Consider the following 57,426-nt stretch of genomic DNA (forward strand, 5'->3'; position numbering starts at 1 on the left):
CCGATCGAGGATGACCCGCGCATCCATCTTCAAAAGAGGATGGATTGCCGGGTCAAGCCCGGCAACGACGGCATCCCCAAAGGCTTCGACCGGCGCGCAAGCCCGGCAATGACGGCATACCCCCAAAGCCGAGGGAAAGGGCTGACATGGCCCGTCTCCGTCGCTATATCAGCCCTCGCCCGGCACGTCCGGGCTTTTGGCGTTGGATGGATTTTGGCTCATGACGGGATCGACACGGTCGAGCAGCGGGCTCGATGACCGCCGCAAGCGGCTTTTGTTTCGCTGCTGGCATCGCGGCATCAGGGAGATGGACCTGATCCTCGGCCGCTTCGCCGACGCGACGATTGGCGAACTCACCGATCAGGAACTCGGCGATCTCGAGCGCCTGATCGAGGTGCCCGACCCCGACCTCTATGCCGCGCTGACCGGCGATCGAGTATTGCCGGCCGAACATGCCACCGCGCTATTTGACCGCATCAAGTCGTTTCGCGTCGCGGACACCAACGCATGAAACCAGCAGCCAAATCACCGGCCGCGATGTTGGCGCCCGGCCGGGTGCTGACGATCTCCAATGTCGCGGAGGGCGCCGAGGGGCTCGTCATCTCGGATCTGGCGCGCGCGATCGCGGCAAAGCCGAAACGATCCGCCGTGAGCCTTGCCGTGGTGTGCCGCGACGGCGCGCGCGTACAGCAACTAGCCCGGGCGCTGGAGTTCTTCGCGCCCGATATCAGCGTGATGCAGATCCCGGCCTGGGACTGCCAGCCCTATGATCGCGTCTCGCCGCATGCCGGCATCCTGGCGCAGCGCCTGACCACGCTCGCCAAACTGTCGCGGCTTGCGGGAAGCGACAAGCCGCTGATCGTCCTGACCACGGTGAACGCCGCCGTGCAACGGGTGCCGGCGCGCGAGCTGGTCGCGGCGCAGGCGCTGTCGGTTGCGCCCGGCAACGTGGTGCCGATGGATTCGATCGTCGCCTGGCTCGAGCACAACGGCTACACCCGTTCGTCCACGGTGCGTGAGCCCGGCGAGTATGCCGTGCGCGGCGGCATCCTTGATCTGTATCCGGCCGGCCTCGACCAGCCGGTGCGCTTCGACTTCTTCGGCGACAGTCTGGAGTCGATCCGCACGTTCGATGCCGAGACCCAGCGCACGCTGCTCGACATGCGTGGGCTCGACCTCGTGCCGGTCTCGGAATTCCAGCTCACCACGGAAACCATCCGCCGGTTCCGCATGGGCTATGTTGCGGCGTTCGGCGCGCCGGAGCGTGACGACCAACTCTATGAAGCCGTGTCCGAGGGCCGACGCCATCCCGGCATGGAGCACTGGCTGCCGCTGTTCCAGGAGCGGATGGACACGCTGTTCGACTATCTCGACGGTGCCGTGGTCGCGATCGAGCCGCAGGGCGAGGACGCCGCCCGCGAACGCTTCAAGCAGATCGTCGACTATTACGACGCGCGCCGCGAGGCATTGGAGCATCCCGGAGGCGGCGCGATCTACAAGCCGTTGCCGCCGGACAAACTCTATCTGACCGAAGGCGAATGGACCAAGCTGCTCGGCGACGCGCCGCTAGCGCGCTTGACGCCATTCGCGGTGCCCGAAGGCGCGGGCGAGGTGTTCGATGCCGGCGCGCGGCAGGGCCGCAACTTCGCACCCGAGCGCGCCGACACCAACGTCAACGTGTTCGAGGCCGTGGTCGGCCATGTCGGCGCGCTGCAATCACAGCGCAAGAAAGTGGTTGTCGCGTTGTGGAGCGAAGGCTCGCGTGACCGCATGGGCGCGATGCTGCGCGACCACAAGCTGTTGAACCTCACCAACGTCAACACCTGGCGGATCGTGCAGGCGACGCCACGCAACGAGACCATGCTGGCTGTGCTCGGCATGGAATCCGGTTTTGAAACCGACGAATTCGCGGTCATCAGCGAGCAGGACATCCTGGGCGACCGCCTGGTGCGGCCGCGCAAGGCGAGCCGCAAGCTCGACAATTTTATCTCGGAGGTGACGAGCCTCTCGACCGGCGATCTCGTCGTGCATGTCGAGCACGGCATCGGCCGCTTCGTCGGCCTGCAGACGCTGGAAGTCTCCGGCGCGCCGCATGACTGCCTCGAGCTGCATTACGCCGCCGACACCAAGCTGTTCCTGCCGGTCGAAAACATCGAGCTGCTGTCGCGCTACGGCTCGGACAGCGCCAATGTCGAGCTCGACCGGCTCGGCGGCGGCGGCTGGCAGGCCCGCAAGGCCAAGCTGAAGAACCGCATCCGCGAGATCGCCGGGGAACTGATCAAGATCGCGGCCGAGCGCCAGCTCCACGAGGCGCCGAAGTTCCCGCTGCAGCCGCATGTCTATGACGAGTTCTGCGCGCGCTTCCCCTATGAGGAGACCGAGGACCAACTCGGCGCGATCACATCGACGCTGAAGGATCTCGAAATCGGTCGCCCGATGGATCGCTTGATCTGCGGCGACGTCGGCTTCGGCAAGACCGAGGTGGCATTGCGCGCAGCCTTTGCGGTCGCGCTGGAGGGGCGGCAGGTCGCCGTCGTGGTGCCGACCACGCTGCTGGCGCGGCAGCACTCCAGAACCTTCACGGAGCGGTTCCGCGGCTTCCCGGTCAACGTCGCGCAGGCCTCGCGGCTGGTGTCGACCAAGGAACTCAACCAGGTCAAGAAGGGGATCGCCGACGGCAGCGTCGACATCGTCGTCGGCACCCATGCGCTGCTCGGCAAGACCATCAAGTTCAAGGACCTCGGCCTCTTGATCGTGGACGAGGAGCAGCATTTCGGCGTCAGCCACAAGGAACGGCTGAAGCAGCTTCGCGCCCAGGTGCACGTGCTGACGCTGTCGGCAACCCCAATCCCGCGTACGCTGCAACTGGCGCTGACCGGCGTCCGCGAGCTCTCGATCATCGCATCGCCCCCGGTCGATCGCCTGGCGGTGCGGACTTTCGTCGCGCCGCATGATCCCTTGATGATCCGCGAGGCGCTGCTCCGTGAACGCTATCGCGGCGGACAGGCGTTCTACGTGGTGCCGCGGATCGAGGACCTCGCCAGCGTCAAGGATTTTCTCGACAAGAACGTGCCGGAGATGAAGGTCGCGGTCGCCCACGGCCAGATGCCGCCGACCGTGATCGAGGACATCATGTCCGCCTTCTACGACGGCAAGTATGACATCCTGCTGTCGACCACGATCGTGGAATCCGGTCTCGACATCCCGAACGCCAACACGCTGATCGTGCACCGCGCCGACATGTTCGGCCTCGCGCAGCTCTACCAGCTCCGCGGCCGCGTCGGCCGCTCCAAGCTGCGCGCCTATGCACTGTTCACGCTGCCGGCGCAGCAGAAGATCACGGCACAGGCGGAGCGGCGGCTCAAGGTGTTGCAGTCGCTGGAGACGCTGGGGGCCGGCTTCCAGCTCGCCTCCCACGACCTCGACATCCGCGGCGCCGGCAATCTGCTCGGCGAGGAGCAGTCCGGGCACATCAAGGAAGTCGGCTTCGAGCTGTACCAGTCGATGCTGGAGGAGGCGATCGTCAATCTCAAGGCTGGTGTCGCCGAGCCCGCCGCGGACCGTTGGTCGCCGCAGATCACGATCGGCATGCCGGTCTTGATCCCCGAGGACTACGTCAACGACCTCAGCGTGCGGCTGTCGCTGTATCGGCGGCTCGCGGATCTCGAGACCGACGAGGAGATCGACAATTTCGCTGCCGAGATGCGCGATCGCTTCGGCGTGCTGCCGGACGAGGTGCGCTATCTGTTCAAGGTCGCTGCGATCAAGGCGTATTGCCGCAGGGCCAATGTCGAGAAGGTCGACGCCGGGCCGAAGGGCGCCGTGATCACCTTCCGCGACAACGCCTTCGCCCAGCCCGAGCGGCTGGTCGCGTTCATCCGCCAGCACGGCCAGGCCGCGAAGGTGCGGCCCGACATGAAGGTCGTGTTCTTCCAGGACTGGGAGACGCCGGAGGAGCGGCTCGCCGGCACCACCGATATCCTGCGCCAGCTCGCCAACCTCGCCGAGAGCAAGAAAGCGGCGTGAGGCATCATCTCCAAGCTGTTCCGTCATTGCGAGGAGCGAAGCGACGAAGCAATCCATGCAGCCGTTGGCGTTGTTCTATGGATTGCTTCGCGGAGCCTGTCATCGGGCGCGCATTCGCGCGACCCGTTGGCTCGCAATGACGGCCGCACTGTTCCGGCACTACGACGCCGCGCGCTCCGGTATCTGGTTGAGACGCGCGAGCAGCGATGTCGCGCTGTCGCCTGGCAGCAGCGCGGCCACGTTGATGATCGGTTCGGCGCGCGTGTCGCGGCGCCCGTGATGAGTATGCCGCATCACGCTCGCCAGTCGCCGCGTGATCGCATGGGCGTTGCGCAGATCGGTGCCGACGAACACCACGATGATCGACTTGTCGTCCTGCACGGCGCCAAAATCGGTCTGGCGCATCAGCTTGCTGATAATCCGTGCGCCGTCGAATTGCGCGCGGGGATGGGCGTTATCGAAGCTGAACCGCGCCACCGAGAGCGTGCCGCCACGCTCGGCGGTCTGGTAGACGGTGGTGGCGAAGTCGCGGTCGAACGCCGCCTTGGTGAGCAGGCCGGTGCGGGCATCGATCAGACCCTTGGCATCGATGGCGCGTAGCATCCGGCCAAGCCGCGCCTCGAAGGCATGCTGCCGGATCAGCGGCAGGGCGATATCGGCGATGCGTAGCGGCCCGGCGGCGATGATCTCGAGATTGGGCAGATCGTAGCGCGGCGACAACTCGTTCGAGACGACGATCACGGGAAGGGGGCGGAAGCGAACGTCCTCGGTCAGCACCGTCAGGAATGCATCCATCACGCGTGGCGTAAATCCTTCGGCCAGCACGATGCCATCGATATCGCGGCTCGAGAGATGCTTGGCGGCGGCTTCGATGCTCAGTGCACCGACCACGCCGGCGCGTTCGCCGAGCGCGACCGACAGCGCTGGGTAGGCGCCGCCACGCCCGATCAGCAACGTGGTGGCTTCGCCGACGGGATCGATATCCGACATCGCGATCGGCGTCGGCGGCACCAGGCGCCGCATCACGGTCGCGTGCAAAGCGCGCACGCGCAGGCAGGCATTGAGCCGCGCGATCAGCCGGTCGGGCAGGCCGCGCTTCTGGAAGAACGCGATCGCTGTGTCGGGCAGGGCGGTCGCGGGATCCACCGCGATCAGCGGCAGGTAGGGGGCACGGGCGGCGGCGCGCTTGGCGAGCGTTGCCAAGGTCGGGTAATCGACGCCCTCCGTTGCAGCGATGATGGCCGCCGGCTTCACCTGTTCGATGGCGCGCGCGGCCTCGCTCCAGTCCGTGGACACGACCGGGAACAGTTTCGTCTCGTCGAGGACGGCGGCGAATGACGGCTTCGCCGTCGCCGACACGATAAGGACCGGACCTTGTTGGGACATGGAAGAAAGCTCGGGACCTGTGCGCGGATGCGCAATGGCCCGAATGCTAAATCGGCACGCTTAATGTGGTGTCAACACAACCGTGAGAATGCGATCTACGCTGCGGGCGTGCGGTCGCGAAATGCTTCGACCATCAATGGGTTAAGCCCGAGCTCGGTCAAGGCGTCGCGGGCCCGTGCATTGTCTTGCGCCCGTCCGGCGAGCTTGTGGCCGCTGAGCCGGTCCGGCAGTGCCGTCAGGAGCCCGCCCTGGCCGAGGCGGCGCGACCATTCCTGGAGGTCCTGCGCCAGAAACCGGTAGCCGCCAACCGTCATGATACCAGACGGCGGCGCGGTGATGTTGATGGCACCAGTCGCGCGATCGGCCCGCGCGGCATATTCGGTGTCGACGAAATCGCGCGGTGGCGGGGCGATCATGAGCTCACCGGGGGGCGGCGGCGCATAGGCAGCGGCCGGCACCATCGGGCCGCGGAGCCCCAGCGTCCCCTTCGGTGTCAGCAAGATCTCGCCGGCGATCGATGCGCCCGGCGCTTCGCGGGGGGCGCCTTGCGGGCCCAGCTTGATCGGCGCGGGTGATCCATCCTCGGGGCTACGGCGGGCACCGAACAGCCCGGCCTCGCCGAACAAATAGACGTCGGTCAAACTCGCGCGCTGCGAGGTCCAGCATGCGCTGGAGGCGACCTGCTCCGGCGCGCGCCACAAGCCGATGACGTTGCGCAGGGTGGGGAAGCGCTCCGACAGCCCACGCTCGTCGAGCCGCAATGCGAGCTGCGCGGGGGCGATCAGCGTGTCGCAGGCATGGTCATTGAACTGCGTCTCGAGCACCTCTTCATCGAAGGGGTGATGCAGCACCAGCGTTCCACCCGATAGCAGCCAGGCCACCAGCGACGCGCAAAGCCCCGCAAACGACATCGGCGCGAAAGCCGACATGATGGTGGCGCCCTGCACCAGGTCGCTCTCCAGCGACATCGCGAGCCCGCCCGCGATCAGGCTGAAATGCGCGCGTGGCACGGGACGCAACCCTTCACTGGTGACGTCGAAAGAAATCAGCGCGGCCTTGCGGCCATCTTGAATAATCGGACGCGAGGTCCGGGAGTCCTGCAGGATCGCCTGGTCGAGCGAGGCCATGCCTTCGGGCAGATCGTCGCCGAAACCGCAGACATGACGGATCGAGAATGCCTCCGCTGCGGCGTTCATGGCGAGGTCGGCATGGGAGACGCCATCGATCCTGCTCGAGGTGACGATCGCCCGCGCCGCTGTGCGGTTGAGTGCCGCCGTCAGTTCGGCGTGCCTCCACAACAGCGGCAGCGGCACCACGACCAGTCCGACGCGATGGGCCGCCAAGACCGTCAGCGCAAACTCGACCGTGCCGGGAAGCTGGACCGCGATCACCGAATTGGCTGGCAGTCCGCTCTCGACGAAGTGGGCCGCGATTGCCGAGATCGCGCGATCGGTCTGGGCGTAAGTCAGGCGTTTGCGGGTCTGGCCGGTGATGCGTTGCTTGTTGAGGGGGTCGACGAGCGCCAGCGCGTCAGGCTGCCGTGCCAGGATCCGCTTGAACAGGGTATCGAGCGTTGGCGAGGTGATCGGCTGGTTCACGGGTTCAACGTCGGTTGCAACACTTGCTTCGCATCAAGACTCGGATCACTCCAGATCGTCAATTGGATTGCGAACCGGCCTTCTGCCACCAGGTCTCCGGCAAGTAGCCCGACAAGGCCGTGGTCGAAGGCCGTTTTATCCGATTCCAGCGCGCGATCCATTGTTCTCCGACGTCAAAGAGGGGGATAGCGTAGAAGCCTGACATCAGCACCCGGTCCAATGCCCGCACCGCGGAGATGAAGGCTGGCCGTTCCCGCGCAGCCAGCAGCGCCGCGATCATGGCGTCGATGGCCGGATCTTTGGCGCCCATGTAGTTCCGCGTTCCCGGGACGTCGGCTGCCTGGCTGCCCCAGTAGAACGCCTGCTCATTGCCGGGTGACAGCGACTGGTCCCAGCGATTCGGGATCATGTCGAAGTCGTAGGCGAGCCTGCGCTGCTCGAACTGCACTGCGTCGACCACCCGCACCGTGGCGTTGATGCCCGCGCGCTTCAGGTCGCGCTGATAGGCGAGCGCAATGCGCTCATGCTCGCGTGTCGTCACCAGGATCTCGAAGCTGAGCGGCGTTCCGGTCGCGCGCTGCTTCAACACCGTGCCGTCGATCGCGTAACCGGCATCGGACAGCAGCGCGAGCGCGTTGCGCAGCACCGTGCGGTCGCGTCCGGACCCGTCGGTGACCGGGAGATGGTACCGGCCCTCGAGAATATCCGAGGGGATGCGCGCGAGGTATGGCTTCAGCAAAGCACGCTCGCGATCGTCGGCAGGCCGGCCGTAAGCGGACAATTCCGATCCGGCAAAGTAGCCGCCGGAGCGCGAATACAGTCCGAAATAGTAGTTGCGGTTGATCCACTCGAAGTCGAACAACATCGCCAGCGCCCGGCGCACCCTGACATCGGCGAACGTCGGCCGCCGGCTGTTGAACACGAAGAACTCGGAGGGGTGCGGAATGCCGATCTTGTTGGTGTCGCGGATCACCTCGCCATTGCGAACAGCGGGGAAGTCGTATCCCTCGTGCCAGCGCAACGGCTCGTTCTCGACCCTGAAGTCGTAGAGACCGCGTTTGAAGGCCTCGAACAGGCCGTTGGCCTCACGGTAGAAGTCGAGCCTGATCTCGTCGAAGTTCCAAAGGCCGCGGTTGATCGGCAAGTCGCGCCCCCAGTAGTCGGGATTGCGAGTGAAGGTTACGCTGGCTCCGGGGCTGACGGCCGTGACCCGGTACGGACCGGAGCCGATCGGCGCGGCCAATGTGGTGTCCTCGAACTTCGCGACGTCGATGGCATGCCGCGGCAGGATCGGCATCAGACCGAGGATCAGCGGCAATTCGCGATCGGCGATGCCCCCGAAATCGAACCGCACCGTGAGCGGGTCGAGCGCCTCGGCTTTTGCGACTTTCGAATAGTACTGGTGATGCAGTGGTCGGCCGTGATCACGCAGCAGCGCCAGCGAGAACAGCACGTCATCGGCCTGCACCGGCCGGCCATCCGAAAAGCGCGCACGCGGATCGATATGGAAGGTGACGTAGCTCCGGTCATCGTCGGTCTCGACGCTGCGGGCGAGCAGACCGTACAGCGTGAAGGGCTCGTCATTGCCTCGCGCCATCAGGCTTTCGTAGACATAGCCACGCTCATACGCATAGCCCCTGATCTGTTGCACCGGAACGCCCCTGACGATCAGCGGGTTGAGGCTGTCGAAGGTGCCGATCAGGCCCTGCACCAGCCGGCCGCCCTTGGGGGCGTCTGGATTGGCATAGGGCAGATGGGAAAAGTCGGGCGGCAGCGCCGGAGCGCCATGCATGGCGATCGCATAGCTTTCGGCGCCCCCCGCAGGAGCCGCTCCCGTTGCCAGGATGGTCAACACAAGGAGCAGGCTGGCGAGCGCGCGGCGCCCGAACCGCCCTGGAACAGGCGGGTGAAGTGTCGGATTTGATTCGCAAAACGTCACGGCGAGAGCTTTATCACAGGCTGCTGCGACTCGCCGTGACCGCGGCGCAAATCCGTTTGTCGGCATTGATCTTTCCGCGCGCCGCTGTATTGAAGGCGTGCAATCGAGCCGGGCAGCAACACCTGTCACGTATCCGCCTCAATTGACTAGGAGACAGCCGCCCAAACGGCTAACTGTCGGCGCCTGCAGCGGTTTCGGGCGCTGCCGTTCAGAAAGGGTTTTCCGCAATGAATTTCCGTATCTTGGCCGCCTCGGTTCGGCCGCAGGGGCGAATTGTCGCCCTGATGGCGGCAACGGCATTGTCTGCAACGCTCCTGGTTCCTGCCGCTCAGGCCCAGCAGCCGGCGCCGGCACCGAAGGCTGCGCCCAAGGCGGCACCGAAGGCGGCCCCGAAGGGCGCGCCGGCACCAGCGGCCCCGCAGCAAGCCGCTCCGCCGGCCGCGCAGCCGCCGCAGGATCAGCAGATTCAGCTCATCTACGCCCCCTGGACCAAGTTCTGCCTGAAGGGCCAGGAGGCCAACGCCAAGCAGGTCTGCTTCACCGGCAAGGACGGCCGGATCGAGTCCGGTCAGCCCGTCATCGCGGCCGTGGTCATCGAGCCGGAAGGCGAGCCGAAGAAGATCCTGCGCGTGACATTGCCGCTCGGCATGCAACTCGTTCACGGCACCCGCATCATCATCGACAACAATCCGCCGCAGCAGGCGCCTTACGTGATCTGCTTCCAGAACGGCTGTATGTCGGACTATGAAGCGACGCCGGAGATGATCAACAACCTAAAGAAGGGCCAGAACCTGGTGGTTCAGGCGATCAACTCCAACGGCGCGCCGCTGACGCTGCCGCTGCCGCTGAACGGCGAGTTCGCCAAGGCCTATGACGGCCCGCCGACCGATCCGAAGCAGTTCGAGGAAAACCAGAAGAAGCTGCAGGAAGAGCTGCAGAAGCGCGCCGAAGAGCAGCGCAAGAAGCTCGAGGGCGCGGGTGCTGCCGCTCAGCCCGGAGCGCCGGCGGCGGCTACCCCGCCGTCCAAGTAAGCCCGCCAAAACCATCGCACGACAAAAGGCGCCGGAACGGGCGCCTTTTTTCGTTGGCATAGGCCGCCGTTCGCTTCATTCAAGATGCGGCGTCATGCGATCGCGTCTGGCTGATAGCGGTTTGCCGCGCTGGTCGCGCTGGACAGCGTGTGCGATGTTTTGCAACGGGCACGTTCCGGTCGCCTGAGAATCGTGCGTTGCCCGGCCCGGGACGACCCCGGCATCGACGCAAAATCACAGAACAAACCTGGGAGGCCAGACGAAAGCGGAGCACGCGCCTTCGATCCGCAGGCACGCGCGTGTTCTGTGACCTCTGGCTCTCGTTTGCGGAAAAGTGACGGCTCGGTGCGGCTGGAACGCTCGGATCGCAAGACCGTCCGCAATGTAGTTATGGAATCCAGTTGATGTCTCAACGAGCAAGCCAGCAGCGGCTAGAACCGCTCAATCGTCCGTTGGGGCAACCGCCAGATCGCCGCACGTCGCTCGAGGGCAATGCCGGCGTCAGGCAGGACAACACCGCGTTCCATCCGGGCGTCGTGCATTTTGCACTGGCGATGGGTGGCTTCGCGATCGGCATCACCGAATTCGCGACCATGAGCCTGCTGCCGTTCTTCGCGCGCGACCTGCACATCACGGCGCCGGAAGCCGGCCACGCGATCAGCGCCTACGCGCTTGGCGTCGTTGTCGGTGCGCCTGTGATCGCAGTGCTGTCGGCGCGGGTCGCGCGGCGGACCACGCTGATCGCGCTGATGGCCTTCTTCGCACTGATGAACGGCCTCTCGGGTCTCGCACCTGACTATCATACCATGCTGGTGCTGCGCTTCCTCGCGGGATTGCCCCACGGCGCCTATTTCGGCATTGCTATGCTGGTTGCTGCCTCGCTCGTGCCGATGGACAAGCGGACCGGCGCGGTGGGCCGCGTGCTCCTCGGCCTCACCATCGCGACGACAATCGGCGTCCCGCTGGCCAATGGGGTGGGGCAGGCGATCGGCTGGCGCTGGGCCTTCGCGATCGTCGCCGGTCTCGGGTTGCTCACCGCCGTCCTGGTCTTGATCTTCGCCCCGCGCGACGCCGTCAATACGGGAGCGAGTCCGTTGCGCGAACTCTCCGCGCTCGGACGCAAGCATGTCTGGCTCACGCTGGCGATCGGCGCCATCGGCTTCGGCGGGCTGTTCTCGGTCTACACTTATCTCGCCTCGACCATGCTGGCGGTGACGCATGTGTCGCCGGCGCTGGTGCCGGTCGCGCTATGCGTGTTCGGGGTCGGGCTGACGGCGGGCAACATCATCGTGCCGCGCTTCGCCGACCGCGCACTGATGGCGACCGCCGGCGGGCTGTTGCTGTGGTCGGCGGCGACGCTGGCGCTATATCCGTTGGCGGCGGCGAATTTCTGGACGCTGATTGTCGACGTGCTGCTGATCGGGCTCGGCGGCGCGCTCGCCACTGTCTTGCAGACCCGGCTGATGGACGTGGCGGGCGAGGCCCAGAGCCTCGCGGCCGCGCTCAACCATTCCGCCTTCAACATTGCCAACGCATTGGGGCCCTGGCTCGGCGGAATGGCCGTCGCCGCAGGTTACGGCTGGACATCCACCGGTCTCGTCGGTGCTGGATTGGCGCTATCTGGCTTTGTCGTCTGGGCGATCGCCGCGGCGCTGGCGGCGCGCGAAGGGATCTGAGCCGCCGCCATCATGACACCGATGGCGTGATGAGTTCTGCACGAAAGGGGAGGTCGTCAGTTCAGCGACGGATTGCGCGGACGATAGCCGCCCGACTTGTCCTTGATGAAGATCTCGGCCACCTGCGAATGCCGGATCGGTTCGCCGGAGTCGTCGGGCAAGAGGTTCTGTTCGGAAACATAGGCCACGTACTCGGTCTCCGAATTCTCGGCGAGCAGGTGGTAGAACGGCTGGTCCTTGTGGGGACGGACGTCCTCGGGGATCGACAGCCACCATTCCTCGGTGTTGTTGAACTCCGGGTCGATGTCGAAGATCACGCCCCGGAAGGAGAACACCCGGTGACGGACGATCTGCCCGATCTGAAACTTGGCGGTGCGCGCTTTGATCATGGCTCGTCGATAGACCATCATTGTGGCTGATGCTAGGGGCAAGGGAGTGATTTAGCCCTTGGTTGACCGATTCTCGTCCGGGGCTGACCGACCCGGAATACCGCCGAGAATCCACTTTCAGAATGATCGATATCCTCAATCTGGCGCTGCCGTATTTCGGCCTGATCTTCATCGGCTATGCGTGCGGCAAAGCCAAGGGGCTGCCTGAGAGTGGGCTCGCCTGGATGAATTTCTTCCTACTCTACGTCTCCCTGCCGGCCTTGCTGTTCGGGATCATGTCGAGGACCCTGTTTTCGGAGCTGAACAACCCGCCGTTTCTGATCGCGACCACGCTTGGAACCGTGATTGCCTTCTTCCTGGCGATGGTCGCCGGTAAGGCGATCGGCGGGCTCTCGCTGCGCGAAGCAACGCTCGCCGGCCTGTCGGGCGCCTACGGCAATATAGGCTATATGGGCCCGGGACTGGCGCTGGCCGTGCTCGGCGCCAAGGCGGCGGCGCCGACCGCGCTGATCTTCTGCTGCGACAGCATCTTCCTGTTCTCGATCGTGCCGCTGCTGATCGAGCTCACCGATCGCGATCATCCTTCGCTGCTGCATGCGCTCGGCGTGGTGATGCGCCAGATCCTGCAGAACCCGCTGATCATGTCGGCGGTGCTCGGCGCCTTGGTCGGCGCGCTTCATGTTCCGCTCCCGGTTGCGCTCGACCGGACCATCCAGTTTCTGCAGAACGCCGCCGCGCCGACGGCGCTGTTCGTGCTCGGCGTGACGGTCGCGCTGCGGCCGTTCAAACGGGTGCCGTGGGAGGTCCCCGGCGTGATCGCGATCAAACTGTTGATCCACCCGCTCGTGGCGTTTGGCCTGATGCTGCTGTTCGGTCCGTTCGCGCAGCCCTGGGCCGCCACCGCCGTGCTGATGGCCTCGCTGCCTCCGGCGTTGAACGTGTTCGTGATCGCCCGGCAGAACGACACCTGGATCGAGCCGGCCTCAGTTGCCGTGCTGATCGGGACCTTCGCCTCGGTGATCACGCTGACCGGCGTGATGTGGTTCATCCAGACCGGACGGCTGGCCTTCCCTTGATCGCCGCGCTCACCGCCGCCATGACGGCGCCAGCCCCTCGCGCATCGCGAGTCGGCGCAGCGGGCCGATCGCGCCGATCAGATGCAAGCCGGCGGCCCGCGCGGTCTGCATCGGCAGGAAATCGCTGAGCAGCGAGCGGTTGGCGAGATCGATTGCCCAGGTCCGGCTGGCGACGTCGGGGCGCCGCGCCAACTGGTAGCGCGACAGCACCCGCGGCGCGCCCGGGTCTTCGCCGCGCGAGACGGCCTGGCCGGCGATCTCGGCGATATCGGCGGCGTCGCGCAGTCCCATATTGAGACCCTGCGCGCCGATCGGCGGCAGCACATGGGCGGACTCGCCGACCAGCGCAACGCGGTCCTTGGCGAATTGCCGGGGCCGCTCGATGGCGAGCGGAAACACATGGCGTCCAGGCTCGACCTGGACGCGGCCGAGGATGGAATGGGATTGCCGCTCCGCCGCCGCGGACAGGTCGTCATCGCCGAGCGCCTTCAGCCGCTCGGCCTCCTTGAGCGCGCAGACCCAGACCACGCTGCTCCGGTTGCCGGAGAGCGGCACGAACACGCAGGGGCCGTGCTCGGTGTGAAATTCGGTCGAGATGTTCCGGTGCGGCCGCGCATGCGTGATGTTGAAGGTGAGGGCGGATTGCCCGAGGTCGCGCCTGACGACCTCAATTCCGGCGGCCTCGCGGGACAGCGAGTTGCGCCCGTCGGCGCCGACCACGAGGTGGGCCGACAAGGACCGGCCCTGCCGCGTCTGCACCGTGACTGCCGTAACGTCAGGAAGAATCGCGGCGGCTTCGTCATCGAACCGCGTCAGCGCCGGCAGTTCGCCGGCGCGCTCCTCGAGCGCTGCGACCAGCGACCGGTTGTCGATGTTGAAGCCGAATTGCTCGCGCCCAATCTCCTCGGAAGAGAAGCGCACCTCGGGCGCACGGATCAGGCGGCCGGTATCGTCGACCAGACGCATCGTCTTGAGCGCCGCCGCTTTGTCACCACAGCGCCGCCAGACATCCAGCCGTTCCAAGAGATCGGTCGAGGCTCCCAGCAGCGCGGTGGTGCGATTATCGGCATAAGGCGCCCGGCGCGCCAACAGCGCAGTCCTCGCGCCGGCAACGGCCAGGGCGACCGCGGCCGTCAGGCCGGCGGGACCGCCGCCGATTACAATAACGTCATAAACCTGAAGGTCCTCGGTCATATCAGGACAAATGACATGGTTGGCCCGATTTTCAAGCCATCGGTAACCACCAAAGTTGTCCGGCGGTTTACGCGGCGGAACGCCGCAACAGTACACATGCAAAGCGGGCCGATTCCTGATAGCACTGCGGCCAGATGGACCAGATCAGCCAGCCGGAGTCCTTGCCGGAACGGATGCGGACCGCCGCATTTTCCGTTCATATTTTCACGGCGCTGGGTGCGGGCGTCGCGCTGCTGGCGATGCTGGAGGCGGTGCGCGAGCACTGGGCCAGCATGTTCGGCTGGCTCGGCGTGGCGCTGATCATCGATGGCATCGACGGTCCTCTGGCGCGCAAGCTCGACGTGGTGCGGTTGCAGCCGAACTGGTCCGGCGAGGTGCTCGACCTCGTGGTCGATTTCGTCACCTACGTGTTCGTGCCGGCCTATGCGATCACCGCAAGCGGCATGCTGCTGCCGCTGGCCGCGCCGATTCTCGGCATCGGCATCGTGGTCTCGAGCGCGCTCTATTTCGCCGATCGCCGCATGAAGGCCGAGGACAACCATTTCCGCGGCTTCCCGGCGCTGTGGAATGCCGCAGCGTTCTATCTGTTCCTGCTGCATCTGCCGCCGGTGCTATCGACGCTTGCGGTTGCGACCCTGATCGCGCTGACCTTCGCGCCGTTTCATGTGCTGCACCCGCTGCGCGTGGTGCGACTGCGCTGGCTGACCCTTTGGCTGCTCGCAGCCTGGGCGCTGCTCGCCCTGTACACCGTGGCGAAAGGCTTCATGGTCGGGACATCAGTCACAGTCGCACTCTGCGTCATCGCGGCCTACATCGTCGGCAGCGATACCCTGATCCGCCGTGTGAGAGCACTCAGAGCATGATGGAATTGATCGCAAACCCGGAGGCCTGGGCGGCGCTGTTGACATTGACCGCCCTGGAGATCGTGCTCGGCATCGACAACGTGATCTTCCTCTCGGTGCTCGTTTCCCGGATTCCGCAGCCGCAGGCCAACCGCGCGCGGCAGATCGGCCTGTTGCTGGCGCTGGTGTTTCGCATCGTCCTGCTCAGCATCCTGGTGTGGCTGATCGGGCTGACGCAGCGGGTGATCACCATCAAGAGTATCGCGCTGTCGTGGCGCGACCTCATCCTGATCGGCGGCGGCCTGTTCCTGATCGCCAAGGCGACACATGAAATTCACGGCGAGGTCGAGGCGCGAGACACGGCCGACGAGGCCAAGGCGACGGCCAGCGCATTCTTCTGGGTGATCGTGCAGATCATCATCGTCGATCTGGTATTCTCGCTGGATTCGATCATCACCGCGATCGGCATGGCGCAGGACCTCGAGATCATGATCGCTGCGGTCGTGATCGCCTGTATCATCATGTACGTCTCGTCGGGGCCGGTGGCGCGATTTGTCGCGGAGCATCCGACCACCAAGATGCTGGCGCTGGCTTTCCTGGTGCTGATCGGCGTGGCGCTGGTGGCCGACGGATTCAAATTCCACATCCCGCGTGGCTACATCTATTTCGCCATCGCGTTCTCGGCCGCGGTCGAGATGTTCAACGTGCTGGCGCGACGCAATCGCAAGAGGGCGGCGGGGTAGGCGGCTCGGTTGACAAGACGGCTCTGATGGCATTCGCTCGCTTCACTTGAGATGAAAGGGAGCGATCGACATGACCAAGGCTGTGCGGGTGCACAAATTGGGGGGCCCGGAAGTCCTGACCTATGAGGATGTCGAGGTGCCGTCTCCCGGGGTCGGCGAGGTGCGGATCCGGCAGCACGCGGTCGGCGTGAACTTCATCGACGTCTATTTCCGCACCGGCCTGTACAAGGCGCCAGGCCTGCCTTTCATCGCCGGCAATGAGGCGTCCGGCGAGGTCGTGGCCGTCGGTCCGGGGGTGACCAACTTCCATCCCGGCGATCGCGTCGCCTATTACTACAACCTCGGCGGCTACGCCTCCGAGCGCGTCATCCCGGCCGAGAAGCTCGTGAAGCTGCCCGACCACATCACCTATGAGCAGGGTGCCGTGCTGATGCTGAAGGGCCTGACGGTCTGGTATCTCCTGCACAAGACCTTCAAGGTCGAGCCCGGCCATCGCGTGCTGATTCACGCTGCAGCCGGCGGCATCGGGCTGCTGGCCTGCCAATGGGCGCACGCGCTCGGCGCGCACGTCATCGGCACCGTCGGCTCGAAGGCGAAGGCCGATCTCGCGCTCGCCAACGGCTGCGACCACGTCATCCTCTACAACGAGGAGAACTTCGTCGAGCGCGTCAAGCAGATCAGCCGCGGCGAGCTGTGCGATGTGGTCTATGACGGTGTCGGCAAGACCACCTTCCCGGGATCGCTGTCGTGCCTGCGCCCGCGCGGCCTGTTCGTCTCGTTCGGCAATGCCTCGGGGCCGGTGCCACCGTTCCCGCTCGCCGAGCTCAACAATCACGGCTCGCTGTTCGCGACGCGGCCGAAGCTCAACGATTATGTCGGCACCCGCAAGGAGCTGCTGGAGGGCGCCGACACGCTGTTTGCGGCCGTGATCAACGGCAAGCTGCACGTGCCGATCAACCATGCCTATGCGTTGAAGGACGCGGGGAAGGCGCATATCGATCTGGAGAGCCGGGCCACTACGGGCGCGGCGATCTTGAGGCCGTAGTTCCACATCGTTCCGGGGCGATGCGCAGCATCGAACCCGGAACCTCGAGATTCCGGGTTCACGCTCCGCGTGCCCCGGAATGACTGCGATCATCGCTACGCCACTCTTCGTGCCGCGCCGACCTTAGTCAGCACCATATCCAAGCAATCGATCATCGCCGCGATCTCCTCGCGCGTCACGTTGAGTGCGGGCATGAAGCGCAGCGTATCCGGCTGCGGCGAGTTGATCAGCACGCCGGCCGCGAAGGCCTGTGCGACGACGGCGACACCGATCGGCATTTTGAGATCGAGCGCGAGCAAAAGGCCGCGGCCTCTGATGCCACCGAGTCCATGCCGCGACGACAGCCGCTGCAATTCGCTCTCGAGGAACAGGCCGGTATCGGTCACCGATTTGAGGAAGTCGGGCTGGCCGACTTGCTCCAGCACGGCGAGGCCGGCAGCGCACATCAGCGGATTGCCGTTGAACGTGCCGCCCTGGTCGCCGTGATCAAAGCAGGAGGCATGCTCGGTTGCGAGCAGCGCCGCGAGCGGCACGCCGCCGCCGATGCCCTTGCCGAGCGTCATGATGTCGGGCTCGATCCCGGCATGCTGATACGCGAACAGCTTTCCGGTCCGGCCCATGCCGCTCTGGATCTCGTCGACGATCAGGAGCAGGCCGCGCTGCTGGGTCAGCGCCCGCAACTCGTGCATGAATTGATCGGTCGCAGGCCACACGCCGGCTTCGCCTTGGATCGGCTCCAGCATCACGGCGACCGTCGAGGGCGAGATCAGCCGGCGGACCGACTCGATGTCGTTCAGCTTTGCCTTCCGGAAGCCCGGCACCTTGGGCTCGAACAACGGCTCGAACGCCTTCTTGCCCGAGGCCGACATGGTCGCGAGCGTCCGGCCGTGAAAGCCGCCCTCGAAGGTGATGATCTCGTGGGCGCCGTTCTTGTACTTGGCGCCGAATTTGCGGGCGAGCTTGATCGCGCCCTCATTGGCTTCGGCGCCTGAATTGGCAAAGAACACCTGATCGAAGCAGCTCTGCTCGACCAGCGCCTTTGCGAGCTGAAGGCTGGGGCCGTTGTAGAAGGCAGGGCTCGGCGTCAGCAGGCGCTTGGCCTGCGCGGCCAGCGCCTCGGCAACCGCGGTCGGTGCATGGCCGAGCGGATTGACGGCCCAGCCCTGCACGAAATCGAGATAGCGGTTGCGGTTGTCGTCCCAGAGGTAGGAGCCCGCACCGCGCACGAACACGACCTCGGGGCGCGCGGTGATGTCCATCAGCGCGTCGAACGGATGGGTGGCGTTGGTCATGTCGATCTCCTCTGACAGTTCTGGGGGATTGGGGGCGGGCCGAAATGCGAGAAGGCCGCGCTTTGGGGCGCGGCCTTCTCGAAAACCTTGGCTGATCGTCTAGCTAATCAGCGCTGGCGTCGGACACGGCGCGACCCATCATCGTCGTTGGTACGACGACGGCAGATGGCGCGGCGGTTGGTCCGGTTCAGCTTCATGGCGCAGGCCCATACAGCCGAAGCGCCTTGCATGTCAAGCGTGTCAGAATCCTGCGACGCTGCCGTGCAGATCGTATTCGTCGGAGCGTTCGATCTTTGCGGTGACGATTTCGCCGACCTTGAGCGGGCGGCGGCTCGACAGATAGACGGCGCCGTCGATCTCCGGCGCATCGGCCTTCGATCGGCCCTTTGCCACGGTCGGACCGACCTCGTCGACAATCACCTGCTGGCGGGTGCCGACCTTGCGCTTCAGGCGTCTCGCCGAAATCTTCTGCTGGCGCGCCATCAGCGCATTCCAGCGCTCCTGCTTGACCTCGTCGGGCACGGCGTTGGCTATGGCATTCGACGCGGCGCCGGCGACCGGTTCGTATTTGAAGCAGCCGAGACGGTCGATCTGGGCTTCCTCGAGCCAGTCGAGCAGATAGGCGAAATCGGAATCGGTCTCGCCGGGGAAGCCGACGATGAAGGTCGAACGCAGCGTCAGCTCAGGGCACTGCTCGCGCCACTTCTGAATCCGCGCCAGCGTCTTCTCCTGCGCCGCCGGCCGCTTCATCGCGCGCAGCACGTTCGGGCTCGCATGCTGAAACGGGATGTCGAGATAGGGCAGCACCTTGCCTTCGGTCATCAGACCGATGACCTCGTCGACATGCGGGTAGGGGTAGACGTATTGCAGCCGCACCCAGGCGCCGAGCTCGCCGAGCTCCTTGGCGAGGTCGAAGAATTTGGCGCGAACGCTGCGGTCCTGCCACGGGCTCTCGGCATATTTCAGATCGACGCCATAGGCCGAAGTGTCCTGCGAGATGACGAGCAGCTCCTTGACGCCGGCCTTCACCAGCCGCTCGGCCTCGCGCAGCACGTCATTGGCCGGCCGCGAGACCAGGTCACCGCGCAGCTTCGGGATGATGCAAAAGCTGCAGCGGTTGTTGCAGCCTTCGGAAATCTTCAAGTAAGCGTAGTGCCGCGGCGTCAGCTTCACGCCCTGCGGTGGCACCAAGTCGAGATGCGGATTGTGGGCCGGCGGCAGCGCCCGGTGCACGGCCTCCAGCACACTCTCATATTGCTGCGGGCCTGTGATCGAGAGCACGCCGGGATAGGCGGTCTCGATCTGCTCGGGCTCGGCGCCCATGCAGCCGGTGACGATCACCTTGCCGTTCTCGGCCATGGCCTCGCCGATCGCCGACAGCGATTCTTGCTTGGCGCTGTCGAGGAAGCCGCAAGTATTGACGATCACAATATCGGCGCCGTCATGCTTGCGCGCGAGCTCATAGCCTTCCGCGCGCAATCTCGTGATGATGCGCTCGGAATCGACCAATGCCTTGGGGCATCCCAAGGAAACAAAGCTCACTTTGGGCGCGGCGGCCTGCTGCATAGATTGGATCTGCCTGATTGATGGGCAGGAGCTAGTCCCAATTGCCGAGAATTACAACCCTTTCCGGGCGCAATCGGCGTGTTATGGATGCGCCTTGCCGGGATTTGCGCGAGCCGTTTTCGAGCCGGTTCGCGCGAAGAAATGGGGCGAGACAGGAGGATGAGGGCATGACACGGTCCAGTCGGATCGCATCGTGCCCGGTGGTCGATGAACGTTGAGACGTCTCCCAAGATCGTCATAGTCGACGAAAGCCCGATCCGTGCAGCCATCCTGGAGGAGGGGCTGCGGGAGGCGGGCTATTCGGACGTCGTCCATATCAGCGAGATGCAGAGCCTACTGGCGCGGATCTACGCGCTCGACCCCGAAATCATCGTCATCGACCTCGAGAACCCGAGCCGCGACGTGCTGGAACAGATGTTCCAGGTCAGCCGCGCGGTCCGGCGGCCGATCGCGATGTTCGTCGACCAGAGCGATGCCGCCTCGATCCAGGCATCGGTGGATGCGGGGGTTTCCGCCTACATCGTGGACGGCCTGAAGAAGGAGCGCATCAAGCCGATCCTCGATCTCTGCGTCTCCCGCTTCAATGCCTTTGCCAAACTGCAGGACGAGCTCGATCGCACCAAGCACGCGCTGGAGGAGCGCAAGGTGATCGACCGCGCCAAGGGCATCCTGATGAAGATGAAGGGGCTGACCGAGGAGGAGGCCTACGTGCTGATGCGCTCGACCGCCATGCGCGAGAAAAAGAAGATCGGGGAGATTGCGCAATCGATCCTGACAGCGTCGGAGCTGCTGAAATGACCATACCATTGCGCATCGGGTTCATTCCGCTGGTCGATGCCGCAGCCCTGATCGTCGCCGCCGACAAGGGGTTCACGGCGGCCGAAGGCCTCGACGTCACCCTGGTGCGGGAAGTGTCGTGGTCGAACGTCCGCGACAAGCTGAATATCGGACTGTTTGACGCCGCCCACCTGCTGGCGCCGGTCGCGATCGCCTCGAGCCTCGGGCTCGGTCACGTCAAGGTTCCGATCGTTGCGCCGTTCAATCTCGGGCTCAATGGCAATGCGATTACGGTATCACCGGCGCTTTACGCCGACTTGATGGACGAGATCGACGGCGATCGCTTCGATCCGATGGCCACGTCGCGCGCGCTCGCCCGCGTGGTGGCGAAGCGGCGGGCGCGCGGCGCCGAACCGCTGATCTTCGGCATGACCTTCCCGTTCTCGACGCACAATTATCAATTGCGCTTCTGGATGGCCGCCGGCGGCGTCGATCCCGACGAGGATGTTCAGCTCGTGGTGTTGCCGCCGCCCTACATGGTGGACAGCCTCGCCAACGGGCACGTCGATGCGTTCTGCGTCGGCGCGCCCTGGAATTCGATCGCGGTCGATCTCGGCATCGGCCACATCCTGCATTTCGTCGCCGACATCCTGCTCAGCGCGGTGGAGAAGGTGCTGGCGGTGCGCCAGAACTGGTCGGAGAAGCATCCCGATGTGGTGGCGGCGCTGGTGCGCGCGCATCTGCGTGCCGCCGAATTCATTGAGGATCCGCAGAACCGGTCCGAGGTGGCGCACATCCTCGCGCAGCCGGAGCGGATCGGCGTCGACGCCAGCGTCGTCCAGCGCACGCTTGACGGCAGGTTGAAGATTGCGCCCGACGGTGCGATGCGCGAAAGCCGCCGCTACCTGCTGGTCGGCCGCGAGGCCGCGGCGCGGCCTGATCCGGCACAGGCCGCCTGGCTCTATGCGCAGATGGTCCGCTGGGGGCAGGCGCCCTTCAAGCCGGATGCGCTCAAGGCCGCGATGGCCGTGTTCAGGCCGGATCTTTACGATGCCGCATCGGGGCGCTCGGCGGGGCCTGCCAACCCGATCGGCGCCTTTGCCGGTCCACCGTTCGATTCCAATGACGTTCCGGGGCACCTGGCCGCCTTCAAGATCGGGCGCTGGAAACCTTGAATGGCCGTTGACCTGACTGACGAACGAGGGGTGGTTCCAGCAAGATGCGCATGAGGGCGGTTCCCGATGGTTCGAATTCGAGCGAATAAGGTTCTCGCGTGAGACCCTGGCGAAGCATTTTTTGCTCGGTACCGACTTTGTGAAGGCGGCGGCATCACTATTTTCGCGAGCCGCTTGAATCCGCGCCCGAACGATATTCCATAAGCTTGCAAATGGGGCGTTGGAGATCGACCATGCGCGAGCTATCGGCGGAAGCCCGCCTGCATCTTTACGCGCGAACCTTTTCACGGAAGACCGGGACCAAGATTCACACCGCGGCACTCTACGGCGCCTTTGCGGTGATCGCGGCAATTGTGTTCGGCACGCTTTCCGTTCACCCGTTCTGAAGCTTCGGGCCCAAGATTCTCAATGAAATCCAAAAGGGGTCGGCGGTAGCGCCGGCCCCTTCTGCTTGCTGGCAACTCAGTGCGCGGTCTTGAACGGCGCGACGGCGATGCCGGCATTCTTCAACGCCTCACGGACGCCGCGCGCGATGTCGACGGCCCCACGTGTGTCGCCATGGATGCAGACGGTATCGGTTTGCATCTTGATGACCTTGCCGGTGACGGACACCACCGCGCCGTCCTGCACCATCCGCACCACGCGGTCTGCGATCGCCTTGGGATCGTGCAGCACCGCGCCGGGCTTCTTGCGCGAAACCAGGTTGCCGTCGTCTTCGTAAGCGCGGTCGGCGAACACTTCATGCGCCATCCGCAGGTTGGCGGCCTCTCCGGCACGGACCAGCTTCGAATTCGCCAGCACCACGAAGACGAGGCTGGGATCGACCGCCTTGATCGCGTTGGCGATTGCCTTCGCGGTCATGTCGTCTTCGCAGGCGACGTTGGAGAGCGCGCCGTGCGCCTTCACGTGCGTGACCTTGTGGCCGGCGGCAGTCGCGATCGCCTGCAACGCGCCGATCTGATAGGCGACGAGGTTCTCGATCTCGGACGATTTCAGCCCGGGCACCGGGCGGCGGCCGAAGCCGTGCAGGTCGCGATAGCCGGGATGGGCGCCGACGCTGACGCCGCGCGCCTTCGCAAGCTCAACCGTCTGCCGCATGATGTCGGCATCGCCGGCGTGGAAGCCGCAGGCGACGTTGACCGAGGTCGCAAGCTCGATCATCGCCGCGTCATTACCCATTTCCCAAGGACCGAAGCTTTCGCCGAGATCGCAATTGAGGTCGATGGTTGAGGTCATGACGATCGCTCCGTTGTTGTGAGTGCGCTCTGTTGTTTGCATGATCTCCAGCAAACATTTTGCACTTGCCGCAAAGGAAACCTGCTCGCACGTTTCCGGATCATGCTCTATGGCACGGCGACCTGCCAGGTCGTAGCGTCGATGGCGCTGACGGCCTGGCCTGCGACGTTGGCATCTCTCAGCGCTTCGAGGTTAAGCCCGAAATCCTCGATGCCGCGCAGCCGTTCCGGCAGCGAGCGCAGCAGCTCCTGGAACTTGCTTGCCTCCGCCTGCGCCTCCGCCATCGTCACGGCCTTGAAGCGGAACGGGCGGCCGGCTGAGATCTGCGCGAAGCGGCCGAAGTCGGCTGATATCACGGTTGCGATCTTCGGATAGCCGCCGCTGGTGCCGCGGTCCGGCATCAGCACGATCGGCTGGCCGTTGCCCGGAATCTGGACGCTGCCGTTCACCGTGCCGTCCGACACGATGTTGTGGCCGTCGAGATGCTTGATGACCGGACCTTCGAGCCGATAGCCCATGCGGTCGCTGGTGGCCGATATTTTCCATTCGCTGTCGAGAAACAGCTTTTTGCTCTCCTCGGAGAACTCGTCATCCTGCGGTCCGAACACGATGCGGATCGGCGCGTCAGTGGTGGCCGGCAGCTCGATCCGGCGCTCGGCCGCGCCGCTCGCAGCTTGCGTCGTCAGCTCGTCGCCATCCTGCAATGGCCGCGGGTAGGGACTCCCGAGCCCGGCACGGGCGTTGACCGCGAGGCTGCCGAACATCGGCTCGCCTTCGATGCCACGTTCAATCGCGAGGTAGCTGAACGATCCGCCGCGGGCAAAGCCAAGTGTCAGGGTCTCGCCGTCCGCGAGCGTCGCGGAACTGTTGACCGTGACCGCGCGGCCGCCGATATCGGCATTGCGCGAGGCCCCCGCAAGTCCCACCCGCACGGCGCCGCGTGCCGTAAAGGTCGCGCCAAACGGGCCGATCTCGACTGCGGCGGCGAACAGCTCGTTGCCGACCAGCGTATTGGCAACCGCCAGCGCCAACCGGTCCATGGCGCCGCTCGGCGTCAGGCCGTAGCGCTGCGATCCCGGACGGCCGCTGTCCTGAACCGAGCTTGCGGGACCGATCGAGGTGACGACAAGCTTGCTCATGGCCTCACCAGTTCGGCGATGAATTTGCCGGCCTCGGCGGCGCGGTCCTGCTCGGCGAAGGTCTTGGCGTCCACCGCCGTGAAGGTGATGGCGTCGCCCGGCTCCAGCAGGAAGATCGGATCGCGATGGAGCTGGTAGGTCCTGACGGCAGTACGGCCGAGCAGATGCCAGCCGCTCGGACCGGCAAGGCACTGGATGCCGGTCTGGATGCCGCCGATCGAGATGGTGCCGGCGGGGGTCAGCAGCCGCGGATCCTTCCGACGCGGCATGTGCAGGAACTCTTCCAGGCCGCTCAGGTAGGACCACCCGGGCGTAAAACCGATCATCGCGACCCGATAGTCACCCGCTGTGTGACGCGCGACGATCTCGTCCGGCGTAGTATCGAGCGCCTTCGCCACGTCCTCAAGGTCGATGCCGTTCTCGCCGCCATAGGCAACGGGGATGCGCCAGCGCCGCGCACCGGTCGCGGTCGGCAGCGCCCGGGCTGCCCGCGCGAGCAGTTGCTCGCCGAGCGCGTCGAAGCCGATCTGCACGGGATCGTAGTGCACCAGCAGCGAGCGATAGGTCGGCACGGTCTCGGTGATGCCTGCGATCGGCTCCGCGGCGATGATGCGGTCGAGTGCCAGCACGCGTCGATTAGCGGCATCGTCGATGGTGCGGCTGAATTCCACCGTGATGGCACTGTCGCCACTCGGCAAAAGACGGGGAGGGCTTAGGGGTTCGGCCATTGGGTCAAGCAAACTCGTCGCGCATCAAGCTAGCGTGTTTTAGCGCGGAACGGAATTCGCCGTGTGCAAAATGATGTAGCAACTTCAATAAATTAATCGGCATGCCGACGATAAATTTGGATGATCGGAGGATTTCGCCACAGCCCTTGACGCAGGGGCTTCGCCCCGCAAGATGCAGCCGTTTGTTTCCTCCTACCGGAGCCTCAAGTCCCGATGTCCCTGTCTGCCGAAGCGATCGCGACGCTATCGCACGTCTCCACCGCCACCATAACCACGGTCCTGCTCAAGAAGGGCCTGCGTAACGTCTGGATGCGCGGCACCAAGCCGCTGCGGCCGGGCACAACGCGGTTGGTCGGCCCCGCCTTCACGCTGCGCTTCGTGCCGGCTCGCGAGGATCTGGCGACGCCGGAATCCTGGTCGTCACCGATCTCGACCCGTACCGCGATCGAGGCGATGCCGGAAGGCTGCATTGCCGTGGTCGACGCCATGGGCATCACCGATGCCGGCATCTTCGGCGACATCCTCTGTGCCCGCATGGTCAAGCGCGGTGTGACCGCCCTGATCACCGGCGGCGTCGTGCGCGATGTCGAGGGCGTGCTCGGCACCGGCCTTCCAGTGTGGTGCGACGGCTATGCGGCGCCGCCGTCGGTCGCGGGCCTGACCTTCGTCGGCTGGGGCGAGCCGATCGGGTGCGGCGGCGTTGCCGTGTTCCCGAACGACGTCGTCGTTGCCGACCAGGATGGCGCGGTGCTGATCCCGCAGGCGTTCCTCGACCACGTGCTGGCGGAAGGGCCGGAGCAGGAACGGATGGAGGCGTGGATCGTCAACGAGGTGAACAACGGCGCCCAATTGCCCGGGCTCTATCCGATGAACGCCGAGACCAAGGCACGCTACGCCGCCAGCAAGAAATAACTTGAGAAGAGCGAGGTAAGCCCATGGATATCCACGTTGCCGGCTCGCGGCCAACCCGCCGCGCGCCGAAGGAGAACTTTACCGGCACAGTGCTGCAGGACCCCATCAACATGGCGCCTGCGCCGGCGCGGCTGAACGCCTCGCGCGTGTCGTTCGAGCCGGGCGCACGGACCGCCTGGCACACCCATCCGCTCGGCCAGACGCTTTACGTGATCTCGGGCATCGGCCGGGTGCAGGCCAAGGGCGGCCCCATCAGGGAGATACGGCCCGGCGACGTCGTCTGGATTCCACCGAACGAGAAGCACTGGCACGGTGCCTCGCCCGGAAACAGCATGACACACATCGCCATGCAGGAGGCGCTTGACGGCGTCTACTCGACCTGGATGGAGCACGTCACGGACGAGGAATACGACGGCAAGGTCGGCTGAGGCGCTGATCGGTGGCCCGGATTGCGCGGCGCTCAATCCGGGTCCCGACACTCGATCACGACCAGGTGCGCCGAAGTGATGGACTTCGGCTGACTAATCAAACCATGCGGCGTAGATCTTCTTGTACGTGCCGTCTTCCTTCGAGATGTGCAGCCACTGGTCCACGAAATCCTTCAGCGCCACGTCGCGCTGCAGCCAATAGGCCTTTTCTGCAAAGTCGAACGGCTTGTCGGGATGCACCGCGCAGAGCACGCCCGGATGCAGCCTCTGTTGATAGCGTGTCTCTGACGCATCGGTCATCATCAGGTCGGCGTCGCCCTTGGCGATCTCGTCGAAGATCTTCGTGTTGTCGTTGAACACGCGGATCTCCGCGCTCTTCACGTTGGCGCGCGCGAAGCGCTCATTGGTGCCGCCGGGATTGACGACGATGCGGATGCCCGGCCTGTCGATCTCGGCGAGCGTGTCGTACTTGCCCTTGTCGGCGCAGCGCGCAATCGGCGTCTTGCCTTCGCGCATGATCGGGGTCGAGAACAGGCCCTTCTTCTGCCGGTCAAAGGTGATGGAGACGCCACCCATCGCGATGTCGAAATTGTCGGCCTCGAAATCCTTCATCATCTGCGGCCATGAGGTCGGCACGAACTCGACCTTGACGCCGAGCGCCTTGCCGAGCGCTTGTGCCATGTCGACGTCGAAGCCGCGGAATGTCTTCGTGTCCTGGTCGAGATAGGTGAAGGGCAGGTAGTCGCCGGTCATGCCGACGCGCAGCGTGCCGCGCGCGAGAATTTCGTCGAGACGGGATGGCGCGTGCTGCGCTTGAGCGGCAGACAGCAACATAGCCAAGGCGAGGCCGACCAATGCACGAAACATCAACTTCTCCGTCAATCCGACGACCGTCCGTGCCGGCATCCCAAGTGGCCAGGGGCCGGCCGCAATCTCGATAGGGCTAAGCCTCGCCGTCGTCGTTGGGTGCGAGACTGGTCGGCGCCGTGCGGCCGATCATCGCCTGCTTGAAATGCTCGAAGCGCCGCCGCGCCTCGGCCTCGCGATCGTCGACGAACCTGATCGCGGCGGCCGCCTCCATGGGGCCGTTAACCAGCGGGGTCGATCCCTCGCCAAAGGTCTCGTCGACGTAATAGCGCCCGCCGTCCTCGCGCACCGTCCAGCGAAAGCGGAGCGCCGCCATCGGTCCAGGGCCAGTTTTGGCGTAGCCATTGGCCTCGATCGGCTGGGTCTGCTCCAGTTGGGGCTGCTGCACTTGGCGCGGCTCTGGTTCGCTCCGCATGGGCTCGTCGGATGGCGGCAGAGGCGGAGGCATCGCTACCTCGGACGATGGCTCGTCGACCGGGTCGACAGCGGCCGACGGATTGTCCGCCGCCTTGACCGGTTCGGGAGGCGTGGTCGACTGGTCGAGAATGCTCGCGATCGCCGCAAGCGCGTTGTCGGTCGGGTCGTCGTGCGGCACCATTCGGTCTCCAGGCAAGGCATCGGCCGGGTTCGCCGGCGCGACTCTATCTACCTGATCTAGCTACCCTTTGTCAGCCTACGCACAAACCGGCGGGAGCTTGTCGCGCCACGGGCGGACCTGCTCGAGCTGGCCGGCAAGGCGGAACAGGCGTCCTTCTTCGCCGAGCTTGGCCGCGAACATCATCCCGAGCGGCAGTCCGGCCTTATTCCAGGCCAAGGGGACAGACATGGCCGGCTGACCGGACATGTTGAACATCGAAGTGCCCGGCATGTACCGACGCAGGATCGGCGCGATGTGGCCCAAGTCCTCCGACATCGTGTTCAGCTCGCCGAGCCGGAGCGGCGGCGCGCACAACGTCGGGCTGAGGAAGACGTCGCAGCCTTCGAAGAAGGTCGCGAGCCCCCGCGAAATCTGGAACGCGGCAAGCTGGGCGGCGACATAGTCCGCCGGTGTCAGCTTGAGGGAATTCTGGGCGCTGGCGAGGGTGAGGTGCTCGACATCGTCGGAGGTCAAGGCGCGGCCGAACCGTTGCTCGAGCAGCCGCACCGTCAATGCCGTGTTACCGCCGACGATCGCCGCCATCACCGGAGCTGGATCGACAGCCAGCACCGGCGCACGCTCCTCGACGTGGTGGCCGAGCCCCGCCAGGAGCCCGGCGACATCGCGGACCGCGGCGGCAATCTCGGGATCGATTGCATCGCCGTAGGGCGACTTGTCGGTGAAGCTGATGCGAAGCTGGCCCGGATCGCGGCCAACCTCCTGCGAGAACGGCCGCTCCGGCGGCGGCGCGACGTAGGGGCTCGATGGTTCGGGACCGTGCACCGCGTCCATCATCACTGCGCTGTCGCGGACGCTGACGCTGAGCACATGGCCGACGGAGAAGCCGCCCCAGCCTTCGCCGCGGTCCGGACCGACCGGATTGCGCGCCCGGCTCGGCTTCATGCCGAACACGCCGGAGGCCGAAGCCGGAATTCGGATCGAGCCGCCACCGTCGCTGGCGTGCGCGACGGGCAGGATGCGCGCTGCCACCGCCGCGGCGGCGCCGCCGGAGGAGCCGCCCGAGGAATGATCGAGATTCCATGGGTTGCGGGTCGGCCCGAACAAGCGGGTTTCCGTGGTCGGCATCAGCCCGAATTCCGGGCTCGAGCTCTTGCCGAAAACCGTGACGCCGGCGTCGAGAAAGCGCTGGGCCAGCGTGCTGTTGTGATCGGCGACGAACTCTTTCAGCACGCTGGCGCCCGACGTGGTGCGCGTGCCCTCGAGCGGATCGAGATCCTTGAGGAGGAACGGAACGCCGGTGAAGGGGCCGTCAGGCAGACCCTTGGCGATTTGGCGCTCGGCATAGTCGTAATGCTTGACAACGACCGCGTTGATCTGCGGGTCGACCTTCGCGGTACGCGCGATCGCCTCGTCGAGCAGCTCTTTTGCGGTCACTTCCTTCTTGCGGACGAGTTCCGCGAGACCAACCGCGTCGTAATTGCCGAATTCCTTGAAACCCATATCGATGCTCCACATCGCCGGGCCGACCGACTGGATCGGCCGCGGCGCGAACGAGGGAGACTGAAGCTCAGCCGAGGACGTCCTGATTGATGACGTTCTGGCGCAGCGGATTGCCGTCCAGAACGCTCAGGATATTGCGCGCTGTCTGCTCGCTCATCCGATCGACCGCCTCGACGGTAACGCCGGCGACGTGCGGCGCCATGATCACGTTCGGCAAGTCGTGCAGGGGCTGGCCGACCGGCGGCGGCTCGACCTCGAAGACGTCGAGACCGGCACCGGCGAGCTTGCCCGATACCAGCGCGTCGTGCAGCGCCCTTTCATCGACGATGCCACCGCGCGCGGTGTTGATGAGGTAGGCGGTCGGCTTCATCCGCCTGAGCCGGGCCGCATTGAACATGCCGACCGTCTCCGGCGCCTTTGGGCAATGGATGGTGACGAAATCCGCCCGCGGCAGAGCCGCGTCGAGATCTGGCACTGCTTCGCAGCCGGCTGCCGTGATCTCGGCGGCGGACTTATAGGGATCGTACACCAGCACATTCATTTCCATTGCCAGGCAGCGCTTGGCTGTGCGGGTGCCGATGCGGCCGAAGCCCACGATCAGGACCGTCTTGCCGTAGAGATCGAACGGCAACACGCCGAGACGGCTCGCCCAGGTACCTTCCTTCACCATGGCGTGCATTTCCTGCGCGCGCTTGGCCAGCGTCAGCATCATGAACAGCGCCTGTTCTGCGACCGATGGGGAGTTTGCGGTGCCCGCGACCATCAGCGGCACCTTGCGACGGGACAGTGCAGGCACGTCGACGGCGTCGTAACCGACGCCAATCCGCGTCACCACCTTCATGTCCTTTGATGCCTCGAGTTCAGCCTCGCCGAAGCGGGTCGCGCCGAGCGCCACGCCATGCACCGGCGCGTGCTGCTGCAGCATGGCCTGGAAATCCTTGGCGGAGATCAGGTTCGGAAATTCGATGAGTTCGATGTCGTCCCGCTCGTTGAGGAGAGCGCGCGCCCCCGGCGACAATGTCTGGGTGACGAAAATCTTGTTCTTGTTGGTGGCCATTTCCTGCCCTTGAGGTTTCTTGTGCGCCGTCAAAGGACGGCGCCGGTCACCTCGTTTAGCAAATGCATATTGTTAAGGTCCACAGCCAATCGGAGCGGGCTGCCATCCTGCGCGCCGGCGTTGGGGCTGACCCGGCCGCAGACCTGGGTGCCGTCGAGCGTGAAGTAGACCAGGGTCTCCATGCCCATCGGCTCGGTAACGTCGAGCTGCGCGTCGAACGGCTCGACGCCGGGCTCGGCATGCGGTCTGGACTCGGCGAGATGCTCGGGCCGGATGCCGAGCAGCAGCTTGTCGGTCCGCGGCACGGTCTGGTAGCGGACTGCCCGCTGTGGCGGCACCGGGAAGGCGAGGCGGTCGGTCAGCCGTATCTGCAGCCTGCCTGCGTCGTCCTCGAGCCGGCACGGCACGAAGTTCATGGCCGGCGAGCCGATGAAGCTCGCGACGAACCGGGTCGCCGGTTTGTGATAGAGCTCGTTGGGCGTGCCGATCTGCTCGATGCGGCCGTGGTTCATCACCACCACGCGGTCGGCCAGCGTCATCGCCTCGACCTGGTCGTGGGTGACGTACACGGTCGTGGTGCGAACCTTCTGGTGCACCTTCTTGATCTCGATCCGCATCTGCACGCGCAGCTTGGCGTCGAGGTTGGACAGCGGCTCATCGAACAGGAACACCTTCGGATTGCGCACGATCGCGCGTCCCATCGCGACGCGCTGACGCTGGCCGCCGGAGAGCTGCTTCGGCTTGCGGTCGATCAGGTCCGTGATGTCGAGCATGCGCGCGGCTTCGGCGACCCGGGTCTTGATCTCGGCCTTCGGATAGTGCTTCAGCCGCAGCCCGAACGACATGTTCTCGGCGACCGTCATGTGCGGGTAAAGGGCGTAGTTCTGGAACACCATCGCGATGTCGCGGTCCTTCGGCGGCACGTCGTTGACGACGTCGCCGCCGATCATGATGTCGCCGTCGGAAATGTCCTCGAGGCCGGCGATCATCCGCAACGTGGTCGACTTGCCGCAGCCGGAGGGACCGACCAGCACCACGAACTCATGGTCGGCGATGTCGAGGTCGATGCCGCGCACCGCCTCGACGTCGTCATAACGTTTCACCACCTTGCGCAACGTAACGTCTGCCATGAATCCTACCTTTACCGTGTTCAACCCTTTGTCGCACCGGCGGTCAGGCCGGCAATGTAGTAGTCCATCAGGAAGGCATAGATGATCAGCGGCGGCGCGGCGCCGAGCAGGGCGCCGGTCATGATCTGGCCCCAGTTGAAGACGTCGCCCTTGATCAGGGTGGTGATGATGCCGACCGGCAGCACGAGCTGGTCGGTCGAAGTCGTGAACACCAGCGGATAGAGGAACTGTGCCCAGGACACGGTGAAGGCAAAGATCGTCGCCGCGATCAGGCCGGGCAACGCGACCGGGATGAAGATACGCGTCAGCGTCTGGAACCAGCTCGCGCCATCGATGATCGCAGCCTCATCGAGCTCCTTCGGGATCGAGGCGAAATAGCCGATCATGATCCAGGTGCAGAACGGCACCGTCAGCGTCGGATAGATAAACAGCAGAACGTACCAGCGGTTGACGAGCTGAATGCCGGTCCAGTCGCCGAACTGCGCGAACATCTTGAACAGCGGAATGAACAGCAAGCTGTCGGGAATGAGATAGGTGAGGAATACGCCGGTCGCGAGCGTGGCCGAGCCCCAGAACTTCATCCGCGCCAGCGCGAAGGCGGCCGGCACGCTGATCAGCATGGTGATGGTCACCACGATGATCGAGACCCATGCCGAATTCCAGAAGAAGCGCAGGAACTGGTTCGAGGTCAACAGCTCGATGTAATTCTCAAGCGTCGGATGAAACACCCACCACGGATTGGTCGCCGCCGAGATTTCAGCACTGCTCTTCAGCGAGGTGATCAGCATATAAAGCGGCGGCGTCAGCGAGAAGATCGCAAACAACACCAGGAAGAAATAGGACCACCGCAGCGCCCAAGCGCGGTCGCGGCTCATGCTGCCGTATTTGACCTTCCGTCGAGGTCCGGATTTGTCGATCGTAACCGTGCTCATCAGGCTTCGTTCCCGCGTTTGGTGACGTCGCGCAGGATGAAGATCGCCGCGATCGCCAGGATCGGCACCATGAACAACGAGACGCTGGCGCCGAGCGGAATATCGCTGCCCTCGATGCCGACGCGGAACGCCCAGGTCGCGAAGATGTGGGTGTGGTCGAGCGGGCCGCCGGCAGTCAGGATGCGCACGATGTCGAAATTGGCGAAGGTCACGATCAACGAGAACAGGGTCGTGATCGCGATGATGTTGCGCATCATCGGCAGCGTCACATACCAGATGCGCTGCCACCAGTTGGCGCCATCGATGGCCGCGGCCTCATAGAGCTGCTCGGGCACCGATTTCAGCGCCGCCAGATACATGATCATGAAGAACGGCGCGCCGTACCAGACGTTGACCAGGATAACGGAGAAGCGCGCCCACATCGCGTCGCCGGTCCACGGGATCGGTCCGATACCGAACAGCGAGAGCGTGTAGTTGAACGCGCTGTAGGAGGGGTCGAACAGCCAGAGCCAGGCCAGCGTGCTCATCGCCGGCGGGATCACCCACGGCACCAGCAGCATGCCGCGCCATTTCCGCTGCTTCTTGGCCGGCACATTGTGCACGAAATGCGCGACGATGAAGCCGATCAGCGCTTTGAAGATCACCGCCGAGATGGCGAAAATGCAGGATTGCTTGACCACCAGCCAGAAGGTGTCGCGCTTGAACAGGAACTGGAAATTGCCAAAGCCGACGAACTTCGTCATCGCCTTATTCAGCGTCGCCAGATGCAAGGAATAAAGCGCCGGATAGAGCACGAGCACGGCAACGAGCAGGATCAAGGGCAGCGTCATGAGGAACGCGACCATCGACTTGCGCCGCAGCGCGTTGCGTAAACTGGTGCGCTTGCGCGAGGCTGTCGCAACGCGGTTCGACTGCAGAGTGACATCAACCATGACGCAGGTCCTTTGCGCGGTTGGTTGTAGGACCGGCCGCCGAAGCGGCGGCCGGTATGGAAGGTGAACTCTCGTGCGGCCGCCATCGCAGGCCATCGCGAGAGCTCAGGTTTCGTCAGCTTCGCATGAAGCCTTCGCACTCGCCTTCGGCCCAGGCGAGCGTGCTCTCCATGCTCTCACCCTGGTGGTATCTCAGGCACATCTTGGTCAGCGTGGCCTGGAAGTAGATTTGCTGCGCGACCTTGGGCGGTGCCGGCGAGGCCGCGATCGACAGCGTCTGATGGTTGTAGGGGTTCGGGTAGTGGTAGAGCGTGCCCTTCGGCGGCTCTTCCTCAGCCCAGACCTTCAAGGTCGTGAGCTTCTCGTAGGCCGGCAGATCATAGCCGCCGCTCGCGACCACCATCTTTTCGATCGATGCCGGCTGCGACAGGAACGACAGCAAGCTCTTGGCTGCCTCCTTGTTCTTGGAGAATGACCAGATCGACCAGAAGAACGGCAGGTACGGGGCGAAGCGTCCCTTGGGGCCGGCTGGGAAGCCGTGGGTCCAGCATTGCTCGGCGACCTGCGGCGCATCGCGTTTGGCGACCGCCCACGCGCTCGGCGGGTTCATGATCATCGCGCCCTTGCCGGACACCAGCCACTTGTTGTTGGACGCATCGTCCCAGGCCGAGACGTCGGGCGGCAGGAAGGCGATCAGCTTCTTGTAGAAGTCGAGGGCCTGGCGCACCGCGTCGGTCTTAACCGTCAGGTTGCCCTTGGCATCGACGAGCTGGGCGCCGAATGACTGGAAGATCGCGCCTGCGGTGTCGACGCTATCGCTGGTCTCGCCGAGACCGATGCCGAATGGGTAGCCGCCCTTGTGACAAGCTTCCGCAGCCTTCAGGAATGTGTCCAGCGTCCAGTTGTCGGCCTTTGGCTGGCTTCCGGCCGGGTACATCGCCTGCACGTCAATGTTGGCGAGCTTCTTCATCAGGTCGATGCGCGAGCAGGGGCCTTTGATCTGGCTGCCGACGCTGGCGGGAACTCCAAGCCATTTGCCATCGGCCTGGCCGAGATACTTGACCGTGCCGTTGACCTCGCCGTTCAGTTTGATCAGCGGCTCCATGATGTCGTTGACGGGCTCGAGCAGCTCGGCGTTGGACTGCGGCCACCATGTCGGCATCTGGAAAATGTCGTGACCGGATTTGGCCTGGGCCTCGGCGGCGATTGTCACGATGTTCTTGTTGCCCTGGCTCGTGATGTAGTCGAGCTGGACCTCAACCTTTTCTTTCGCGGCCCACTCGTTGACCAACTCGGTCGAGGCCTTGTTGGCACCGGGCACCCAGTGATCCCAGAAGCCCATCGAGAGCTTGCCGGCCGCGTAGGCGCCACGGACATAGGGGGCCGTGATCAGCGCCGCCGATGACAGCGCTGTCGCAGTAACGAATTGTCGTCGTGAAAGCTTCTTCCGTGACATGGCATTCCCTCCCTGGCGAGCCGACGGACAAAAGACTTTGGAAATCTCATTGTTATTCTTCTGCGCGTCGCATTCGCGCGACGTCGTGAGATTTCGTTATTGCCGATCAGAACAGAATTGCCGGCGTCTGTCGAGAAATCACAGAGCGGCATGCATTGAACTAATGTTGTGGTCAAATCGCAGGCAATGCCGCGCGCGTGATTGCGATTGCAGGCCGATGGCAGCAGCTTTGGCGATCATGCTGCGTCGCACGCGTGAGCCGCCGTGCACAGTGTTTGCGATGGTGCGCCGTTGAGCCGCAGGTTCCCCGCCTGGCAGCAACGCGGAGCGGGCGTCGGACGTGTCGTCACCGTCGGGCGCGCCGCCGCCGATAGACTTGGCAAAGCTGGAAACGCTAAGCTCCCGATCGGTCGACGACGCGCACTGCCCCGCATGAACTACAAGCCTTCAATCTCACCAGCGATCATGGAGATCCGATCATGCCCATCCCGGTAGCGAGGCCGCATGTGCGGTGGAAACTGTGCATCGCGGTCGGGGCGGCCACCATCATGCTGTTGGCAGCGCCCCACATCGTCGATGCGCAGATCGTGCAGGGCGTCGAAAAGGGGGCTCGTGAAGGCTCCAAGGCCGCCGGACCGGTCGGCGGCGTCCTCGGCGGCGCGATCGGAGGGGTGGTCGGGGTGGTGACCGGCGTCACCGGTGTCTTCACCGGCAACAATGCCAATACTCCCAACAACGCCGCCGGCAAGAACACGCCGTCTCAACCGGCAGCGCCGGGCGACAGGCAGGGGACCAAGGGTACGAAGTCAGCCAAGGCTGCCAAAGACCGGGGAACGAAGCAACCGGCCGTGCTGACCCAGGAGGGGGCGCCGCAACTCACCGCCGAGCAGATCGTCGCCAACAGCGACGCCAACATCGAACGGATCAAGGCGGAGTTGAACCTGACGCCCGAGCAGGAGAAGCAATGGCCCGGATTTAGCAGCGCGATGCACTATCTCGGGCACAACGGTGCCGACCGCGTCAACTTGCGCATCGCGCGGGCGCAACGCGATCCGCCCGACGACATCATCGAGCAGATGCGCAACGAGGCCCAATTCCTCAACGATCGTGCGGTCGATCAGCGCAACGTCGCCGACGCGGCTGAGCCGCTCTACACCACTCTGGACGACAAGCAGAAACAGATATTCGTCAATGAAATGGTGCGCCTTAGCCACGAGCGCGGGCTCGACTGACGCTGAACGGGGGGCCAAGCCGCGACGAATAGCCGGGCCGCCAGGCCCTGGGGTAGGTTAAAGGCGCGACTCCCGGCTATCCTGCCGCAGCGGCGCGGCGGGGCCACATCGTCATTTAATCTTGAAGAAAAACGGACCGGATCGCGCCCGACTGATGGCCGACTTGGGGCCTTGTCGGGAACCGGGCGCTCTCGGTGACAGAGCGACCGACTGGACCGCCAGCCGGCCGATCAGGGCAGGGCGGTCCAACGATATCAGGTCAGCTCTTCGGAAAGTTCAACTCCACGCCGATGCCATCGGGGTCGTAGAGGAAGATCTGGGTATCGCCGGTCCGTGGCACGATCTGCTCACGAAATTGGACCTTCCTGGCTTCTAGACGCTTGCGAACTGCATCGACATCGGTGGCGGCGAAGGCGATATGGTCGAGGCGGCCGGTGTCCTCGTATGTCTTCTCGGTGCCGCGCACCACAATGCCCTCGCGCGGCTTGCGGGTCCCCATCAGATGCACGGTCGCTTGGCCGCCCGAATAGAGCCAGTAACCGGGAAAATCGAGTGGCGGCCGGTCACCATTCTCCAGGCCGAGCACGTCGCAATAGAACTCCTTGGTCTTCTCGAGATCCTGTGGCTCGATGGTGTAATGCTGCAGTCCGCCCAATGGCATGGTTCTTCTCCTTGAGAAGTCAGGTTAGACAAAGGCGAGGTCCGCATCGGCGCCCAGCATCCAGGCGCCGACGGTTTCGAAGTGGCTGAGCCGGCCCTGCAATTGCTGGGTCACGGTATGGATGTCGCGGAAGCGCCGTTCGAGCGGATGCCCTTCGAAGATCGCGGTGGCGCCGGCGGCGTTGTAGGCAAAGTCGACGGCTTCGCGCGCCTTGTGGATCGCGTGCGTTGCCGCCATCCGGATGGTCATGCGTTGCGCCACGGTGATGCTGTGGCCGGCCACCAGGTCCTTCCAGATATCGGCCATCGACTGCAGCAGGAAAGCGCGGGCGGCACGTAGATTGACCTCGGCCTGCGCCAGGGCCGATTGCACCACCGCATTGTCCCGGATCGGGCTCTTCATGCCACGCGGCACCTTGTTGCGGGCGACATCGACGAAGTGGTCGAGCGCGCCGCGGGCAATGCCGCAGGCGACGCCGGCGAAGCCGACCTGATAGCAGGTGTGGTTGCTCATCCGGTACAGCGGGCCGGTCTCGCGGCATTCGCGGTCGAACTCGCGGGTGATCGAATGGTCGGAGCGGACGAAGAAGTCATTGAGCGCGAACTGATCGCTGGCGGTGCCGCGCAGGCCAACCGTGTTCCAGATGTCGGTCCATTCGACGTCTTCGGTCCGCACCAGCATGGTTCGCTCGAGCTGCTCGCCATTGGCGTCGCGTTTGGGCGAGCCGTCGGCCGCATAGATCGGGCAGTGGGCGCCGAGCCAGGTGGCGTGCCGTCCGCCGGAGGCGAATGACCAGATGCCCGTGACGCGATAGCCGCCCTCGCATTCCACAGCCTTGACCTTCGGTCCCGGCCCCCAGGCGAGCACCGCGCGAGGCTCGCCAAAGATCTCCCGTGCCACCGGCAGGTCGAGATAGGCCGCCGACATCGCGCAGCCGCCGGCCTGGCTCAGGCACCACGCCGTCGATGCATCGGCCTTGGCGATGGTCTCGATGACGTGAAAGAAGGTGACTGGATCGGTCTCGATCCCGTCCGACGAGCGCGGCAGCAACAGGCGGAACAGCCTTGCCTCGTGCAGCCGGTCGAGCAGATCGGGCGGCAGCCGGCGCGTTGTCTCGATGCTGTCGGAGGCGGCGGCAACGTCGCCCCGGATCGCTTCGGCGCGGGCGATCACCTCCCGATCGCCGACAAGATCGTCTGAGGTCATAGCCATGGCGAGCTTCCTCACGCTTGTCGGATCGTCGCCGAGGCCGCGACGTCGGCCGTCGCGTTCAGCTCTTTGTCGATCTGCTCGATCGACTTGCCTCGGGTCTCCAGGCCGAAGAAGTAATAGACGGCCCCCGCCATCAGGAACCAGCAGCCGAGATACACGAAGGCGGTCGGAATCTGGGTCAGCGGCACGTCCGGCTTGAGGTAGTTGCTCGAGCCGACGATCAAGGCAAGGCCGACCGGCCCGATGATCTTGCCGATGCCGCCGAAGCCATAGGCCGACCCCATGCCAGTGGTGCGCAGATGCGATGGCCACACCTCCGCAGCGTAGGGCCCGACGATCGCAAAGCCGCCGTCAGCGAAGAAGAACGCGGCACCCAGCAATAGCCAGAAGGTCGACACGCCGAACAGCGTCGCGTCATAGTGGTAGCCGGCAACGATTGTCAGCGCACCGGCGCCGAAGCCGAGCAGGCCGCCTGCGGTGCGCCGTCCCAGTAGCTCCGAGAAATAGGAGAATGCGACGCGGCCGATGAAGCCGGAGATGCTGAGCAGGATCATCATCTTGGCGGCCTGCTGCGGGGTGACTTTCAGGAGCAGCACGAACAGCGCGGGGGCCCAAAGCGTAATGCCGTAGACACCGGTTTGCGCGCCGGCATTGCCCAGCCAGGAGACGAGCAGGCTGCGCGGGTATTTGAACAGGTCAAGCCAACTCGTCTTGATGATCGGACCGGCGTCGGCCGCGGTCGGCAACGGTAGGTCCGACGGCTGCATCTGCAACGCCCAGGCCAGCGACTTGCGGGCTTCCTCATAGCGTCCCTGCCGGCACAGCCAGCGCGGTGACTCCGGAACCCATATTCGCACCAGCAGCACAAGGAGCGACGGCAACACACCGATCGCGAATAACAGCCGCCACTGGTCGGTGCCCACGAATGCGCCCAGCACCGCGCCAATTCCAACGCCAAGCGGGATCACGCAGGTGACGAGGCCGCCAATCCAGCCGCGCTTGTGCGAGGGCATGAACTCCTGCACCAGCGGCAGGTCGACACAATAAAGCCCGCCGACGCCGGTGCCGACGAAGAAGCGCAGGATCGTCAGGTAGATCCAGCCGTTGTCGGGCGTGAAATAAAGCAGACCGGTCGCGATCGAGAAGTTCAGCACCGTGCCGATGAACACGATGCGGCGTCCGATCCGGTCGGCGAGCCAGCCCCACAGATAGGCGCCGATAATGGCGCCGATGCCCGAACTCATCAGCACGGTGGCGGACTGGCCGAAGGTGAGTTTCCAGGGCCCGATCAGGAAGGCGAGCACGAAGCCGATCAGGAAGTAGTCGAAGAATTCCAGCGCATCGCCAATAATCGCGGCGGCAAGGATCTTGATCTGGTTGCCGGTCAGAGTCGTCCGGCGATCGAGAATCTCGAACATGGCGTCTCCCCTTGGCGCCTGTTCTTTCTTGTCAGGGCGGGCGTCGCGCCGTCGCACCGCCGATGTTGCGAGGCTATCCTTCCGGTGTCGCGAACGACAAGCCGGCGTTGACGCGGGGCTCGTCTGCACCCAGGCGATACGCAGTCGGTCTGCTGCTTCGCACAAATCGCGGTGCGAAAGCCCGATGTGATGGCTTCGCGCCGTTGACTCATTCGCTGTCAATCGCCAAGGCTCGGCGCGTGCACGGTCAAGGGTCAAGCCGGATGGACGAAAAGCGTAAGCATCCGCGAACGGAGGTCAACGAACCCGCTTATGTCTCGTCGGGCGGCGCCGTCATGCATTGCGTGATCGTGAACATCTCGCCCGAGGGCGCGGCCATCGAAGTCGAGAACCCGGCCTACGTCCCGCATCGCTTTCGTCTGGTCTTGGCCAGCGACGCCTCGGTGGTCTACGAGTGCCAGGTGATCTGGAGCAAGAAGACCCGGATCGGTGTGAGCTTCGTCGCGACAGCCTGAATGGCGATCAGTCAGGGCATCAATCGAGGCCCCGCGATGTCCTCACGGGCTTGATCAACCGGGCACGCTGTTTCCTGCAACAAAAGACGGCCTCGGCGCGTCCTTTAGGACGATGGGCCGAAGCCGTCGGGATGGTCGTTTGCCGATTACGAACAGCGCCTCAACGCCGTGGCGCCCCGGTTCGTTCCGTGTTCCTGAAATCTCTTTCCGACGGCTCAGCGCCACATTCCACGCATCTTGGCGCGGATGTCGATCGGCGGGGCACGGTTTGCCGACGAAGGTTCCGCAGCGGTCGCGCGAGGCCAGGAGGTCCGCTCGAACATCGGTAGCAGCCTTTCCGGGATAAATCGGGTGCGCGAGGCATACATGTGGCGGTCGCCCCTGGCGGCCTGGCCATGGACGAAGAACCGCTGTGGCACCAGGAGATGGAGATCGTCCTTGGCACGGGTTATGGCGACATAGAGCAGGCGGCGCTCTTCCTCGAGTTCGGCCGATGTACCGGCGCCGAGGTCCGACGGCATGCAGCCATCGACGACGTTGAGCACATAAACGGACTTCCACTCCTGGCCTTTGGCCGAGTGGATCGTCGACAGGATTAGATAGTCCTCGTCTAGCAGCGGCACGCCGGCCTGATCGCTGGTCGCATCCGGCGGGTCGAGCGTCAGTTCGGTGAGGAAGCGTTCGCGCGATGGATAGCCTGCCGCAATCTGCTCCAACTGAATCAAGTCGGCGCGGCGCACCTCGCTGTCCTCGTGGATGCGGTCGAGATGCGGCTCGTACCATAGGCGCGCTCGCTCGATGTCGACCGGCCACTCCGAGTAGCGGAGGTTTTCGACCGCCTCGACAAACAGCCGCCAATCCGCGCCGGCCCGAGGCGGCGCGGGGAGCGAAACAAGCGCGGCGACCGGATCGGCCGCTTCCGCCATGCGGTCGAGCACACGCTGCGCTGAAGCCGGCCCGATGCCGGGCAGCAGATGCAGGATCCGAAATCCCGCAACACGGTCGCGCGGGTTCGCGACGAAGCGCAGCAGCGCCAGCATGTCCTTGACATGCGCCGCGTCGAGGAATTTGAGGCCGCCGAACTTCACGAACGGAATGTTACGGCGGGTCAGTTCGACCTCCAGCGGCCCGCTGTGCGAGGTGGTCCTGAACAGCACGGCCTGGTGCTTCAAGAGCGTGCCTTCCTCGCGCGTCGCCAGCACCTGCGCGACGATGTAACGGGCCTGATCGGCCTCGTCGCGGACGGTGACGAGCAGCGGCTTGCGCGTCGCGGTTCGGTCGGTCCACAGGTTCTTGGTGAAGCGTTCCTTGGCGAGCGAGATCACGCCGTTGGCTGCCGAAAGGATCGGTTGGGTCGAGCGATAGTTGCGATCGAGCGTGACGATCTCGGCCGCCGGGCTGAACTGGCCTGGAAAATCAAGGATGTTGCGCACGGTCGCAGCGCGGAAGGAATAGATCGACTGCGCGTCGTCGCCAACGACCGTCAATCCGCGGCCGCCCGGTTTGAGCGCCAGCAGGATCGAGGACTGCAGGCGGTTGGTGTCCTGATATTCGTCGACCATCACGTGGTCGAAGCGGTTGCCGATCTCGTCCGCCAGAGTTGGCTCCGTGACCATCTGCGCCCAGTAGAGCAGCAGGTCGTCGTAATCGAGCACGTTCTGCTGCTGCTTGGTCTCGACATAGGCAGCGAACAGTTGCCTCAATTCGTTGGACCAGCCCGCGCACCAGGGAAAGAATTGGCCGAGCACCGCATCGATCGGCAACTCCGCATTCACGCAGCGCGAATAGATCGCAAGGCAAGTGCCCTTGGTCGGAAACCTGCTCTCTGTTCTGGAGAAGCCGAGGTCATGACGGACCAAGTTCATCAAGTCGGCGGAATCCTCTCGGTCGTGGATCGTGAACGCAGGATCGAGCCCGATGCGCTCGGCGAACTCGCGCAGCAGCCGTGCACCGATGCCGTGGAACGTGCCGGCCCAGCTCAGCGCATCCGTCATCACCGAGGCCCGGTCACCGAGCACGCGGCGTGCGATGCGTTCGACGCGAGCGGCCATCTCGGCTGCGGCGCGACGCGAAAACGTCATCAGCAGGATCCGGCGTGGGTCGGCGCCCGCAACGATCAGATGCGCCACGCGGTGGGCGAGGGTGTTGGTTTTGCCTGAACCTGCACCCGCGATGACCAACAGCGGCGGTCCGACGGTTCCATCGACTGCGACACCATGCTCGACCGCGCGGCGCTGCTCGGGATTGAGCGCGTCCAGATAGGTTGCGTTGGCAAGATCAGGCACGAATCACCCCCCGCTCGACGCTAACAGACATCGTGACGATTGGGGCCAATGTGGCAGCCTGGAGCGAAGAAATTGCATTGACATTGGCGCAGCAGATTGCACAACCGCGCCATGGGTGATCCGTCCAAATCCGATACGCCGCTCAAGGCGACATTCAAGGTGAGGCTGAACGGCGAGACGGTGACGCTCGCGACGGTCGGCCAGGCCTATCGCTTCATCACCAATCTCAACTCCGTCGAATGGATGGAATTCCGCTCGCTGCACGATGATGCCGTTGTTGCGCTCGAGAAAGCGGCCGGCAACGCAATGCTGACGGTGCAGGCGACCAACGCGCTGCGCGCGCTGTTCGTCCGCGCCAAGATGCTCTGAATAGATCCACAAAAGAGACGGGCCGCCTCGGCCCTCCGCGGCGGCCCCAGATGGCGGCCGAAGCAAGATCAGCCTCAGGCCGTGGTGTGTACCGCCGTTACCTTGTTTGCGGCCATAACGGAAATGCCCTTACGAAATGGCGATCGATTCGGCTGTAGCAGCGACACCACAGTCAGAGGCCGGTGTCGTCGACGAGCCGGTCATACACAAGCGCCGACCGGAGATTCACGGTCGCGGTTCTCAGGTAGCGCGGCTCGCGCATCGCGTTGTTGAACATCATGATGACCATCTTCCAATGCGGGCGCTCGCGTTGGTCCGAATGCAGCTTGGACAGGTAATCAGCGGCGTCGCCGACGGTCTCCAACATCCGGCCGTCTTTCAACGCGATCGGGAACGCGAGCGGTGATCGCTTCTCAAGTTCCAGCACGCGAGGCTCTCCGGGCAGACGGCAACAACGCGAACAGCTCTAGCTGCGCCGGCGGGTGCCGTCGAGTGCAGGAGTCTCAAGCAGGCGTCTCAAAAGGAGTCGGCCAACGCGATCTCCGCCGTCAGGGCATTGATGCGCCGCTCGGCTTCCTCGCGCGTCAGATCTTTCGCGTACTGCTTCGGCTGATAGGCCTCCTCGGCAAGGCTTTTCAATCGGACCGCTTGGGCGCGGGTCATTTGTGCGCCGACGCGCTCTGCGACCCCACCAAATCTCAGTGCTGCCATGCCCATATTTCCACCTCGTTGGCCATCTCGTGACTTGACAATATGTTCTATTTTTGTTCCAACAAGCCATGGACAACAAGATTAATGAAATCCGTCGCAAGATCAGCGCTTTGCGCACTGAAATGACTCTGGTCGAAGCCGCGATCCGGGAGCAGGTCAATCGTGATCTCGATTGTAGCGAGGCGTCGTATCGGCTGATGGCGATGCGGGCCGAGGTGGCCGAGATGATCAGCCGTTGGAAAGCTGCCGGCGGCGGCGATCATCTGCCCACGGTTCGCGAACGCTTGAGCCGGAGCCACGGGGATCGCCCGGCAGTGAAGACGAAGCTCGACAAGGGTAAATCCGGACCTAACCCTCTCGTCCGGGCCTGATCTGCGCGACGACACGAGGGGTGCACCGGTCCTGCCGGCCCGAAAGAGACTTCGGGGCGGGAACTGACGTGCGGGATCGGCATTTTCTCGGGTTGATGAGGGATGCCGTTGCATTGTCCAGCGCAATGATCGCCGATCCGACCGCGCCTCCGCGGACATCGATGAATGACGATCGCAGTCCGCTTCTGACGCTGATTTCCTGCGTCGCCTGCAACAAGACCATGCGGCTCGAGACCAGCTATCCCGACAGTCGAGGCAAGGACATTCTCCAATATCGCTGCAGCAGATGCGGCAGGATCGAGCGGATACGGCTGGTCCGGCGGACCTGGCCGCCTCGCTAGCAGTCGGCGCCGCAGGCAGGAAAAGTTCCCGGCCCAAGGAACTTTATTTTCCCGTCGCGATTAACAGACTTGGTTCGTTGTCTCCACAAGCCCGGTCATCACAGTTTTCTCGCTTGATTAGATTGCAGGCTCTCATTCTTATGGTCCCGCTGGGCCGCGCGAATCTTCGAATTTGCAACCAGCGTGCAGGGGAAATTCCATGACCGACCTCGGTTCCGCATCACGCCCCCGTACCGAAGGTCGCCGCGCCAAACCAACCAACGGAGAGATCGAGTCTTCGCAGGACCTGCTGCAGTCGCTGCAGGCGATGCGTGCCGGCGATTTTTCCGTTCGGATGCGCGGCGATTATCTCGGTATCGAGGGCAAGATCGCCGACGCCTTTAACGAAATAGCGGCCGCCAACGAGCGGATGGCGCAGCAGCTCGCACGCGTCGGTCAAGTCGTCGGCCGCGAGGGACAGACCCGCCAGCGCGTCAATTTCGGGCTCGCCAGTGGCGCCTGGGCCGACATGGAGGGCTCGGTCAACAGCCTGATCGACGATCTGCTGTGGCCGACCCGGGAGGTGACGCGTGCGGTGGCCGCGGTGGCGCAGGGCGACCTGCTGCAAACCGTGCAGCTCGACGTCGAGGGCAGGCCGCTGCGGGGCGAATTCCTGCAGTCGGCAAACATCGTCAACACGATGATCAAGCAGCTCTCGGTGTTTACCTCCGAGGTCACCCGTGTGGCGCGTGAAGTCGGCACCGAGGGCAAGCTCGGCGGCCAGGCCCAGGTGCCGGAGGTGACCGGGGTCTGGAAAGACCTGACCGAGAGCGTCAACTCGATGGCCAACAATCTGACCGGCCAGGTCCGTAACATCGCCGAAGTGACGATCGCGGTCGCCAATGGCGACCTGTCCAAGAAGATCACCGTCGACGTCCGCGGCGAGATCCTGCAGCTCAAGGAGGCCATCAACACGATGGTCGATCAGCTCCGCTCTTTCGCGTCCGAAGTGACGCGCGTGGCGCGCGAGGTCGGCACCGACGGCAAGCTCGGCGGCCAGGCGATCGTGCCCGGCGTCGCCGGCACCTGGAAGGACTTGACCGACTCCGTCAACGCGATGTGCGGCAACTTGACCGCCCAGGTGCGTAACATTGCCAACGTGACCACTGCGGTGGCGCGCGGCGATCTCTCGCGCAAGATCACGGTCGACGTCAGCGGCGAGATCCTGGAGCTCAAGGACACCATCAATACGATGGTGGACCAACTCAACTCCTTCGCCTCCGAAGTGACGCGTGTGGCGCGCGAGGTCGGCACCGAGGGCAAGCTCGGCGGCCAGGCCCAGGTGCCCGGCGTCGCCGGCACGTGGAAGGACTTGACCGACAATGTCAACTTCATGGCATCAAACCTGACCGCGCAGGTTCGCAACATCGCCGATGTCGCGACCGCGATCGCGGGCGGCGATCTTTCGAAGAAGATCACGGTGAACGTGTCGGGCGAAATCCTTCAGTTGAAGGAAACGCTGAACACGATGGTCGATCAGCTCAATGCCTTCGCCTCCGAGGTGACGCGCGTGGCGCGCGAGGTCGGCACCGAAGGCAAGCTCGGCGGTCAAGCCGAGGTCCGAGGCGTGGCCGGCACCTGGAAGGACCTGACCGAGAGCGTCAATTCGATGGCGTCGAACCTGACCGCGCAGGTCCGCAACATCGCCGCGGTGACGACTGCGGTCGCGGGCGGCGACCTGTCCAAGAAGATCACGGTCGACGTCCGCGGCGAAATCCTCGAGCTGAAGGACACCATCAACACCATGGTGGACCAGCTCAACGCCTTCGCCGGCGAGGTGACGCGCGTGGCGCGCGAGGTCGGCACCGAAGGCAAGCTCGGCGGTCAGGCCGAGGTGAGGGGCGTTGCCGGCACCTGGAAGGATTTGACCGATAGCGTCAACTCGATGGCGTCGAACCTGACCGCCCAGGTCCGCAACATCGCTGAGGTCGCGACCGCGGTGGCGAAGGGCAACCTGTCGAAGAAGATCACCGTCAACGTGTCGGGCGAGATCCTGCAGCTTAAGGAAACGCTCAACACGATGGTCGACCAGCTCAACGCGTTCGCGGGTGAGGTGACGCGCGTCGCGCGCGAGGTCGGCACCGACGGCAAGCTCGGCGGCCAGGCCGAGGTGCCCGGCGTCGCGGGCACCTGGAAGGACCTGACCGATAGCGTCAATTCGATGGCCGGCAACCTGACGGCACAGGTCCGCAACATCGCGGAGGTCGCGACCGCGATCGCCGGCGGCGACCTGTCGCGCAAGATCACGGTCGACGTGCGCGGCGAGATCCTTCAGCTCAAGGAAACGCTGAATACGATGGTCGACCAGCTCAACCGCTTCGCCGGCGAGGTGACGCGCGTTGCGCGCGAGGTCGGCACCGACGGCAGCCTGGGCGGCCAGGCCAACGTGCCCGGCGTGGCCGGCACCTGGAAGGATCTGACCGACAGCGTCAACTCGATGGCCGGCAACCTCACGGCTCAGGTCCGCAACATCGCGGAAGTGACCACGGCGGTTGCGCGCGGTGACCTGTCGCGCAAGATCACGGTCGACGTGAAGGGTGAAATCCTCGAACTGAAGAACACCATCAACACGATGGTGGACCAGCTCAACGCCTTCGCCGGCGAAGTGACGCGCGTGGCGCGCGAGGTCGGTACCGAAGGCAAGCTCGGCGGCCAGGCCGAGGTGCCCGGTGTCGCCGGCACCTGGAAAGATCTCACCGACAACGTCAACTTCATGGCGTCGAACCTGACCGCGCAGGTCCGTAACATCGCCGAGGTCGCGACCGCGATCGCCGGCGGCGACCTGTCGAAGAAGATCACCGTGGACGTGCGCGGCGAGATCCTGCTGCTCAAGGACACCCTGAACACGATGGTCGAGCAGCTACGCTCGTTCGCGGCCGAAGTGACGCGCGTGGCGCGCGAAGTCGGCACCGAGGGGCGGCTGGGCGGACAGGCCGTGGTGCCCGGCGTCGGCGGCACCTGGAAGGACCTCACCGACAACGTCAACCTGTTGGCGGCGAACCTGACCACGCAGGTCCGCAACATCGCCGAAGTGACTACCGCGGTGGCGCGGGGCGACCTGTCGCGCAAGATCACGGTTGATGTGAAGGGCGAAATCCTCGAGCTGAAAAACACCATCAACACGATGGTGGACCAGCTCAATGCCTTTGCCGGCGAGGTGACGCGCGTGGCGCGCGAGGTCGGCACCGAAGGCAAGCTCGGCGGCCAGGCCGAGGTGCGCGGCGTGGCCGGCACCTGGAAGGATCTCACCGACACCGTCAACGTCATGGCGGCGAACCTGACCGAGCAGGTGCGCGGGATCGTCAAGGTGGTGACCGCGGTCGCCGATGGCGACCTAAAGCAGAACCTGACGGTGAAATCGAAGGGCGAGGTAGCCGCGCTTGCCGACACCATCAACAACATGACGGAGACGCTTGCGACGTTCGCCGAGCAGGTCACCAGCGTGGCGCGCGAGGTCGGGGTCGAGGGACGGCTGGGTGGTCAGGCTAACGTGCCCGGCGCGGCCGGGACTTGGAAGGATCTGACCGGCAACGTCAACCTGCTCGCGGCCAATCTGACCTCCCAGGTGCGCGCGATCGCGGAAGTCGCGACCGCCGTGACCAAGGGCGACCTGACCCGTTCGATCCAGGTCGACGTCCGCGGCGAGGTGGCCGAGCTGAAGGACAACATCAACACGATGATCGGCAACCTCCGTCTGACGACGGAGCGCAATACCGAGCAGGACTGGCTGAAGACCAACCTAGCGCGCTTCACCAACATGCTGCAGGGCCAGCGCGACCTCGCGACCGTCGGTCGCCTGCTGCTGACCGAGCTGGCGCCGCTGATCAATGCGCATATGGGCGTGATCTACCAGGTCGACAGTCCCGAGAACCCGCAGCTCCGCCTGCTGTCGGCCTATGCCAGCGACAGCAGCAATCCGCACCCGCAGATCATCCAGTTTGGCGAGGGATTGATCGGTCAATGCGCTCTCGACAAGCGCCAGCGCCTTGTGTCGGAAATTCCCGGCGACGCCGTGCCGGTCAATTCCGCCCTGATGCGGATCATGCCGCGGAACCTGGTCGTATTCCCGGTGCTGTTCGAGAACCAGGTCAAGGCCGTGATCGAGCTGTCCTCCATCTCGTCCTTCACCACGTCGCAGATCACTTTCCTCGAGCAATTGACCGACAGCATCGGCATCGTGCTCAACAGCATCGAGGCGACGATGCAGACCGAGGCGCTGCTCAAGCAGTCGCAGCAGCTCGCAGCCGAGCTTCAGACCCAGCAGAAGGAGTTGCAGCAGACCAACGATCAGCTCGAGCAGAAGGCTCAGCAACTCGCCGAGCGCAACGTCGACGTCGAGCGCAAGAACCAGGAGATCGAGCAGGCGCGGCGCGCGCTGGAAGAGAAGGCGACCGAGCTGTCACTGACCTCGAAGTATAAGTCCGAATTTCTTGCGAACATGTCGCACGAGCTGCGGACGCCGCTGAACTCGATCCTGATCCTCGGCCAGCAGCTCACCGAAAACCCCGACGGCAACCTGACCGGCAAGCAGGTCGAGTTCGCCCGCACCATTCACGGTGCCGGCACCGACCTCCTGAACCTGATCAGCGACATCCTCGACCTCTCCAAGATCGAATCCGGCACCGTGACGGTCGACGCCGAGGAAATTCTCACGTCGAGCCTGCTCGATACCGTCGGGCGGCCGTTCCGGCACGAGGCGGAGAACCGGCATCTCACCTTCAGCATCGACGTCGACGGCAACCTCGCGCGCAGCATGGTGACTGACTCCAAGCGGTTGCAGCAAGTGCTCAAGAACCTGCTCTCGAACGCGTTCAAGTTCACCGCGGAAGGCGGGGTGAGCCTGACCGTGTCGGCCGCTCTCGGCGGTTGGAGCGCCGAACATCCGATCCTGAATACAGCGCCCGCCGTAGTCGCGTTCGAAGTGTCCGATACGGGAATCGGCATTCCCCAGGACAAGCAGAAGCTGATCTTCGAAGCCTTCCAGCAGGCCGATGCGGGCACCAGCCGCAAATACGGCGGCACCGGGCTTGGCCTCGCCATCAGTCGCGAGCTCGCAAGCCTGCTCGGCGGCGAAATTCATTTGCGCAGCGCGCCAGGCAAGGGCTCGACCTTCACGCTCTATCTGCCGCTGAAATATTCGGGGCCGAGCACGGCCATTCGGCCGCGGGCACAGGCCGCGCTGATGCCATCGGCGCCGGCACCGTCGCTGCAGGTCTCGCAGGAGCGTACGATCGAGCCGTTGCCGGACGACCGGCTCAATCTCGAACCCGGTGACACGATCCTTCTGATCGTCGAGGACGATCCGCACTACGCGCGGGTGCTGATCGACCTGGCGCGGGACAAGGGCTTCAAGGTTCTGGTGGCGAGCCGCGGCGCCGAGGCGCTCGACCTTGCCAAGCAGTATCAGCCGGCCGCGGTCTCGCTCGACGTGTTCCTGCCGGACATGCTCGGCTGGACCGTGCTGAGCCAGCTCAAGCACAATCCACTGACCCGGCACATTCCGGTGCAGATCATCACCCTCGACGAGGATCGGCAGCATGCGCTGGCCCGCGGAGCCTTCTCCTTCGTCAACAAGCCGACCACCACCGAAGGCGTCAGCGCTGCGCTCTCGCAGATTAAGGAATACGCCAAGCCGCGGCGCAAGCGCCTGCTGATTGTCGAAGACAACGCCGCCGAGCAGCTCAGCATCAAGGAATTGCTCGGGCACGAAGACATCGAGATCGTGACCAGCGACACCGGAGCGGGGGCATTGTCCACGCTGCGAGAGAGTCCGTGCGACTGCGTCGTGCTCGACCTGCGACTGCCTGATATGAGCGGTTTCGAGGTGCTCGACCAGATCCGTAAGGATGACAGGCTTTCGAATGTTCCGGTCGTCGTGTTCACGGGACGGGAACTTTCGGCCGAAGAGGACGCGGAACTTCACACGATGGCGCGAAGCATCGTCGTCAAGGGCGTGGAATCTCCTGAACGTCTGCTCGATGAAACGTCACTGTTCCTGCACCGTGTGATCACGGAATTGCCCGCGGCCAAACAGAAGATGCTCGAAAAGCTCAATAGCTCCGATGAGGATCTCATTGGCAAGACGGCGCTGCTGGTCGACGACGACGCCCGCAACATCTTCGCCCTTTCCAGCGTGCTCGAGCGACGCGGTATGAAGGTGCTAACTGCGACAACGGGTCACGAGGCAATCTCGCTGGTCGAGTCGAATCCGAAGATCGCGATCGTGCTCATGGACATCATGATGCCGCAGATGGACGGTTACCAGACCATCGGTGCGATCAGACAAAACCCCGCCTTCGCGCGGCTGCCGATCATTGCGCTGACGGCGAAGGCGATGAAGGGCGACCGCGAAAAATGCCTGGAGGCAGGCGCGTCCGACTATCTGGCAAAACCCGTCAATACCGAACAATTGCTGCTCGCGATCCGCATGTGGCTGCACCGCTGATCGGCGCTCGAAAATGATGGACCAAGAAAAGATAAACATTCTTCTGGTCGACGATCAGCCGGCGAAGCTGCTGGCCTACGAGGTCATCCTGAAGGAGCTTGGCGAGAATCTGGTTACCGTATCGTCGGGCCGCGAGGCGCTTGAATTCCTGCTCAAGAACGAGGTCGCGGTCATCCTGGTCGACGTTTGCATGCCCGAGCTCGACGGCTTCGAGCTAGCGGCGATGATCCGCGATCATCCGCGCTTCCAGAAGACGGCGATGATCTTCATCTCAGCGATCCAGGTCAGCGATTTCGACCGGCTCCGCGGCTACGAAATGGGCGCCGTCGACTACGTGCCGGTGCCTGTCGTACCGGAGGTGCTGCGCGCAAAGATCCGCGTGTTCGCCGAGCTCTACCGCAAGACGCGGCAGCTTGAGCGCCTCAATGCCGAGCTCGAGGACCGGGTGCGTGCGCGGACCGCCGAGCTCGAGCAGTCGACCGCGCGGCTGGTCGAAAGCGAGCAGCGCCGCAGCATGGCGATTGCCGCGGGCAAGATGGGGTCATGGGACTGGGATTGGGTCAACGGCGACTGGATGTGGGACGAGGGCCAGTACAAGATCTTCGGTGTCGATCCGAAGTCCTTTGAACTCACTTCCGAGAATATCCAGGGACTGTTTCACCCCGAGGACGTCGACGAACTTCGGCAAGCGTGGGAAGGCTTCGGCAAGGGGCAGACCTCATATGAAGCCGAATTCCGCGTCTTGCGGCCGGACGGCGAAGTGCGCTGGTGCGTCGGCACCGCAGCGGCCACCAGCGATCGGCACGGTCGCGTGCTACGGGTCAGCGGAGTCACTGTCGACATCACCGACCGCAAGCGCGCCGAGGAGCGCCAGAATCTGCTGACCCGCGAGGTCGATCACCGCGCCAAGAATGCGCTGGCGCTGGCGCAATCGATCGTGCGACTGACGCGCGCGCAGAACGTGAGCGCCTACGTACGGGCGGTTGAGGGGCGCATCACCGCGCTCGCGCGGGTTCACACCGTACTGTCGCTGTCGAGCTGGCAGGGAGCGGAGATCCGGCGGCTGGTGACCGAGGAGATCGCGCCCTATGCCGAAGCCGGGCAGATCCAGATCGAGGGCGGCGAGGTGCAGTTGCAGCCTGCGACCGCGCAAACGCTGGCGCTCGCACTACATGAGCTCGTCACCAATTCCGCCAAATATGGCAGCCTGTCGGTGCTATTGGGCCGGCTCGCGATTACTTGGGAAGTACAGGACGACACGCTGATCCTGGCGTGGGTGGAATCCGGCGGCCCCAAGGTGACCAAACCGAAGCAGAAGGGATTCGGAACCCGCAGCGTGATCGCCAGTATCGAGACCCAGCTCGGCGGTCGGGCCGATTTCGACTGGCGGGCAGAGGGCCTGATCTGTCGCCTGACCGTTCCATTGCGACCAGTCTTCTCGCCCGAATCCCAGGCTTTCCGCGAAATGTCGGACCAGGATCGCAAACCTGCCGTTCAGTCGCAGGTCGGACAAACCAATATCCGCGCGATTGTGAGGTGAGGTGCCCACGGACGTTCAGTTGGAAGCCGTCAGCGAGCGCGATAGCGGCTTGCGTCGGACGACGGCAGCGGCACGTTAGGGCACACGCGCATAACGGCGCGCCCGGCGGCTAGCCTTGTCCGTCCTTGAGGCCGAATTGCTCATAGATGGTCAGAGGATCGGTGTCGGGAAACAGCCTGCACTTGGCCTGCGCAAGATGCAGGGTAACGGCACCAGGTTCGCACTTGGCGGTCAGAAGCTTCCGAACATCCTCCATATGTGCGCGGGGCTGATGCTTCGACGGAAGCTGCTCGAGCGCGACAAGCGCTGTGGCCAGGGCCTCGGTAACCACCCAATCGTCGTGTCCGGTAATTCCCTTCCGCGGCATCGCCACACCTCCCGTGCACCGGCGCGACATTCTAACGCAAGCCGGGTGGGGGCTGTCACCAGCCAACATGGTCCGGCCTGCGGGAATTGTGGTTCGAGAGATGCTGCTGCGAGAAGTCGCAGGGAACCCGCCGTGGCCAAGCGCGAAGGCCATGCCAGAACGACAACTACGGCTCACCCCCGGAGCGGACCAAACGACGGCTGGGGGCGACGTCGACGCGCTTGAGATGCCGCCTCCGCGACACAAGTCGAGGAAATCATGATGGCGTTTGCTGCCATCACTCATTCTTCCGATTAGCGGCCGATATCGAGCACGAATCGAGCGCCGGGCTCGGCTGATAGCGCCTGCAGGCGGCCGCCGAGTTGCCGCGTCACGGCGTCGATCATCCGCATGCCAAGGCTGGCGGTCGGTAGCCCCAAATCAAATCCCGCGGGTAACCCCTGACCGTGGTCGGACACTTCAACACAGATGCGGTCCGAATCCGGTTGACTCAAGATGACGCGGACTTCGCCGCCGGCGCCTGCAGGGTAGGCATACTTGAAGGCGTTCGTCACAAGCTCGTTGACGAGGAGCCCAACCGGAATAGCGCGGTCAATTGATACGGTAGGGGCCGCTTCTGCCTGATAGACAAGGCGATGGCGCAAGGCAGTCGATCGGAGGCCAGAGCACAAGCTTGCGAGGAATTCCGCGAGGTCGACGGTTGTCACCTCATTGCGTTGCCATAGATGGTCGTGGACCCGCGCGATCGTGTCAATGCGCGCCTGGGCATCTTCGATGGCGCGGCGCACTTCTTCGTGCTTGGTGTCTCTGGCCTGCAGGCGGAGCAGGCTACAAGCGCGAGACTGTTCTTGACCCTATGGCTCAGCTCACGCGTCAGCAGGGCTTGACGTTCCTCCGCCTCCCGCTGCTCGGTTACATCTGTGTTGGTGCCGAACCACCGGACGACGTGGCCCTCGTTGTCCCGGATCGGCAGGGCGCGGGAGAGAAACCAACGGTATTTCCCGTCCTTTCCACGTAACGGGAAGGTATCTTCCCAAGGTTCACCCGTTTGCCACGCGCGTGTGATGCGCTCGACTACGCCATCGACATGCTCGGGATGATGGACCTTGCGCCAACCCCAGCCTTCCATTTGCTCAAGCGTGGTGCCGGTGTAGGCGAACCAGCGGTCGTTATACCAGAAGATCCAGCCGTCGGCGTTCGCCATCCAGGCGAGCTGCGGGATCGAGTTCGCTAGGGTACGAAAGTTCTCCTCGCTACGGCGCAACGCATCTTCCGTCTTCCGCCGCTCCGTCTCATCCTGCGCTACCTTGACCGCGCCGCGCACTCGGCCATTCGTGTCATGCAGCGGACGCACCGTTTCGCTGACAAAAATGCCGCTCCCATCCTTTCGAAGGAGCCAGCGCTCGCTGGCGGCACGGCCTTGCTCGAAGGTCCTGTCAAGCTCCGATTCCAAAACGCGCGCTTGGCGGTCTTCTGGCGTGAACAGCACGGCCGCGGACTGCCCGATGATTTCGGCCTCAGGCCAGCCAAAGACCGCTGCGGCACCGGCGTTCCAACTCGCGATCCGACCCGTTGTGTCCAGGGTAAAGATCGCGTAGTCCCGCACGCTCTCGATGATGAGTCGTATACTTTCCTCGCTTTCGCGCAGGGCGGCTTCCATCTGCCGCCGCTCGGTGAGGTCCTGAATCGCAACGACGCCGCCCACGATCCGGCCCTCGGCGTCACGCACCGGGGCTGCGGATTTCAGAATCGTGCCGCGTGTGCCGTCGAACCGCTCGATGTCCAGCACCTTGCCGACGGAGATTTCGCCATGTCGGATTGCGCGCGCAAGTGGCCACTCGTCCGCGGCGACTGGACGGCCAGTATCGCCCCACCACGCCTTGTATCGCCCATAGTCTCCCAGATGTTCCTGCAAGGGCGACGCACCGCCCCAGATCCGCGCTACGAATGCATTGGAGTCGACGACGCGGCCAGCTTTGTCGGCGATGAGCACGCCGACGGGCAAGGCATCAAGCACGGCTCTTAGGCGATTCCGCTCCAGATGAAGATGGGCGGCCGCGCTGTCCCGCTCTTCCTTGACGCGGATCCGCTCGATTGCAACACCGAGCAGATTGGCGAAGCCTTGCACGAAGGCGATGTCGGCTTCGTCGAAGCGCCCTTCGAAAGGGCTATCCACTGCCAGAATGCCGAAAGGCTGCCCCTTCTCCAGGCCCCGCACGACGACGTTGATCGCACGCTTCACGCCGTGATCGAGGAGAAGGCGCGGTGTGCGGAAGCGCGTCTCTTGCGCAAGATGGTTGCAGATGACGGGTTGGCCGGTTTGGAGCGCAAAGCCTGCCGGGGTTTCGCGATCGGCGCCAATGGTTGCTGTCCCAACCACGCCCTCTGCCCAGCCCACGCCTGCCCGAACTAGTAGCCGGTTCTCTTGCGGCAACCACTCGAGAGCCTTGGCGAACCGGGCATCCACACCTTGCGCGCACAGTTCAGTCGCACGCTGCAAGAGTGCGTCGATTTCGGCGCTTCGTACTGCGTAATGACCGAACTCGGCGACTAAGGTTTGCTGACGAAGGCGATATGCCAACAACTCCGTCTCGGCAGTACGGTTGCTGCCGGGGGGCTCAATGTAACTTATGGAAGGCATTCGGTCCCTCCAGTGCTTCGTCAAACTCGGGAAGATGTCTAGGCTCGGGATTCTGCTATTATTCGAATCCGGCGGACACCTGAGAACGGCACGAGGTTTGAGCCTGAAGCGCCCCTAACATCTAGCGTTGTGTCATTGACATGCATTCGCGCATTGAAGACGTCTACTCATCGCCGCGCCGAACTTTGCATGCCGCGTCCGGGCTGAGCTTCAGGGAAACGCGCGTGCTGCGGCGAAGTTCATAGCTCGCTCCAATCGTCGTTTGGCGGTTCCCATTGGAGATCGGTTCGTGCGCGGCATTCCGCCGTGCCCGTTTTGACGAGATCGGTTGGTCGCCCATACACCGGAACACAACAAGAACTAACAAGAACTAATGTCGAGTTCCGGTGGTGATGCTACCAAGTGAGGGAACGCTATGGAGGGAGCGCAGCTCAGCTTTGCGGCTGTCTTGAACGGCAGAACGAGCGTGATCATGACGGCGGAATCGCCGTCTACCTAGCGGATCCGCTTCCTATTCAGATGCACATCTCGCCGCATCGACTCCGAGACCGACGAGCCCGCCAGCGGCGGGCTCTGGGCCGGCCAAGGTGGTTTGGAGAGTTCTGCCACTCTGACCCGGACAACGTTCGCTTCGGTGACGAAGTTGGCCCAATCCTTCATCAAAGCGCGACGCTTTTCGAGCTTTTGGTTTCGCGCTCAACGTCGAGCGGCTTGAGTTTTTCCGGCCACGTGATCCTCCAATAAAACCATCCTCCGCTGGCTTAACCGGGGATTCCGAATAGTGGAGAACAACGGAAAACACTGCACTGGCGGAAGGGGTGGGATTCGAACCCACGGTACCCTTGCGGGCACGCCGGTTTTCAAGACCGGTGCCTTAAACCACTCGGCCACCCTTCCATCCGCGGATGCGAGCGGCATAGCAAAGTGATGCGGGTCGGGGAAGGGGTTAGGGCGCCGCCTGCAAGGACGCTTGGGCGCCGAATGGTTGATGGGCTTGATGCTTCAGTTCAGCGCGAAAGCCAGCAAGCTCGAGCACAGCAAGACGAGGCTCGCCGCAGTCAGCGTCAGAAACCCGTCGGAGACCAAATCGTGATTACGCATGATACACCTGCCTGTGACTCGATGCTCATCCGAATTGATTAAAGCTTTCCGAACCGTCGCTCCTGGAAAGAGGTGATGCGTCCTTCCACTTCAACGGACCTTCAGGCCCGATACCGATAGCCTTCCACGGCATGAGCCAAGAAGATGGCTGCACTCACCAAGGCCATAACCGCCGTAACCGTCTCGATCATCGCAAACTTCCTTTGCGCCCCACACGCGAGAGAGAACGATTGCAACCTTGCACAGTCAAAAAGATTCAATTGTTGGAATCGAAGATCGGACCGGACTGATGATTTGCTGCAACAGTATGTCTGATACCGGGACAGCCGAGCGTGTTGGGCTCATCCGCAGCTCCGTAGATCCACGGACGAGCGCGCAACCAATCGTTCACCACAGGGTGGCTCTCCCCATTTCCGCCTTGTTCCGGTTGCGATATCTTCACCATCCGGTGCGGAGGTGAGCCGCATCGTGACGATGGGGACTCCGACCTCTCGCAGTAGGTGCGGGTCCGGCAAAATGGTACTTGGGGCAGATGGGGATCACACGGCCAGATTCGATCGTCCGGACGGCGCGCAGCGCTGTTGCGGTGGCAGCGTGCCTCGTCCTTGCCAACTGCGCGGCGTCGAACAAATTCGCAAGCCGCATTGATCCCAGATACGGCGTATCATCGAGCCCGCGTGTCGTGGCGTTCGGTGAACCTGTGCCGAAGGGCGGCGGCACCTACCGGGTCGGCAAGCCCTATGTCGTCGCCGGCCGCACCTATGTGCCCGAGGAGAATGTCAACTACCGCGCCGAGGGCATCGCGTCCTGGTATGGCGATGACTTCCATGGCCGCCTGACCGCCAATGGCGAGGTATTCGATATGGCGTCGCTGACGGCGGCGCATCCAACCCTGCCGATGCCGTGCTACGCCCGCGTCACCAATCTGAGCAACGGCAGATCGCTCATCGTTCGCGTCAATGACCGGGGCCCATATCACGGCAATCGCCTCATAGACGTGTCGAACAAGGCCGCCGAACTCCTTGAATTCAAAGGAAACGGCACGGCTCGTGTCCGCGTTGAATATGTCGGCCGCGCGCCGCTCGAAGGGTCGGATGACCGGCAACTGATCGCGACCTTGCGCACGGGAACACCGGCCCCCGCACCGTCGCTGGTGCGGGTCGCTTCAGCACGGTCGTTCGTGCCTGACATGTCGTCCTCGGCCGGCCGCGTCCGCGGCGATGTCCCGCTGCCGGAAGGGCGACCCTACAGCCTCGGTAACACCTCGGCCGACTATGCGTCGACCAGCGCCACCTCTGAAATCTCAGGCTCGAGCCGCTCGCGCGGCCGCACTCTGAACAATCCGCGGGAAGTGTCCTATCAGGCCGATGCCCGCTATGCCGCGAGCCCGACGCCGTCCTATGTGCCGATCGACGCGCGAGGACCGGCCGAAGTGCTGAGCGGGCGCGGTCTCTACTGAATCAAGCGCTTCGCCGGATTATCTGAGAAACGCAATCAGCGCCTGATTG

49 protein-coding genes and 1 tRNA gene (1 of these 50 cut by a window edge) are annotated in these 57,426 nt (G+C 64.2%); 21 read left to right on the forward strand and 29 right to left on the reverse strand.

What is annotated here, in order from left to right; all coding sequences use genetic code 11:
- The first annotated feature begins 220 nt into the window (after positions 1 to 220).
- The gene (locus tag P6U30_RS18870) at positions 221 to 511 is read left to right on the forward strand and encodes a succinate dehydrogenase assembly factor 2 (RefSeq protein ID WP_407164399.1); all 291 of its coding nucleotides are present in this window, start codon (positions 221 to 223) and stop codon (positions 509 to 511) included.
- Positions 508 to 4,026, forward strand: coding sequence for a transcription-repair coupling factor (gene mfd, locus P6U30_RS18875; RefSeq protein WP_407164401.1), 3,519 nt, complete (start codon positions 508 to 510; stop codon positions 4,024 to 4,026). The genes P6U30_RS18870 and mfd overlap by 4 nt, the downstream gene beginning before the upstream one ends.
- A gap of 159 nt (positions 4,027 to 4,185) precedes the next feature.
- Here mfd and P6U30_RS18880 read toward each other — a convergent pair whose 3' ends face one another.
- From P6U30_RS18880 to P6U30_RS18890, 3 genes are all read right to left on the reverse strand, one after another.
- Positions 4,186 to 5,412, reverse strand: a complete 1,227-nt coding sequence (locus P6U30_RS18880; protein WP_407164403.1) for a GGDEF domain-containing protein — start codon at positions 5,410 to 5,412, stop codon at positions 4,186 to 4,188.
- A 95-nt stretch (positions 5,413 to 5,507) separates the two neighbouring features.
- On the reverse strand, positions 5,508 to 7,010 hold the full coding sequence (locus P6U30_RS18885; protein WP_407164405.1) for an AMP-binding protein: 1,503 nt from the start codon (positions 7,008 to 7,010) through the stop codon (positions 5,508 to 5,510).
- Positions 7,011 to 7,068: 58 nt separating this feature from the next.
- Positions 7,069 to 8,802, reverse strand: coding sequence for an extracellular solute-binding protein (locus P6U30_RS18890; protein ID WP_407164406.1), 1,734 nt, complete (start codon positions 8,800 to 8,802; stop codon positions 7,069 to 7,071).
- A gap of 374 nt (positions 8,803 to 9,176) precedes the next feature.
- On the opposite strand from P6U30_RS18890, the gene P6U30_RS18895 reads away from it, so the two are divergent.
- Positions 9,177 to 9,980, forward strand: a complete 804-nt coding sequence (locus P6U30_RS18895; RefSeq protein WP_407164408.1) for an invasion associated locus B family protein — start codon at positions 9,177 to 9,179, stop codon at positions 9,978 to 9,980.
- Positions 9,981 to 10,384: 404 nt separating this feature from the next.
- Positions 10,385 to 11,656: an MFS transporter gene (locus P6U30_RS18900; RefSeq protein ID WP_407164410.1), complete on the forward strand. Its 1,272-nt coding sequence runs from the start codon at positions 10,385 to 10,387 to the stop codon at positions 11,654 to 11,656.
- Positions 11,657 to 11,712: 56 nt separating this feature from the next.
- On the opposite strand, the gene hspQ is transcribed toward P6U30_RS18900, so the two are convergent.
- Positions 11,713 to 12,045, reverse strand: a complete 333-nt coding sequence (gene hspQ / locus P6U30_RS18905) for a heat shock protein HspQ (RefSeq protein ID WP_280971526.1) — start codon at positions 12,043 to 12,045, stop codon at positions 11,713 to 11,715.
- A 122-nt stretch (positions 12,046 to 12,167) separates the two neighbouring features.
- On the opposite strand from hspQ, the gene P6U30_RS18910 reads away from it, so the two are divergent.
- Positions 12,168 to 13,121 (forward strand): AEC family transporter, encoded by a 954-nt coding sequence (locus P6U30_RS18910; protein ID WP_407164412.1) that lies wholly within the window; start codon positions 12,168 to 12,170, stop codon positions 13,119 to 13,121.
- 9 nt (positions 13,122 to 13,130) lie between these two features.
- Here P6U30_RS18910 and P6U30_RS18915 read toward each other — a convergent pair whose 3' ends face one another.
- Positions 13,131 to 14,315, reverse strand: a complete 1,185-nt coding sequence (locus tag P6U30_RS18915; protein WP_407164413.1) for a UbiH/UbiF family hydroxylase — start codon at positions 14,313 to 14,315, stop codon at positions 13,131 to 13,133.
- A 134-nt stretch (positions 14,316 to 14,449) separates the two neighbouring features.
- Here P6U30_RS18915 and pcsA point away from each other — a divergent pair, with 134 nt between their 5' ends.
- From pcsA to P6U30_RS18930, 3 genes are all read left to right on the forward strand, one after another.
- Positions 14,450 to 15,178: a phosphatidylcholine synthase gene (gene pcsA / locus P6U30_RS18920; protein WP_407164415.1), complete on the forward strand. Its 729-nt coding sequence runs from the start codon at positions 14,450 to 14,452 to the stop codon at positions 15,176 to 15,178.
- Positions 15,175 to 15,900: a TerC family protein gene (locus P6U30_RS18925; RefSeq protein WP_407164417.1), complete on the forward strand. Its 726-nt coding sequence runs from the start codon at positions 15,175 to 15,177 to the stop codon at positions 15,898 to 15,900. Before pcsA ends, P6U30_RS18925 begins: the two co-directional genes overlap by 4 nt.
- A 70-nt stretch (positions 15,901 to 15,970) precedes the next feature.
- Positions 15,971 to 16,945 (forward strand): quinone oxidoreductase family protein, encoded by a 975-nt coding sequence (locus tag P6U30_RS18930; protein WP_407164419.1) that lies wholly within the window; start codon positions 15,971 to 15,973, stop codon positions 16,943 to 16,945.
- A gap of 95 nt (positions 16,946 to 17,040) precedes the next feature.
- Here P6U30_RS18930 and P6U30_RS18935 read toward each other — a convergent pair whose 3' ends face one another.
- Positions 17,041 to 18,237: an acetylornithine transaminase gene (locus P6U30_RS18935; protein ID WP_407164421.1), complete on the reverse strand. Its 1,197-nt coding sequence runs from the start codon at positions 18,235 to 18,237 to the stop codon at positions 17,041 to 17,043.
- Between the two features lie 240 nt (positions 18,238 to 18,477).
- Entirely contained in the window at positions 18,478 to 19,803 is a 1,326-nt protein-coding gene (gene rimO, locus P6U30_RS18940; protein WP_407164423.1) for a 30S ribosomal protein S12 methylthiotransferase RimO, read from the reverse strand.
- 207 nt (positions 19,804 to 20,010) lie between these two features.
- Here rimO and P6U30_RS18945 point away from each other — a divergent pair, with 207 nt between their 5' ends.
- The 3 genes from P6U30_RS18945 (at position 20,011) to P6U30_RS18955 (ending at position 22,141) form a co-directional block, all read left to right on the forward strand.
- A complete protein-coding gene (locus P6U30_RS18945; protein ID WP_407146133.1) occupies positions 20,011 to 20,601 on the forward strand; it encodes an ANTAR domain-containing response regulator in 591 nt (196 codons plus the stop codon).
- Positions 20,598 to 21,755 carry a CmpA/NrtA family ABC transporter substrate-binding protein gene (locus P6U30_RS18950; protein ID WP_407164425.1) on the forward strand — a complete coding sequence of 386 codons (1,158 nt, stop codon included), beginning with the start codon at positions 20,598 to 20,600 and terminating at the stop codon, positions 21,753 to 21,755. The genes P6U30_RS18945 and P6U30_RS18950 overlap by 4 nt, the downstream gene beginning before the upstream one ends.
- A gap of 233 nt (positions 21,756 to 21,988) precedes the next feature.
- Positions 21,989 to 22,141 (forward strand): hypothetical protein, encoded by a 153-nt coding sequence (locus P6U30_RS18955; protein ID WP_407164427.1) that lies wholly within the window; start codon positions 21,989 to 21,991, stop codon positions 22,139 to 22,141.
- 76 nt (positions 22,142 to 22,217) lie between these two features.
- On the opposite strand, the gene P6U30_RS18960 is transcribed toward P6U30_RS18955, so the two are convergent.
- The 3 genes from P6U30_RS18960 to pxpB all read right to left on the reverse strand — a co-directional run bounded on the left by P6U30_RS18960 (position 22,218) and on the right by pxpB (position 24,858).
- Entirely contained in the window at positions 22,218 to 22,991 is a 774-nt protein-coding gene (locus P6U30_RS18960; RefSeq protein WP_407164428.1) for a LamB/YcsF family protein, read from the reverse strand.
- Positions 22,992 to 23,098: 107 nt separating this feature from the next.
- Positions 23,099 to 24,130, reverse strand: a complete 1,032-nt coding sequence (locus tag P6U30_RS18965) for a biotin-dependent carboxyltransferase family protein (RefSeq protein ID WP_407164430.1) — start codon at positions 24,128 to 24,130, stop codon at positions 23,099 to 23,101.
- A complete protein-coding gene (gene pxpB, locus P6U30_RS18970; protein WP_407164432.1) occupies positions 24,127 to 24,858 on the reverse strand; it encodes a 5-oxoprolinase subunit PxpB in 732 nt (243 codons plus the stop codon). Before pxpB ends, P6U30_RS18965 begins: the two co-directional genes overlap by 4 nt.
- Before the next feature lie 213 nt (positions 24,859 to 25,071).
- Here pxpB and P6U30_RS18975 point away from each other — a divergent pair, with 213 nt between their 5' ends.
- On the forward strand, positions 25,072 to 25,770 hold the full coding sequence (locus tag P6U30_RS18975; RefSeq protein ID WP_407164434.1) for a ribonuclease activity regulator RraA: 699 nt from the start codon (positions 25,072 to 25,074) through the stop codon (positions 25,768 to 25,770).
- Between the two features lie 23 nt (positions 25,771 to 25,793).
- A complete protein-coding gene (locus P6U30_RS18980) occupies positions 25,794 to 26,198 on the forward strand; it encodes a cupin domain-containing protein (protein WP_407164435.1) in 405 nt (134 codons plus the stop codon).
- Positions 26,199 to 26,291: 93 nt separating this feature from the next.
- On the opposite strand, the gene P6U30_RS18985 is transcribed toward P6U30_RS18980, so the two are convergent.
- The 8 genes from P6U30_RS18985 to P6U30_RS19020 form a co-directional block, all read right to left on the reverse strand.
- On the reverse strand, positions 26,292 to 27,065 hold the full coding sequence (locus P6U30_RS18985) for a transporter substrate-binding domain-containing protein (RefSeq protein WP_407164437.1): 774 nt from the start codon (positions 27,063 to 27,065) through the stop codon (positions 26,292 to 26,294).
- 76 nt (positions 27,066 to 27,141) lie between these two features.
- Positions 27,142 to 27,663 (reverse strand): hypothetical protein, encoded by a 522-nt coding sequence (locus P6U30_RS18990; RefSeq protein WP_407164439.1) that lies wholly within the window; start codon positions 27,661 to 27,663, stop codon positions 27,142 to 27,144.
- A 75-nt stretch (positions 27,664 to 27,738) separates the two neighbouring features.
- The gene (locus P6U30_RS18995; protein ID WP_407164441.1) at positions 27,739 to 29,163 is read right to left on the reverse strand and encodes an amidase; all 1,425 of its coding nucleotides are present in this window, start codon (positions 29,161 to 29,163) and stop codon (positions 27,739 to 27,741) included.
- 67 nt (positions 29,164 to 29,230) lie between these two features.
- Positions 29,231 to 30,220 carry a hydroxyacid dehydrogenase gene (locus tag P6U30_RS19000; protein ID WP_407164443.1) on the reverse strand — a complete coding sequence of 330 codons (990 nt, stop codon included), beginning with the start codon at positions 30,218 to 30,220 and terminating at the stop codon, positions 29,231 to 29,233.
- A 29-nt stretch (positions 30,221 to 30,249) separates the two neighbouring features.
- Positions 30,250 to 31,350 (reverse strand): ABC transporter ATP-binding protein, encoded by a 1,101-nt coding sequence (locus P6U30_RS19005; RefSeq protein ID WP_407164445.1) that lies wholly within the window; start codon positions 31,348 to 31,350, stop codon positions 30,250 to 30,252.
- A 20-nt stretch (positions 31,351 to 31,370) separates the two neighbouring features.
- Entirely contained in the window at positions 31,371 to 32,282 is a 912-nt protein-coding gene (locus P6U30_RS19010; RefSeq protein ID WP_407164446.1) for a carbohydrate ABC transporter permease, read from the reverse strand.
- Positions 32,282 to 33,214, reverse strand: a complete 933-nt coding sequence (locus tag P6U30_RS19015; protein ID WP_407164448.1) for a carbohydrate ABC transporter permease — start codon at positions 33,212 to 33,214, stop codon at positions 32,282 to 32,284. The genes P6U30_RS19010 and P6U30_RS19015 overlap by 1 nt, the downstream gene beginning before the upstream one ends.
- A gap of 115 nt (positions 33,215 to 33,329) precedes the next feature.
- Positions 33,330 to 34,670 carry an ABC transporter substrate-binding protein gene (locus P6U30_RS19020; RefSeq protein ID WP_407164450.1) on the reverse strand — a complete coding sequence of 447 codons (1,341 nt, stop codon included), beginning with the start codon at positions 34,668 to 34,670 and terminating at the stop codon, positions 33,330 to 33,332.
- Positions 34,671 to 35,149: 479 nt separating this feature from the next.
- On the opposite strand from P6U30_RS19020, the gene P6U30_RS19025 reads away from it, so the two are divergent.
- A complete protein-coding gene (locus P6U30_RS19025; protein WP_407164452.1) occupies positions 35,150 to 35,902 on the forward strand; it encodes a Spy/CpxP family protein refolding chaperone in 753 nt (250 codons plus the stop codon).
- A gap of 259 nt (positions 35,903 to 36,161) precedes the next feature.
- On the opposite strand, the gene P6U30_RS19030 is transcribed toward P6U30_RS19025, so the two are convergent.
- From P6U30_RS19030 to P6U30_RS19040, 3 genes are read right to left on the reverse strand one after another with little or no spacing between them, the layout of a single operon-like run.
- Entirely contained in the window at positions 36,162 to 36,563 is a 402-nt protein-coding gene (locus P6U30_RS19030) for a VOC family protein (protein ID WP_407164454.1), read from the reverse strand.
- Positions 36,564 to 36,587: 24 nt separating this feature from the next.
- Positions 36,588 to 37,775 carry an acyl-CoA dehydrogenase family protein gene (locus tag P6U30_RS19035; protein ID WP_407164456.1) on the reverse strand — a complete coding sequence of 396 codons (1,188 nt, stop codon included), beginning with the start codon at positions 37,773 to 37,775 and terminating at the stop codon, positions 36,588 to 36,590.
- Between the two features lie 11 nt (positions 37,776 to 37,786).
- Positions 37,787 to 39,193 (reverse strand): MFS transporter, encoded by a 1,407-nt coding sequence (locus P6U30_RS19040; RefSeq protein WP_407164457.1) that lies wholly within the window; start codon positions 39,191 to 39,193, stop codon positions 37,787 to 37,789.
- Positions 39,194 to 39,456: 263 nt separating this feature from the next.
- Between P6U30_RS19040 and P6U30_RS19045 the strand changes: the two genes are divergently transcribed.
- Positions 39,457 to 39,708 carry a PilZ domain-containing protein gene (locus tag P6U30_RS19045; RefSeq protein WP_407146153.1) on the forward strand — a complete coding sequence of 84 codons (252 nt, stop codon included), beginning with the start codon at positions 39,457 to 39,459 and terminating at the stop codon, positions 39,706 to 39,708.
- 215 nt (positions 39,709 to 39,923) lie between these two features.
- On the opposite strand, the gene P6U30_RS19050 is transcribed toward P6U30_RS19045, so the two are convergent.
- Complete coding sequence (locus P6U30_RS19050; protein WP_407164459.1) at positions 39,924 to 41,993, reverse strand: ATP-dependent helicase; 2,070 nt, start codon at positions 41,991 to 41,993, stop codon at positions 39,924 to 39,926.
- Positions 41,994 to 42,104: 111 nt separating this feature from the next.
- On the opposite strand from P6U30_RS19050, the gene P6U30_RS19055 reads away from it, so the two are divergent.
- Positions 42,105 to 42,362, forward strand: coding sequence for a hypothetical protein (locus P6U30_RS19055; protein WP_280971558.1), 258 nt, complete (start codon positions 42,105 to 42,107; stop codon positions 42,360 to 42,362).
- Between the two features lie 172 nt (positions 42,363 to 42,534).
- On the opposite strand, the gene P6U30_RS19060 is transcribed toward P6U30_RS19055, so the two are convergent.
- Together P6U30_RS19060 and P6U30_RS19065 are read right to left on the reverse strand one after the other, a co-directional pair.
- Positions 42,535 to 42,789, reverse strand: coding sequence for a hypothetical protein (locus P6U30_RS19060; RefSeq protein WP_407164461.1), 255 nt, complete (start codon positions 42,787 to 42,789; stop codon positions 42,535 to 42,537).
- Between the two features lie 89 nt (positions 42,790 to 42,878).
- On the reverse strand, positions 42,879 to 43,079 hold the full coding sequence (locus P6U30_RS19065) for a DUF3072 domain-containing protein (RefSeq protein ID WP_407164463.1): 201 nt from the start codon (positions 43,077 to 43,079) through the stop codon (positions 42,879 to 42,881).
- Positions 43,080 to 43,141: 62 nt separating this feature from the next.
- Here P6U30_RS19065 and P6U30_RS19070 point away from each other — a divergent pair, with 62 nt between their 5' ends.
- The 4 genes from P6U30_RS19070 (at position 43,142) to P6U30_RS19085 (ending at position 51,809) form a co-directional block, all read left to right on the forward strand.
- Positions 43,142 to 43,444, forward strand: a complete 303-nt coding sequence (locus P6U30_RS19070; protein WP_407164465.1) for a hypothetical protein — start codon at positions 43,142 to 43,144, stop codon at positions 43,442 to 43,444.
- A 113-nt stretch (positions 43,445 to 43,557) separates the two neighbouring features.
- Positions 43,558 to 43,785, forward strand: a complete 228-nt coding sequence (locus P6U30_RS19075; protein WP_407146159.1) for a hypothetical protein — start codon at positions 43,558 to 43,560, stop codon at positions 43,783 to 43,785.
- A 199-nt stretch (positions 43,786 to 43,984) separates the two neighbouring features.
- Positions 43,985 to 50,269, forward strand: a complete 6,285-nt coding sequence (locus P6U30_RS19080) for a HAMP domain-containing protein (protein WP_407164466.1) — start codon at positions 43,985 to 43,987, stop codon at positions 50,267 to 50,269.
- Between the two features lie 16 nt (positions 50,270 to 50,285).
- Entirely contained in the window at positions 50,286 to 51,809 is a 1,524-nt protein-coding gene (locus P6U30_RS19085) for an HWE histidine kinase domain-containing protein (protein ID WP_407170486.1), read from the forward strand.
- A gap of 109 nt (positions 51,810 to 51,918) precedes the next feature.
- Here the strand turns inward: P6U30_RS19085 and P6U30_RS19090 are convergent, their stop codons facing one another.
- The 4 genes from P6U30_RS19090 to P6U30_RS19105 all read right to left on the reverse strand — a co-directional run bounded on the left by P6U30_RS19090 (position 51,919) and on the right by P6U30_RS19105 (position 55,714).
- Entirely contained in the window at positions 51,919 to 52,176 is a 258-nt protein-coding gene (locus P6U30_RS19090; RefSeq protein WP_407146161.1) for a hypothetical protein, read from the reverse strand.
- Between the two features lie 293 nt (positions 52,177 to 52,469).
- Positions 52,470 to 52,964, reverse strand: coding sequence for a sensor histidine kinase (locus tag P6U30_RS19095; protein WP_407164468.1), 495 nt, complete (start codon positions 52,962 to 52,964; stop codon positions 52,470 to 52,472).
- Entirely contained in the window at positions 52,880 to 54,817 is a 1,938-nt protein-coding gene (locus P6U30_RS19100) for a PAS domain S-box protein (protein ID WP_407164469.1), read from the reverse strand. Before P6U30_RS19100 ends, P6U30_RS19095 begins: the two co-directional genes overlap by 85 nt.
- 807 nt (positions 54,818 to 55,624) lie before the next feature.
- Positions 55,625 to 55,714 (reverse strand) — tRNA-Ser (locus tag P6U30_RS19105).
- 736 nt (positions 55,715 to 56,450) lie between these two features.
- Between P6U30_RS19105 and P6U30_RS19110 the strand changes: the two genes are divergently transcribed.
- Positions 56,451 to 57,377, forward strand: coding sequence for a septal ring lytic transglycosylase RlpA family protein (locus P6U30_RS19110; protein ID WP_407164471.1), 927 nt, complete (start codon positions 56,451 to 56,453; stop codon positions 57,375 to 57,377).
- Between the two features lie 18 nt (positions 57,378 to 57,395).
- On the opposite strand, the gene P6U30_RS19115 is transcribed toward P6U30_RS19110, so the two are convergent.
- Positions 57,396 to 57,426: the 3' end of an alpha/beta fold hydrolase gene (locus tag P6U30_RS19115; protein WP_407164473.1), read on the reverse strand. The gene runs 905 nt beyond the window's last position; the window shows 31 of its 936 coding nt (coding positions 906-936); its start codon lies off the right edge, out of view — the gene reads right to left on this strand; the stop codon is at positions 57,396 to 57,398.

Origin of the sequence: Bradyrhizobium sp. ORS 111 (assembly GCF_045571485.1) — a bacterium.
Lineage (GTDB): Bacteria > Pseudomonadota > Alphaproteobacteria > Rhizobiales > Xanthobacteraceae > Bradyrhizobium.

Bases quoted from the DNA above. Each gene is read 5' to 3' on its own strand.
- P6U30_RS18870 (WP_407164399.1), top strand. From the start codon at position 221: ATGACGGGATCGACACGGTCGAGCAGCGGGCTCGATGACCGCCGCAAG.
- mfd (WP_407164401.1), top strand. From the start codon at position 508: ATGAAACCAGCAGCCAAATCACCGGCCGCGATGTTGGCGCCCGGCCGG.
- P6U30_RS18880 (WP_407164403.1), bottom strand. From the start codon at position 5,412: ATGTCCCAACAAGGTCCGGTCCTTATCGTGTCGGCGACGGCGAAGCCG.
- P6U30_RS18890 (WP_407164406.1), bottom strand. From the start codon at position 8,802: ATGCATGGCGCTCCGGCGCTGCCGCCCGACTTTTCCCATCTGCCCTAT.
- P6U30_RS18895 (WP_407164408.1), top strand. From the start codon at position 9,177: ATGAATTTCCGTATCTTGGCCGCCTCGGTTCGGCCGCAGGGGCGAATT.
- P6U30_RS18900 (WP_407164410.1), top strand. From the start codon at position 10,385: ATGTCTCAACGAGCAAGCCAGCAGCGGCTAGAACCGCTCAATCGTCCG.
- hspQ (WP_280971526.1), bottom strand. From the start codon at position 12,045: ATGATCAAAGCGCGCACCGCCAAGTTTCAGATCGGGCAGATCGTCCGT.
- P6U30_RS18910 (WP_407164412.1), top strand. From the start codon at position 12,168: ATGATCGATATCCTCAATCTGGCGCTGCCGTATTTCGGCCTGATCTTC.
- P6U30_RS18915 (WP_407164413.1), bottom strand. From the start codon at position 14,315: ATGACCGAGGACCTTCAGGTTTATGACGTTATTGTAATCGGCGGCGGT.
- pcsA (WP_407164415.1), top strand. From the start codon at position 14,450: ATGGACCAGATCAGCCAGCCGGAGTCCTTGCCGGAACGGATGCGGACC.
- P6U30_RS18925 (WP_407164417.1), top strand. From the start codon at position 15,175: ATGATGGAATTGATCGCAAACCCGGAGGCCTGGGCGGCGCTGTTGACA.
- P6U30_RS18930 (WP_407164419.1), top strand. From the start codon at position 15,971: ATGACCAAGGCTGTGCGGGTGCACAAATTGGGGGGCCCGGAAGTCCTG.
- P6U30_RS18935 (WP_407164421.1), bottom strand. From the start codon at position 18,237: ATGACCAACGCCACCCATCCGTTCGACGCGCTGATGGACATCACCGCG.
- rimO (WP_407164423.1), bottom strand. From the start codon at position 19,803: ATGCAGCAGGCCGCCGCGCCCAAAGTGAGCTTTGTTTCCTTGGGATGC.
- P6U30_RS18945 (WP_407146133.1), top strand. From the start codon at position 20,011: ATGAACGTTGAGACGTCTCCCAAGATCGTCATAGTCGACGAAAGCCCG.
- P6U30_RS18950 (WP_407164425.1), top strand. From the start codon at position 20,598: ATGACCATACCATTGCGCATCGGGTTCATTCCGCTGGTCGATGCCGCA.
- P6U30_RS18955 (WP_407164427.1), top strand. From the start codon at position 21,989: ATGCGCGAGCTATCGGCGGAAGCCCGCCTGCATCTTTACGCGCGAACC.
- P6U30_RS18960 (WP_407164428.1), bottom strand. From the start codon at position 22,991: ATGACCTCAACCATCGACCTCAATTGCGATCTCGGCGAAAGCTTCGGT.
- P6U30_RS18965 (WP_407164430.1), bottom strand. From the start codon at position 24,130: ATGAGCAAGCTTGTCGTCACCTCGATCGGTCCCGCAAGCTCGGTTCAG.
- pxpB (WP_407164432.1), bottom strand. From the start codon at position 24,858: ATGGCCGAACCCCTAAGCCCTCCCCGTCTTTTGCCGAGTGGCGACAGT.
- P6U30_RS18975 (WP_407164434.1), top strand. From the start codon at position 25,072: ATGTCCCTGTCTGCCGAAGCGATCGCGACGCTATCGCACGTCTCCACC.
- P6U30_RS18980 (WP_407164435.1), top strand. From the start codon at position 25,794: ATGGATATCCACGTTGCCGGCTCGCGGCCAACCCGCCGCGCGCCGAAG.
- P6U30_RS18985 (WP_407164437.1), bottom strand. From the start codon at position 27,065: ATGTTTCGTGCATTGGTCGGCCTCGCCTTGGCTATGTTGCTGTCTGCC.
- P6U30_RS18990 (WP_407164439.1), bottom strand. From the start codon at position 27,663: ATGGTGCCGCACGACGACCCGACCGACAACGCGCTTGCGGCGATCGCG.
- P6U30_RS18995 (WP_407164441.1), bottom strand. From the start codon at position 29,163: ATGGGTTTCAAGGAATTCGGCAATTACGACGCGGTTGGTCTCGCGGAA.
- P6U30_RS19000 (WP_407164443.1), bottom strand. From the start codon at position 30,220: ATGGCCACCAACAAGAACAAGATTTTCGTCACCCAGACATTGTCGCCG.
- P6U30_RS19005 (WP_407164445.1), bottom strand. From the start codon at position 31,350: ATGGCAGACGTTACGTTGCGCAAGGTGGTGAAACGTTATGACGACGTC.
- P6U30_RS19010 (WP_407164446.1), bottom strand. From the start codon at position 32,282: ATGAGCACGGTTACGATCGACAAATCCGGACCTCGACGGAAGGTCAAA.
- P6U30_RS19015 (WP_407164448.1), bottom strand. From the start codon at position 33,214: ATGGTTGATGTCACTCTGCAGTCGAACCGCGTTGCGACAGCCTCGCGC.
- P6U30_RS19020 (WP_407164450.1), bottom strand. From the start codon at position 34,670: ATGTCACGGAAGAAGCTTTCACGACGACAATTCGTTACTGCGACAGCG.
- P6U30_RS19025 (WP_407164452.1), top strand. From the start codon at position 35,150: ATGCCCATCCCGGTAGCGAGGCCGCATGTGCGGTGGAAACTGTGCATC.
- P6U30_RS19030 (WP_407164454.1), bottom strand. From the start codon at position 36,563: ATGCCATTGGGCGGACTGCAGCATTACACCATCGAGCCACAGGATCTC.
- P6U30_RS19035 (WP_407164456.1), bottom strand. From the start codon at position 37,775: ATGGCTATGACCTCAGACGATCTTGTCGGCGATCGGGAGGTGATCGCC.
- P6U30_RS19040 (WP_407164457.1), bottom strand. From the start codon at position 39,193: ATGTTCGAGATTCTCGATCGCCGGACGACTCTGACCGGCAACCAGATC.
- P6U30_RS19045 (WP_407146153.1), top strand. From the start codon at position 39,457: ATGGACGAAAAGCGTAAGCATCCGCGAACGGAGGTCAACGAACCCGCT.
- P6U30_RS19055 (WP_280971558.1), top strand. From the start codon at position 42,105: ATGGGTGATCCGTCCAAATCCGATACGCCGCTCAAGGCGACATTCAAG.
- P6U30_RS19065 (WP_407164463.1), bottom strand. From the start codon at position 43,079: ATGGGCATGGCAGCACTGAGATTTGGTGGGGTCGCAGAGCGCGTCGGC.
- P6U30_RS19070 (WP_407164465.1), top strand. From the start codon at position 43,142: ATGGACAACAAGATTAATGAAATCCGTCGCAAGATCAGCGCTTTGCGC.
- P6U30_RS19080 (WP_407164466.1), top strand. From the start codon at position 43,985: ATGACCGACCTCGGTTCCGCATCACGCCCCCGTACCGAAGGTCGCCGC.
- P6U30_RS19085 (WP_407170486.1), top strand. From the start codon at position 50,286: ATGGACCAAGAAAAGATAAACATTCTTCTGGTCGACGATCAGCCGGCG.
- P6U30_RS19090 (WP_407146161.1), bottom strand. From the start codon at position 52,176: ATGCCGCGGAAGGGAATTACCGGACACGACGATTGGGTGGTTACCGAG.
- P6U30_RS19100 (WP_407164469.1), bottom strand. From the start codon at position 54,817: ATGCCTTCCATAAGTTACATTGAGCCCCCCGGCAGCAACCGTACTGCC.
- P6U30_RS19110 (WP_407164471.1), top strand. From the start codon at position 56,451: ATGGGGATCACACGGCCAGATTCGATCGTCCGGACGGCGCGCAGCGCT.